Raw genomic sequence first — 57,671 nt, forward strand, 5'->3', positions numbered from 1 at the left:
CTTGTTTCTAAGGATGTCTGGCCGCAAATCGATCTCGCAAATGACAATACCGCAAGTCATGATCCTATTGGCGCTTGGTACGGTGCTTGGTTCTGAAGTGAGCGGCAAGGGAATGACGAAGACGGTTCTGGCACTTGCTACCTTCATTGTGTTCCTAATCGCAGTTGAGTGGATTACGCTTCGATCGAATCGTATGGAGTCAATACTGAAAGGGACAAGTGTGTCCGTCATCCATGAAGGACAACTGCAAGTTGACAATTTACGCAAGCTCAGAATGTCTGTCGATGACCTTGAGAAGCGTTTACGATTAGCGGGCATTTCGCATTGTGAAGATGTGAAGATCGGTACGATTGAGAATAACGGCGAGTTTGGTTACGAGCTGTACCCCGAAGCTAAACCGGTAACCGTCAAAGATATGGAACGTATGTTGATGGCGTATTTCCCTCAACTGCATGTGGAACGGACATCAGGAGCGGAAAGCATTTTCTCAGAAGTGCAAAACGGATTCCATCGTGATAAAGTACCTACAAAGCTTCAATAAATACAAAAAGCATAGCGGTTGACCGCCATGCTTTTACTTATTAACCGCACTTATTCTTCTACACTACCGTCTGAAACCCGGCATGCCATTTGTTCGACTTCCATCGCCATGGTTGATGAAGGCTCGGTTAAGCTGCGTACCGGCACTTCCGTTTCTTGCTCGGGATCGGTAAGCGGATAAATCCGGGCCGTTTCCCTTGTATCATCAACATGCTGAATATAGATGGGCACCCCGTCATATCTTACATCCACCATAACCGGAGAAACGGCAATCTCTTTGGCCCGATTAATATCCATTGTATTATCCTCCCTTGCGCTCATCTCATTAAAGTATGGGCGGAGGAGGATTGGAATATGCGCAATGGAAACTCGTTGCTTTCCTCTTACTTGTCCCTGGTAAGTGACCATAATAAAGTGGGTCTCTCCATTGACGCCATGCACAACTGCTAGAATCGGCGCGGCACTTCATGAAGCTACGTATCAGTCGTTAGATCTAAGTTGATCGACGATTCGGCCGTTTCCACCCCGTTGACAACAAGGACGATGCGGTGTTCACCTGGATAATGCTTGCGGGTCGTCAAGTCAGCAAATCGGTGCGTACGTTGTCCCGAGACAACGCTGCCGCCTGGCACGGTCTTGTCTGATAGTAAAAATAGCTTGCGCGACGTTTGTCCTTTCGCTTTCACGAAGTAGATACCATATTCGACCCGAATTCGGGCAGGCTCTCCGTCACGTACCCGCAGCTCGTACAACAGTTCACAGTTATCGCCGATCTTGAGCTCAGAAGGCTTCGCCTCGATCGATGCGGCAACAGCAACCGACTCGCCTTGGACCTCTTCCGCATAGCCGAACAGAGCGAGAGCAGCCGGATCAGCCTTCCGGATCAGCGTTCTGCAAGCGTGGCGGACGATCCAATCGGTGTCCCTGTGGGTACCAATCCAGTTCGAAGCGGTCTGGAGAACAAGCTGCGGATGATCCTTGGCAATGTCGTTTAAATTGTTGGCGACACTCTTGCGCACATAAAGAGACGGATCAGCTTTCAGCACCTCCAATACTTGAAGCACAGGAGTCGGGTCCTTCTTGAATACTGGAAGCGATTGCCCCCAAGGTAACCGTGGTCTGCACCCTTCGGTAGCCAGTCGCCTCACATGCTCGTCCGAATGCATCGCCCATTCACGCATCTGCTGCATCGCCCGATCCGTATCTTTAACGATGAAGGTGCGTATCGCGAATTCGGCTGACGAACGAGCCGTGAAACGTTCAAGCGCCCGCATGGACAGCTCCCAATCTTCTTCCGCCGTACCGTAAACTTCTACGAAGTCAGGGAAAAACAAATAAGGAAATCCGACGCATTGCTCGTCGATCTGGAACAGAATGTCCAACGCTTGAGCATAATGTTCAGGCAAATGCGTTCCCAATACGGTCGCAATGCGACGAATGCGTCCTTTGAGCTCTATCGTGTCCCATCCTTCATCTAGCACACTTGCTGCGAAGCTTTCGGTTTGAAAGTCGCTATACGCACCTTGAACCTTCATACCGAATTCGCGAAGAAATGCTTCGTGATACATATTTTTTAAAGGCTCTGCCATTTTATTATTAGTCCTCCTATATGCAAACTGGTGTTCCCATATAAGAGTTTACCATATCTGCGTCTAGAATGCGTTTCTTCTATGATTTTCTTGTGATCAATTCGCCGAGTCGATCCGGATAATCGGTAATGATACCTGCTACGCCCGCTTCAAGTAGTCGCTTCATCTCGTCCAATTCGTTCACCGTCCACGGATGGTACACGATGTCCCGCTCCGCAGCCTGTGTCGTCCACTCTGGCAGCACTGCATAATGGTAAGCATGCAGTGCGTTCGCTCCGATCCGAGCAGCATATTCCCATGGTTCATAGAGGCCTTCCATATAGAGAATACCGGTCCGTATCTCAGGGGCCAACTGTTTGCAGAGTACTAGCGAATAGTGGTTAAAGCTGGAGAGGATGACCCTCTCGCCCATTCCTTGGAATCGAACCTCTTCGATGACCGCTTCTTCAAGCCCGGGATAGAGCACGACACCGTTCTTCAGTTCAATGTTGATGAGTATGCCTTCATGGGTTTTTACCAGTTCAAGCAATTCACGCAGCGTCGGAATGCGTTCTCCGGCGAATGCTGGATCGAACCAGGAGCCTGCATCCAACTGCTTCATTTCGTCTAACGTCACGTCCTTCACAAGTTTGGATGACCCCGTCGTTCGCTGCAGCGACTCGTCGTGGATGAGCACGAGATGTCCGTCAGACGTCATCTGAACGTCAGTCTCAATTCCTGTGGCACCGAGATCAAGCGCATGTTGGAATGCGGCCATCGTATTCTCTGGACAATAAGCAGATGCGCCTCGATGAGCGATGTTCAGAACAGATTTCAATGGTATAGCCTCCAGTTCGATTCGATTATGGGAATGGAATATCCAGATTATACTTGACGAAGATGCGGAATATATAATCCCTTTGTTAAGAATTTGCTCGTGGCTGCTGCTCCCCTTTGTTGGCTCAAACTTTAGTTGTACAGCACCAAACATTTTTATAGAAACTCTAGAAACCACATCGATCATTTTACGTATTACGTAACTATCACATATACATACGATGAAGTTGCTTGTGAAGAGCTCGGCCCCTCAAACGAACGATCTTTGGTTATAAGCGGCTGCTCTTATTCGAATTTTTGGAGTGATGAAGTGTATAATTACAATAGTGAACCTTGTTTATGGAAAGGACGTGCTTCTCTTTGCCCAATTCTCGTCAGCTAAGCGAAAGATTGAAGTTCATGTTATTGAATCAGAAGTTGTTCAGCTTTCTTCTCATACTGTTGATGCTCGGGGTGAATATTTTTGTCATCAGTAAGATCACGTTTATCTTTCATCCCCTGAAAATATTGCTCGAAACGGTATTCTTACCGATTCTGCTAACGGGTGTCGCCTTTTATCTGTTGAATCCAATCGTGGAGTTCTTAGAGAAGCATCGTATCAAACGCGTTTATTCCATCCTGGCCCTATATCTTCTTGTTGCAGGTATCATTACGCTTATCGTCACCGCTGTGATTCCTCTTCTAAGAGAACAAATCATGGGATTAATCGATCACTTCCCAGCGTATAGTCAAGAAGCTCAGCTTCGATTCGAAGATCTGATCGGCAGCGAGTATTTCAATCAATTTCAACAGGCGGTCGGATTCGATCCTGCAACCTTGACGGAGAACTTCTCCAGTCATGCTACCAATATCTTGAACAATGCTTGGAGCAGCATTGGAGGCTTTGTCGGCGCGTTAACCGAGACGGTGCTGTCGATAATCGTTGTGCCGTTCATTTTGTTCTACCTGCTGAAAGATCGGCGCAAATTGGCTCCATACGTCCTAGGCTTTCTGCCGAATAAATTACGCAATAGATCGTTTACCGTCATGTTGGAGATGAATCATCAGATCAGCTCTTATATTCGCGGACAAATTCTTGACAGCTTCTGCGTTGGGTTGCTGTTGTACATCGGTTATTTAATCATCGGATTAGATTACTCGCTTGTTCTTGCGGTTACCGCAGCCTGCACTAGCGTAGTTCCATATCTCGGTCCAGCGATCGCCATCGCCCCGGCGTTAGTTGTCGCGATGGTTACATCTCCAGTCATGTTGTTGAAAATGGTTGTGGTATGGACGGTTGTTCAGCTCTTCGAGGGCAAGATCATTACGCCTCAAATTATGGGCAAAGCGATGCGTATCCATCCGATTACGATTATCTTCGTCATCCTTACAGCAGGTAAGCTATTCGGAATTCTCGGCATTATTCTTGCGGTTCCAGGGTATGCCATTCTGAAAGTCATAGTCACGCATCTATTCAGGTGGTTTAAATCCTATTCAGGCCTTTATGAAATGAATAAAGAACCAGAACAACTGGAACCAAAATCTTGAGTTTGCATACAATAATGGGTACATAAAAAAGTCGCGAATTTTCGCGACTTTTTTGTTTTATCTTAAAGGGTCTCGAGTTCTGGTTTCCAGTTCCTTACCCCATTATCTTCTATTATGCCTAACGTCACGTCCGTAATATCAGCATCACTCAATAGGCTGTCTCTCACTTTGTATTTGATATCATCTGCTGCTGCAAGCGATAATCCTGGTTGGAGTTCAATAATCGCTTCAACGTGGTAATAACGGCCCTCTTGCAGGATTCGCATTTGATTGATATCGGTTACGGAGCTATTGGAGAAAATGATGCTTGCCACTTTCGTCTCCACATCCTTAGGTGCCGCAACCCCGATTAATCCAACCATGTTGTCATAGCCAACCTTGAATGCAACACCGATCATCAAGAAGCCGATTAATATCGTTGAAATACCGTCAAGCAGTGTAAAGCTGGTTAATGCTGTGACAACAACAGCTAGCAATGCTAACAGAGCGCCTGTTGTTGCGACAAGATCCTCATAGAATACAAGCCGTGTCGGAGGTGCAGCTCGTCCGACATTCGCAAACGCCTTAGAAATGAATGAGAACCCGTTGGCTTCAATTCGCGCTTCACGTACTATCTCTTTCATCGCTTTCATTAATACATAGCCGTCCACGATAATGGACAGAAGCAGTACAACGAGGTTAAGCCAGAATCCATGAGATTCGGCTGAAGGATGGTTTAATAGATGGTATCCTTCTCTAATCGTTTCATAAGCCATGACGGTGACGACAATAACGGCAATCATACAGAAAATATTGATTACCCTGCCGAATCCGGACGGGAATCTGCGAGTTGGTTTCTTCTCAGCTAATACACTCCCGGCGAAAACAAACATTTGGTTAACTGCATCTGCTATCGAATGCATCGTCGATGCGAACATTGCACCGCTTCCAGTAGTCGCGGCGGCAACGCCTTTTATAACTGCAATTCCGGTATTGCCTAATGCTGCTATTGCTGATGAAGTATTTCCTTTCTTTAATAATGCCCACAAGCTTGTCTGACTACTGTCTGAGTCCATTAATATTTAGTCCCTCCTATTATGATGACAGTCACGTAATACGCGAGAACAACGCATTGGTTTCTACAAATTATTGCAGCATCGTAATCTTCATCCTAATACTGTCCCCGTATCTACTTAATCCTTATACAAAGAAAATCATTAAATGCTAAGAAGGCCGCCGAAAAGATCGGCAGCCACCTAATGATCTGAAACGTTGATCTTCATTAACTCCTTGGCAAGCATAGCCCTCGAATACTGAAAATCGTCCGGTCCACAAGCTCTTGCATTAATCCGATGACCAGCGGGGTACATATGATTACAAATGCAATATAATCTTCGAGCGTATTCTTTACTTTGTCCAATGATTGCATGTGATTTCTACTATGCTTAAGCAGTCTATCGATCGCTTCTACTGCTTTCCGTTTATAGATGCGGTACACATAAATAACAGTTGCTGTTAATGCTGATGCGATGCCAAGGATGATCAACCAATGGTTAACGGACGAGTGATAGTGTTCCCACTGGGGACCAAGAAATTTACCCAAGGAGATGAATAGGCTGGCCCAGAAGATAGCGCCGGAATAAGCGAATATCGCGTAGCGTCGGAAAGGCATTCGCGTCACGCCGCAGAAGTATCCAGTCATATGCCGTACACCCGGTATAAAATAGGCAACGAAAAGCAGCTTGTCGCCATACTTGTCAAACCATTGTGCCATCGTGTTCATTCGTGCTTCTGTGAGATGGAACCTTTGTCCGTGGCGGATAATAAATGGCCTTCCTAGTCGGTATCCGATCCAATAAGAAAGGGTTACACCGATAACAACGCCTAAGCTGGCAGCTGCAATGCTATAGAACCAGTTAAGTTGTTGTTCATAGACGAGGAGCCCAATGCACCCCATCATCATCTCGCCTGGAAGCGGCAGCGCCAACATTTCGAGGAGCAGGAATAACGATATGATCCAGTACCCATCATGCGCTAGAAGATTCGTCAAGATTTCCAAGGTTGAACACCTCCTGAATGGACGGATTTCGATACTCGTTTCATTAGTGCGGACATCAAGATATGAATGATAATAGCTGCAGTTGAACCTACTGCTGCACCTGTAATAATATCAAGCGGATAGTGAACACCTGTCCAAACCCGTGAGATAGCGATTCCAGCCGATAAGATTAGCCATCCCCACCCTTCTTTACGTCTGCTGCACCAGATGGCTGTTGCCACAGCAAACGCTGCGGTTGCATGATCACTTGGAAACGAAGCATTGGCTGCATGTTTGATGAGAAGATGAACATGGTGGTCAACAAACGGACGATCGCGATAATACAACCTGCCTATAAGCGAAGAAACCCCTAAGGCTGCACTCGCGGAGACAAGAGCTTCTATAACCATGCGGCGATTTTGTCTGGAACGAGTAAACCAATAGAGAATGATGCCTAGGAAGAACAGATACTCTGCGTCTTTCGATAAGAAAGTCATAATCCAATCCAACAATGCGGAATGACCTGCAAGCCCGTTGATGAATTGAAACCATTTATAGTCGAGATTTAACATGGTTATGTCCTCTTTCTCTTTGTTGTGTGTACGATTAAAAGGACAACCGAAAAGTTGAATTTGTTCATTCGAAGAGAAAATCGCTGCCTGCCAATTACAGCCAATTAATAAGCGCAGCATAAAGAGGCTCCACTACTGGAGCCTCCCTTGTAACGAAAAAAGCCGCATAAGCAGCTTTCAGCGTTCATGTATTATTGTAGACTCGCAAGGCGTTGCTCGTGCCGTTAAACCGCCGCAGGACGGACAATCCTATCCGACTTCGCGGAGCGCTCTTGCTGGCGTGATATGATAAGCAGCGTTGCCCAGATTAAGATAAAGCCAACGATTTGCGTGAAGGTCGTCATTTGCTGGAATACGATGTAGTTGATCAGCACGCCGACCATCGGAAAGCTGAGCTCCGCCAGTGTGGCATAAGAAGCCTTGATGGCGCTCAAGCCTTTATAGTACAGCAGCAAGCTGAGCAGTCCTGGCAGTAAGGCTTGCAGCAGCAGATTAAGACCGATCAGTGCCATGCTGCTTGCCTCACCTGGGAGCGTCCAGATTTGACGTTCGCCAAGGGTTAGCGCGAGCAGAAGCGGGAGCGCAAGAATAAAGCGCAGCGATGTTACGGTCTCGTAATTGACGGCTCCCAGCAGGTAGCGTCCCATGACGGTTGACCCGCCCCAGAGAAGCGCCGCTCCGATTGCCATCAGGCTGCCTGTATGCATCATTCCGCTTAAATCGGAGAACGGCAGCTTCCAGCCAAACGATAATAAGTAAGTGCCTACAATAGCAACAACAAACAGCATGCCGAATGACTTAGGTAGTCTCTCCTTCAGCAGCCATCTGGCCATCAGAATGGCGAACAGAGGCTGAAGCTTCTGCAGCAGAAGCACCGAATTCAAATCGCCCGATGCCAATCCTTTCGTGAACAGCACCGTTGCGATTGCGGAGCCGCCCCATGAGACGAACAGCAGCGCGCCTACATGGCGAAGCTTAAGCTTGCGAAACTGCTGCCGATGCTTCCACAACACAGGAGCCATGAACAGCACCAGAATGACATGCTCCAGAAGTGCGATCTGGGTCGACGTCAGATAATCGAGCAGCAGGACGCGAAACAACGGGTCGACTCCCCATAAGGCGGAGCCTAGCACAACAAACCCAAACGCTGGTCTGATGGCGCGATTTTTGAACAAAGCGTGTGACGACAGGTTGCTCATGGTTGAATGCTCCTTCTCGTGCATTCCAACCTTCAGGGATGATCTTGCATATTTTGGAGTTGCTAAAGAAAAGCCCCGTTTCGCTAATGACACAACGAAACGGGGCTGGCCAAATAAAACATGCGGATAGCATGCTTTGAAATGGCGATCTTCTCCCATCCGGACTTTACCGTCGGCCTTGGATTCTCACCAAGTCAGTCCCCTTGCCGTTAGACGGCTCAGGGAGTCGCGGGCTTCGCTGTTGAGCGTCACCGCCGGTCAGGAATTTCACCTGCCCCGAAGATCAGTATGCTTAAAATTTGATTACGCATTGATATCCACTATAACCTTCATCTTGTTCTGCGACTATGACGGTAGTCACACTCTCACGATAAAAAAGTAAGTAGCGAATATTTTTACTAATCATAAATTCAATAACGGTTCTTGTCAAGCTCATCGGCAAATAATAAATCTAGTCCTTTGGCTGAATTCGCTTTCATAATTTGGATTACAACGTGGGTTAACAATCTTAATGAACTTGTGTTTCATGACACTTGTCGAAGGCAACCGTAAACGTGGTGCCACAGCAGCCGCTCTCAACCTTGATGTCCGCTTCATGACGGCGAATGATTTTAAATTTCGGAACCCTCAGCTATTCTGATTTGGAACGAGAAAAGAACAGCGGATCCGCTGTTCTTTTGAATGATTATGCTTGAGGTACTTTTACCTTTTTACGTTTAGCGGCTAACCAGTCGACACAAACGCCGAGCGATAGTAGCGCAATCAACAAGAGAACGATCCAACCGATGATCGGGATGCTGATTACAGCTGCAATTAGGATAGATCCCATCATGACTTTAAACCATACAGGCTTGCCCTCGGATGGGCGAATCAGTTCCCCTACTCGATAACTGATTACAGTTAATCCGATACATACGGAGACGAGGAAACCAAGCAGGACGACTATCAGAATCGGAATTCCGATAATGGTGATGACCAGAAGCGCACTGATTGCCGCAAGTGCGAGTCCGCTTAATATACCGATGTATAACAAACGTCCCCATGACGCTGCCGAGAAACGGTTGATGAAGATCGTCATTTTTTTAGAACCAAGCAGACCAATCAATGTAGGAATGAGAATAAGCAAGATCACAATACCCAATTGAATGATCCATAGACCAACGGTAAGCCCACCACCGATCAATAAACTCGTCTGGGTTGGACCGTCCAATGAAAGATTGTAAACGTCATCGCCAATTATTACACCAGGTTCCTGGTCTACTGTGCCGCCTACAACAACTATCATGCCATCGATTCGAGCAGTGTTCGCCAAATGTAAGTTGCCGTTGATAACAACAACTATACCTGCGACATGGCCTTCAATTTCGGTATCTCCTCCAACAACGTACACATCATCTACGGTTTGATCGGCTGGAATAACCGTATTCTGATGTTCGAATACAGATGCAGCTGAAGTGTGTGCGGGAGTCGCCAGCAGGAACAGAAGCAGGATGAAGCTGCCAACGAATGCGAGTTTTTTCATTGCTATCATCCTCCCTCCACCGATGTTAGACGAATGGCTCTTCTCAGATAATAAATGGATGTGGTCAAGATCGCAATCGATAAGAAGACAGCCGTAATCGCTAAGATCGGAATGCTGGACATGAAATGAGTCACCATATATAGGAGAGCGATGGATAACCTCATGGAGCTGTGAATGAGCTTAATGAACATCATGCCTTTTGCGATACCCAACATGATGATGACGAATAGTACAAACAACGGAAGGATCAGCCAACTTTTGCTGACAGATACTTGTTGTTCGTCTTGAATTGCCTGCATCACATTGATTTCAAATGAAATAGGCGCTTCGGTGGATTGGAATGCAACTTGCACCTGCTCTTGCATACTTAGCCAATCATCCAAGAGCGCTTGGCAGTACTCGCAGCTTTCGAGATGAGCTTCGACTGCAAGCCTGTCCTCCACGATTAATTCATCGTCCAGGTATGCGGATAACTGATCATCGAGATGGGCCTTCATGCAAGTTCCTCCTTCCTAAGTTCTTTACGTAATGCCATACGGGCCGCGAACAGACGCGATTTGACCGTTCCAAGCGGAACGTTAGTCACCTGGGCAATCTCTTCATATCGGTAGCCCTGTACATCATGCAGCAGAATGACCTCGCGATGCTCAACGGATAGCCTTGAAAGGGCATCCTCCATCGACAATCTCTCCGATGGATCGGATGCCTCTCTCCTATCGATTATCGAGTCATTGGCTTCCTCCTGAAAGTCATGCTCTTTCATCCGTTTCTTCAGACGGTTTTTGGACAGGTTGGATACGATTTTAAATAGCCATGATGCAAAAGCAAACTCACTTTCAAGACTAGATAAGGAAGAATACGCCTTAACAAATGCCTCTTGCGCAATGTCTTCAGCATCCATTCGATCATTCAACATGCCTAACGCGTATCGATAAACTGGATCCTTGAACTGCTTGACGAGTTGGGCGTATGCTTCCTTATCTCCATGTTTGGCACGATGAATGATTTGATGTAATTCCTCGTCCACTCGTCCTCAACCCCTACTGTTCGGCATCAACGATGTTGCTCGTTCTCTTATTGCCCTGCATCCATTCATAAATAATCGGAATGACGATAAAGCTGTTAAGGGTGGATGTGATCATACCGCCGATTACAACAATTCCAAGCACTTGTGAAATAACGGTATCTGCGTTGTGCGTCAAAGATAAAGGGATTAGTGTCAAGACCGTTGTACCTGCGGTCATGAAGATCGGTCTTACCCGCGACAGGCTGCCCGACATGACGGCTTCACGCAGCGGCATCCCTTCTTTGCGATTGCGCTCGATCCGATCAATGAGGACGATACCGTTCGTAACAACGATACCAGTCAGCATCAGCACACCGATTAAAGCGGCAAGATTCCACTGCCCTCGTATCGTATAGAGTGCAATAACAACGCCGGACAATGCGAGCGGAATACTAATCAGAACAGCAAGTGGCGCTTTCCAGCCTTTGAACACGAAGCTTGTGATCATCAGAACCAGAAGAATGGAAATGACGACCGCAATGGTCATCTCGATGATCATCTGCGTAATTTGAGCTGTAATCCCGCCTGTCGAGTAGGTTACTCCGCTAGGCAATTGGATGTCAGACAACGTCTGGTTCACGGCTTTGGACACTTGGCTCATATTCTTTGACGTGATCTGTGCCGATACAATGGCAACTGGTTCGCCATCTTGTTCTACGATTGTAGATGGTGCGTTGCTTAATTGTACGGAAGAGACTTGATCCAGACGATAGGTCTTGTTTCCTGCGCCTGTCAACGACTCTGCAGACAATGATGCGAGCACTTGCTGAGGCGTATACACAGGAAGCGCAGCATCTTTATTGGTTCCCTGTCCAATTGGATCAATATACACATCTATTGGAATAATACCATTGCCTGAAGATGCAGGCAGATCAAAGTCCTTTCCTTTGGAGAGATAACGCGCCAGGATTTTGTTAATATCCTCTGGTTGGATACCTGCTGCCTCCACTTTCGCCTTGTCAATCTGTACATCAAATTTCGGAATGCCGTTAGTCAAATCCGATTTGCCGGCGACGGCAAGTCCTGGAATATCAGCAAGCTTGGTACGCATCAGCTGTGCCGACTGATCCAGCGTCTGCTGATCTGAGCCGGAGAGCGTAATCTTGATGGTGGAATCATCACCTGCAAGGCTTTGATTCGTAACCGTTATAACCGATTGTTCAGCAACAGGCGCAAGCTCGGCTTGCAAGCTGGCAATCGCCGCATCGACTTGCTTCTTATCCTTCAGAACAACCGACAGATTGGCGACATTCGGCTGTTGAATATAGCCGCCGCCCTGATCGAAGACATCGTCTGCTGTAGGTGTAAAAGAAGACCCGAATACGGATGAATAGGAATCGACCTTAGCGTCCTGAGACAGAACAGTTTCAACCTGCTTTACTTTATTATCTACGCTAGACAGAGCCGATCCCTTCGGCATTTCGATCTGAATCGCGACTTGTCCGCTGGACGAGCTAGGCAGCAGACTGAAAGGCAGCAGCGAAGCAAAGATGCCTGCAGCGATAAACAGAACGAGCGAGATACTGATCACTGTCTTCTTGCGTGCAAGCGCCGCGACAAGCAACGGTTTCATTAGCGGCTCAAGCGTAACTGCCTTGCCTTTCGGTTCCTTCCAACCGAAGTACGCGAACGTTGGAATTACGACCATTGCAACTAGGAACGATACGATGAGTGCGATGACAACCGACCATGCAAAGCCTGAATAGGAAGCACCGATTATACCCCCGACTAACGCGATAGGTACATATACGGCAATCGTTGTTGCTGTTGATGCGAAGATAGCAGGAAGCATTTCGACAACAGCAGAAGCTAAGACAGGCAGGATCGCTTTCCCTTTGTTGTCCTGCACCCGATTGTACATATTATCCAGAATGACGATTGCATCGTCCACAATACGTCCCATTGCGACAATGAGACCTGAAACCGTAAGAATGTTCAATGTTATATCCATCGATTTGAGAACTGCCGTTGTAGCTAACAATGAGATCGGTAACGAAATGGCGATCAACAGTGTCGATCGTACGTTACGGAAGAAGAACAACACGCATAACATCGAGAATAGGCAGCCTAGCAGTCCTTCGCGAACAAGTCCCATCAACGAGTGGTTCAATTCGTTAGCCCGGTCGGTTAGAAGCTGCATTTTTACTTCATGCTGGTTTACAGCTGGAATTGCAGCTATACGCGCTTTCACTTGTTTCGATACATCCGTAATCGTGGCAGAAGGCGTTTTGATCACATTAATCTGAACGCTTGCTTTGCCGTTCGTGCGCGATACGGTCTTCACATCCGTTAGCGACTTCGAGACGGACGCAACTTCGGATAATGAGACCGCTCCATCTTTATTCTTAATCTGCAGTTGGTTCAGATCCTGCTCGCTTAAGTCCCAACCGTCGATTCGAATCGGGAATGAGCTCTTCACATTCGCCACATTGCCCTGAAGAGATGGAATATCTGCTGTAATGGATTTGTTGAAATCATCCAGCGTGAACCCTTTATCCGTCAAATCTTTCATGCGTACGAGCACGACATAACCTTTATTCGCACCGCCGACCGTTTGTACATCCGAAACGCCAGGGACGGACTTCAATTGATTGACGATATCGGTCTGGATTGTAGATTGAAGCATCAAATCGTCGATTTGCTCCGTTGCTGCAGTCAAGCTGTAGCTGAGAATTGGGAATGTGCTCGAAGTCAGTCTTGTTACAACGGGGTTGCTTAAGCCATCTGGCAAATTGGCATCTACCAGCAATTGTTTAATGTCCCGCTCGGCTTTATCCATGTTGTAATCCATTGGAAATGCCAGATTCATCAGCACGCCGCCATCATAAGATGTCGTTTGAATACTTGTCAGCCCGTTTGTCTTGCGTAAAGATTCCTCCAGCGGAGCTGCTACATCTCGTTTGATCTGATCGGCTTGATAAGAAGATGCTCGCAGGGAAACCATCAAGGTTGTGTTGTTGATTCCCGGCAAGTAATCGCGCTGCATTTGATACGCCGAGACGCCTCCCCAAGCAAGAATGAGTACAACAAAGATAAGGACAATGGCGGATCGCTGCATGACCGCTTCAATTAATCGTTTCATTGGAAGACTCCTTTTCGGTTTGAATACTAGAAAGGACAGCAGCAATCATCGAATTGTTCATTGCATATAAAAAATAATGAATTGAAATCGAAAAAGCCGCCTGATTAGGCGGCTTGCATTAATTAGTTATAGCCAATCCGAGTGCTTTATGGTCCCAGAGTATATCTTCAACGACAGACGTCTGGTCAGCCTCACATGTAACAATTAATACGACTTCGCTTACTTTCCCTTTTTTGAGTTGACGTTGATTTTTATCCCGTTTCAACAAGTAAATCAACCAACTTATCGCTGATCCAATAAGGAAGCCTACTAAAGACCCGACAATTCCCCAAATGATCGGGCCTCCCCGCCATACGAATCCTTTACTTGCACCAATGGTCCCAAGCATAAAGGCGAGAATCATCCCTTTATCAATAAAGGACATGCCGTCAGCCCGGTGTATGCTATCTAGAAGCCTCGGTTCCTTCTTACGCAAGTCAAGCGGTACCGCATAAATAGCCGTGATACCCTTCTGCTCCAGCTCAGTAATGGCGATTTCGACAAAGTTAGAATATTCGAAAGTGGCGAAAATTTGCATCGTTATTGTTCTCCGATTGTGATGAGGTGTCCAGCTGGTTGGTAATGATCCTGCATGTATTTTTTCTGAATTTCATTAAACAGCTTGTTATTTTCTACGGTATTCGTAAAGGCATCGTAGATGGTAAAGAAATAGTATGAGGGGAAATACAATAACCATTGTTTATCGAGTACCGATGTGGAGGTGGCTATATCCCCTAAAATTAAATCATGTAATGCTAAGATAAGATTGGAGTGCCATATGATTAACAGCGTACTTGTTAATATAAATGTGGCTAAAACAATACGATGTAAGTACAGTTGGCCAAGGCTAGGGATTCCCATGGACCATATAACGGCTATCCATGGACTGCGCTTATCGAGGTAATTAATCTCTAATGCTCCGATGCTAAACTCATTAAAGCGCCCTTTTTCCCTTTGTGCCAGAAGATAAATCTTGTTCAGATCTACAGCAGTGCGATAACTGTCGTATATGGCGAACAAGTAAACAGGGATATAAAGAGACATAAACCGAGGATCCAACACATCTCGGGCTGCTTGGAATTGACCGTTAAAGGTATGGATGATGGCTAAGTTCAGATGGATCTTCTGATTGATAAACATCTCCCATAAAATCAGCGCATATCCACGCAAGTATTTGTTTAAAAGCAAATGGCCAAAACCGGGAAATGCCATGGACCAGCAGGCTATTGTAAATGGATTGCGCTTGTGCAGCTGCGTTGTTCCCAAAATGCTGACATGCGCTATGTAGCGTCTGTTTCGGAATTTGTTTCGGAAATTGTCCATGTGCGAATCCTCCTTTCGACCGTCGGTTATATACGTGCAGCTGCTTGTTTGCTTCTGCGAATGATGATTTCAACTATCCATTTAACCAACATTGCTTTTGCGATATACAACGGAAATGAATAGATATACTTCCAATTATCCAGGTCATAAATATGCAGCCAGACGAGGAGCGGTTCAGCAATAAAGGAAAACACCAGCGACATGATTACATTCGCAATGACAAAGGATCTCCAGCTTCTAAAGTATTGATAAACCAACATGTGGCATACAGGCAATACGGCAAAATCGACGGGGTGCAGGCGTGGAGCTAATCGAATGAGTTGATAAGGGTAGGACCATAATCCAAGTTCACCACCCGTGTCATCCAGAAGTACAACGATAATGGAGATGATCGACCCGTAAAGCAATATCTCCCTTAATCTCGATTTGTCAACGAGTTTGGCCCATATAATCCAAGGTACAATTGCAAGCACTAATAACAACCACCATTGATACTTGAATAAATCGTGCTCATAAAAATAATGCTTCCTCATTTCTGAGAGTTGATGGTCAACTTTCTTGATCTCTTCGAATGTAGTGGTTGGGACTGACAAGTTGATACAACTCCTTCCATGAATCGTCTCTACTAAAATATTTCCTCGGATGCCACGGATTATTTACGAAATTTGTATTTATTTCTGAGCGGGACAAAACAAAAAAGCACTCTCCGATTACGAAAGTGCTCGTCAGGAATATGGCTCATTATTAAGTCCTTCTATAATGCTGCGTATCGCTTAAATTGTGATGTCCCCCTACTCTCTACACCCTCTTCTGATGTGCCCTCATCGCCAAGAAGTATGCAACAACCATAATTCCTACGCACCACGCAAGTGCGGTCCAAATGTTGTTATTGAGCGGCTGTCCTGAGAGCAATGCGCGAATCGATTCTACAATTGAGGTTACGGGCTGGTTCTCGGCAAATATACGAACGGCGGTTGGCATTGAATCGGTTGGAACAAATGCGGAACTGATGAAAGGAAGGAAAATTAGCGGGTAGGAGAAAGCACTTGCGCCATCGACTGTTCGGGCGGATAGTCCAGCGATTGCAGCGACCCATGTTAAGGCTAGCGTAAACAATGCGAGTATGCCAGCGACTGCAAGCCATGGCAATATGCCTGCGGTTGAACGAAACCCCATAATTAAAGCTACAAGTATGATGACAACCATAGAGATGGCATTGGAGACAAGCGAAGTAAGCACATGCCCCCATAGTAAGGCGGAGCGAGAAATCGGCATTGTGTAAAATCGTTCGAAAATGCCCCGCTGCACGTCGGTGAACAAACGAAAAGCGGTATAAGAAATTCCACTGGCGATTGCCATCAGCAGAATGCCGGGGAGCAGGTAATTCACGTAGTTATCCGTTCCCGATTGAATCGCGCCTCCGAGTACGTAGACGAACAGCAGCATCATTGCGATTGGCATAATGGTTACCGTAATGATGGTATCCATGCTGCGAGCAATATGGCGCATAGAACGTCCAAGCATCACGCTAATATCGACGAAGAAGTGTTTCTTAGTCGCTTCCATATTACATCGCCTCCTTGTTACCAATAATGGCGAGGAAGATCTCCTCTAATGTCGGTTGTTTCTCTACATACTCTACCTTTGCAGTAGGGAACATTTTCTTCAATTCCGTAAGCGTGCCGTTGGCGATAATTTTACCTTCATGCAGAATTGCAATTCGATCGGCGAGCTGTTCAGCCTCTTCGAGATATTGTGTCGTTAATAACACGGTCATTCCCGTGTCGGCAAGCTCCTTGACGACCTTCCAGACTTCTATTCGTGCTTCTGGGTCCAATCCGGTTGTCGGCTCATCGAGGAATAGGATCTGTGGTTTACCTACGATGCTAAGGGCAATGTCCAGCCTGCGCCGCATTCCTCCTGAGTAAGTAGACACTCTGCGGTCTGCAGCATCCGTCAAGCCGAATCGCTGCAGCATATCGTCCGCCACTTGACGCGGATTCGGGAGATATCTTAGCTTGGCGATCATGATCAGATTCTCTCGACCTGTCAGAATTTCATCGACAGCGGCGAATTGTCCCGTCAGACTGATCGCCTGACGCACATGATCCGATTGTGAAGCAACATCGAAGCCGTTGATAGCCGCGGAACCTCCGTCTGGCTTGAGCAGCGTGGTCAGAATTTTGACCAGCGTTGTTTTGCCGGCGCCGTTGGATCCGAGAAGAGCGAATATACTGCCCTTCTCCACATCGAGATCCACGCCCTTAAGCACTTGAAGCTGCTTATAGGATTTGTGAAGTCCTCGTACCTGTATGGTTTTGTTATGCGCGGGTTGCATCAGAATCCCTCCCTCTGTGATTTAAACCACTGTGACTTTAGACAAGTCGGCGACCCACATGCCCTTCAGCGCGGAATAAGTCAACTTATCCATAGTTGCGCCATCAAAGCAGACGGTTTTGAAGTCTTTGTAAGATCTGTTTGTCAGAGAAAACGGAAGTCGGAATGACACGTTCTTGAGCGTCGCTCCTCTGAAGGAAACGTTGTTCAGCGCCGACTTGTCGAACACAACGCCGTTAAAGATCATTCCGTCCAGAGCCATTCCTCTCAGGTCACAATAGTTGAAGTTCACGCCGCTGAAGAAACAGTTATCAAATACGGTTTTTCTCAGATCGGTCTTGGTTATCGTAACATCAGTCAGTTTTACGTCTTTGAATTGCGCGCCATCCAGCCCGGACGTGTTAAAGTGGGTGCGAACAAGAATCGTTCGATTGAAGCGGGCATTCGTAAGGGTACTGATGGATAGATTGCAGTCGGTTAGATTTGCGCCTTCAAAGTTAGCATCCGTTGCATCGCTTGTCGCAAACGTGCTGCCGGTCAAGTCTGCATTGGTAAAATCTGCTCCACGCAGCGCACTCGCTTTGAATTTGCCGTTGTGCAAAGAAACGCCTGCGAAGTCGCTTTCTTGCAGATCCTTTGCTTTGAGGTTGATCTTCACTTGCCGTTCCAGCGAACGGGAAAGGTTAGCAACCTCCAGAATCGTTTGCTCGATGTCGCCGATGCTTTCAACCGTCATCTTAAACGCCGTTTCTTCGTCTTTCCCCTCAGCTACGAGTTCATGGTACCGTTCCTGCAAATCGGCGTGCAGATCCGCTTTTAATTCGGTGACGCTCTTCACGCCATCGTATGGCATAAACACACTGTTCAGATAATCCGTCAATTTCTTATTCATAACTTTCATCTCCTCATAATAAGTTTTCGAGTACGCGCTTCGCATACTCCCAATTGCTTTTGTTGCGGTCGTAAGTGTCCTTGCCCTTTTCTGTAATTCTAAAGTACTTGCGTCGTCCGCCCTGTGATTCGTCGCCCCAATACCACTCGATGTCGCCGTCTGCTTCAAGCCTTCGGAAGCTGGAGTACATCGTCGCTTCCTTCAGCTCATACTCGCCGTCCGAACGGTCGGCAATCAGCTTGACGATCTCGTACCCGTAACGATCGGCTTCTGACAAGAGCCTTAATATCATCGTATCTGTATGTCCGCGCAGCAGGTCGGATGTGATTTTGTTCTCGCTCATACCATCACCTCCACAATTGCATCATAAATCACATTACTGTGACAGTCAAGGTACTTCTGCGAACATAATACTCTGATGATGATAAAGTGTGCATACAAAATGAAAACCCCGCGCAGAGCGCGGGGTTTTCAAGTTAGTCTATGGTTGTCTATTCTTTGTCCATCGTGCTGATTTCGATTACGAAACGATACCGAACATCTGAAGCTAACACGCGATCCCATGCTTCATCGATCTGATCGGCAGCAATAACTTCTATCTCAGGAGCAATGCGGTGTTCTGCGCAGAAGTCAAGCATCTCCTGCGTTTCGCGAATCCTTCCGATCGTCGATCCTGCAAACGAGCGGCGATTAAGAATCAGAGGAAATACGTTAATCGACATCGGTTCAATTATTTGTTCTTCTCTACCATGTTGGCAAGCAAAGAGGCGCCCTCTTCATTTCGTAATCGGCTCCTCAGCTCTTTCATGGATGGTTTTAGAGGTGAAATTGATAGAGAAAGCGGTAAAAATAGTGGGCTAATCGACGAGATCATGCTTCAATATGCCGGTACTGCCTATGTAGGTATCATTGAATGGTGGATCAAGAATGGAATGCCCCATTCTCCTCAAGTGATGGCCAAACAAGTTGGTACTTTATTGGGCAGAAGTCTATAACATCGGCGAACGCTGCGTTTCCGACAACGTCCCATATATTCAATGAAAAAGCCTTCTAGATCTAAGATCGCCAATGTATAGATAACATATGCCCCTTTTTAACTGGATGGCCTGAATATTGTGGTAAAGGGTGATCAGATTGAGCAATAAATTTCAAGGATTGAATTCAAAGCTGATCCACACCGGGGAACGACCTGACCCTACTACGGGAGCGGTGGTTCCGCCTATTTATCAAACAACGACGTTTGCCTTTCCGTCTAATGAGAGCACGCTTGATCTAATGGAGGGTAGATCGAGCGGTCATATCTATACTCGGTTTGGCAATCCCAACTTTGGAATAGCAGAAGCCAAAATCGCTCAAATAGAAGGCTCTGAAGCAGCTCTTCTGCTTGCGTCTGGTATGGCAGCGATCTCTACTGCAATATTAACTTGTGCAAGGGCTGGCGAGCACATCATTAGCCATGCTGACATTTATGGAGGCAGCTTTGGACTGCTGCACTCTCTATTCCCTAACTTCGGAATTGAAACGAGCTTTGTCGATTTTACCAGCATTGACGCTATTAAAGAAGCCATCCGTCCTAATACCAAGATCATATTGTTAGAATCGCCAAGTAACCCAACGCTGCGGATCTATGATATTCGCCAATTGGCGAATCTGGCTCATGAACACAATATTCAATTGATCGTTGATAATACGTTTTCGGTTTTGAATCAGAAGCCTCTGGAACTTGGAGCTGATATTGTTGTTCATAGCTGTACCAAATATATGAATGGTCATAGTGATGTCATGGCTGGGGCCATTGTAGGAACGCAAGCATTCATTAAGGAGTGCTCAGATGTTTACCGTAAGTTGGGCGGCAACCTCAACGGTTTCGATGCATGGCTGCTTATTCGGGGAATGAAAACGTTAGGTTTACGTATGCAGCGTCATAATGAGAATGCACTACGCGTCGCGGAGTACCTGCATAAGCATCCGAGAATTGAGAGCGTGCATTACCCAGGTTTGCCAAGTCATCCTCAACATAAGTTAGCGGCTGATCAAATGACGGGCTTCGGCGGGGTGCTGAGCGTGGAATTACAAGGTGGTCAACAGGAGGTTAATCAGTTCCTCAATCGCGTCGAATTGTTTACTCGCGCGGTTAGCTTAGGTTCTGTTGAATCGTTGATTACCCAACCTGTTGCGGCCGTGCACCACAGCGTTCCAGAATTCTATCGAACCATTGGCGGGATCAAGCCTAATCTAATCCGACTATCGATCGGAATCGAAGATAGCGCAGACATTATTGCCGATCTTGAACAAGCTTTAAACTAGTTGTGCAAAAACCGTCCAGGGAGCTCTTTTCTCATAAGAGCTCTTTTTTCGTATGTAATAATCTATTTTATCGTTATAACTAGTACCTAAATTACCATTGTAAAGTCATAAAAATGCCTATCTCCATAACGCATTTCACGATATGTTCATCTAGTAAAGCGGTTACATATTCCATTAAGAAAGGAATTGTGGTAATGAAAACTTGGCTTAAAAAAGCAAGTGCGATAATGCTAGCATTTGCCCTGCTGCTTGGCTTGACGACCGTGCCCGCTAAAGTACATGCGGCTGCCCCACTCTTCTCGATAGAAGGCGAGAACGCTCAGCTCACCTCCGACCTGCAAGTAACGACTTCGATTTATGGAACGCCTAAGCCTGGCTACACCGGAACGGGATTCGTATGGATGCAAAGCTCGGGTACAATCACCTTCACGGTGACGGTCCCTGCAACCGGGATGTATTCGATCAACACGCGTTTCATGCAGGAGCTCAGTCCAGACGGCAGACTTCAGTATTTAACGATTAACGGGGTTAACAAAGGTTCGTTTATGCTGCCTTACACGACTACTTGGTCGAATTTCGATTTTGGCTTCTATAAGCTGACTGCTGGCACCAATACGATCCAACTGAAGGCGGGCTGGGGCTTCGCCTACTTTGACAGCTTCACCGTTGACTATGCCAATCTCGATCCGTTGATCGTTCAACCTGTCCTTACAGACGCTCAATCCACACCGCAAACGCAGCTGCTGATGAATTATCTAACAAGCGCTTACGGCAAACATATTATTTCGGGTCAGCAAGAGATCTACGGAGGCGGCAATAATGGCAATTATGAGTTGGAATTCGATTGGATCCACAATTTAACTGGCAAATATCCAGCAATTCGCGGATTCGATTTCATGAACTATAATCCGTTGTACGGTTGGGAAGACGGTACGACCAGTCGGGTGATCGATTGGGTGAACAACCGTGGCGGTATCGCAACAGCCAGTTGGCATATCAATGTACCGAAGAACTTCACGACCTACACGCTCGGACAAGCTGTCGATTGGAAAGATGCAACTTACAAGCCGACAGAAACCAATTTTAATACAGCCAATGCAGTAGTTCCAGGTACGAAAGAGTACCAATACCTTAAATTGGCCATTGCGGATCTCGCAGCACAATTGCAGATTCTGCAAAATAATGGCGTACCTATCATGCTCCGTCCTTTCCATGAAGCAGAAGGCAATGGCGGTGCTAATGGCGAAGGTGCGTGGTTCTGGTGGGCTAAAGCAGGCGCAACGGTGTACAAGCAGATGTGGAATCTGCTTTATACGGAACTGACGCAAACGTACGGTTTGCACAACATTATCTGGATCTACAACAGCTACACCTACAGCACTTCTCCGCAATGGTATCCTGGCGACGATAAGGTAGATATTGTTGGCTATGACAAGTACAATACGGTCTATAACCGTACGGACGGCTTGTCCGGTGTACCGAATGAGGATGCCATTACTTCGATTTTCTATCAACTGGTTAATTTGACTGGTGGCAAGAAAATGGTGGCCATGGCAGAGAACGATACCATTCCAAGTCTACAGAATCTGACGGAGGAGAAATCCGGCTGGCTCTACTTTTGTCCTTGGTATGGCGAATTTATTACGAGTTCCGCCAATAATAATCCTACAACGCTGACAACACTGTATCAAAGTAATTATGTTATCACATTGGACGAGCTGCCTAATCTAAAGGTTAGCGTCCCAAGCTCATCCATTACGCCTACAAACGCTTCGTTCGATAAGAAAACCGCTAGTCAAGCAGACATCGCGGTTACGATGACACTGAATGGCAACACGCTTAACGCCATTAAGAATGGCTCCGCCTCCCTCGTATCCGGCACGGACTACACGGTATCGGGAACGACGGTTACGATTAAGAAAAGTTATCTTGCTGCGCAAGCGGTAGGTACGACGAACCTGACTTTCGACTTCAACGCAGGTACGGATCCCGTGCTCAAAGTAACGGTCGTAGACACGACAGCTAGCTCGACGATCACACCGACGAACGCTTCGTTCGACAAGAAAACGACTAACCAAGCGGACATCGCGGTTACGATGACATTGAATAGCAATACGTTTAATGGCATTAAGAATGGCTCCACCTCCCTCGTATCCGGTACGGACTACACCGTATCCGGCACGACGGTTACGATTAAGAAAAGTTACCTTGCTGCGCAAGCGGCAGGCACGACGAACCTGACGTTCGACTTCAGTGCAGGCACGGATCCAGTCCTCGCGGTAACTATAGTCGACACGACCGTCGCGCTGCCTGGTTCGCTCACATTGTCGGGTACAGCCGGCAATGCACAGGCAGCACTGACATGGACGGGTTCCACTGGCGCAACCTCATACAGAGTTGAGCGCGCTGCTGGTAGCGGTACTTACTCAGTGATTGCTTCCAATCTGACAGGTTTGACTTATACGGACACAACAGCCGTTAATGGCACGTTGTACAATTACCGCGTTGTTGCCACGAACACGGCAGGTTCGACGACTTCCAATGTTGTTGCACTGACGCCAGCGGGAACGACGACAACGGGCAGCTTCAAGATCCAGATGTACAGCGGTGTTACGTCCGCCTCCAGCAACACGATTGCTCCTCGCATTAATATCGTGAACACAGGTACGACCGCTTTGGACCTTTCCAAGGTCAAACTGCGCTACTACTACACGATCGATGCGAGCAAAACGCAAGCGTTCTGGTGCGATTGGTCGGCTATTGGCAGCTCGAACGTAACCGGCTCCTTCGTGACGATGGCTGCGCCAAAAACAGGTGCTGACACGTATTTTGAGATCGGCTTCACAAGCGGAGCGGGTTCACTCGCACCAGGAGCGTCTGCCGAGATTCAAATCCGCATCGCTCGTACGGACTGGACCAACTACACGCAAACGGGCGATTATTCGTTCAGCCCAACAGGCTCCAGCTATGTGGATTGGACGAAGATGACTGGTTACATGAATGGCACCCTGCAATGGGGTATTGAGCCATAAGATAGTTTCCTAGTGAGCTGTTGTTGTCAGCTCACAGCTGTATCAATTAGGAGTTCTCCCGATAATGGGGGAGCTCCTTATTTGATTATCTAGCTTTAGTTAAACAAAGTGCTATCGCTTGATCTGCGGTATTCGGACGGTGATAATCCGTTGCGTTTCTTGAACGCCTTGCTGAACTGGTAGACGTCAGCGTAACCGCAGGAAGCCGCTACATCCGTGATGGCATCACTAGTAAATCGGAGTCTGCGGACAGCATGCTCATAGCGCAGTTGATCCAGATACTCTTTGGGGCTGCGACCATACCGAGCATCAAAGGTTCGACGCATGTAGACAGGAGAAAATCCGGTTTGTTCCGCCAATTCAGTAATGCGAACATCCGAGGCAAATCCTGTATCCAGCTTCTCCTTGAACTGGCGAAGCGCTTCGTCTATTCCTTCCTCCTCACTCTGTCTATCTCCTGCATGAGCAGCCTCATGCAACTCTTGAATGAGTCTGTACCATACGGATTTCACCCGTGTTTCTCGAGCTTGATCCCCAGGTACCCATTCTCTCTCCGCTTCCCGGAACATCCCTCCAATCTTTCCTTGACGCTCTATCTGTATAGGCATCAGAAACGGCAGCTGCAGCCGTTCGATCGGCTCGGGAATGTCCCACATATTTCCTGTTCTAGTCGGTTCATAATGAAATCGATACACGCTCCCAGCAAGCCTTTGATTTTAAGATGATCGAGCTCGTCCGGAGCAAGGATCAGTCTCGACTTGTGGTTTATGCGACCATGCACCCGATGACAGACATCTGTCTCGGACTGTTCGATGTGATCGGCATTAACTATTACGGGGGATGGTATTTCGGACATACCAGTTTTGAGGAAATGCTAGAAGTGTTTCATGAGCGCTGCAAGGAGTATGGTGCAGAGAACATACCGGTTCTAATGACTGAATTTGGCGGAGCTGGCGTACATGGAGACTCCGGCTGGGAACCACGTCTATTCAGCGAAGATTATCAGGCTGATTTGTTAAGCAAATCCCTCAAGCTTTTCCGATCCGACTCGAAGATTAGCGGTACTTATGTTTGGCAATTTGCGGACACCCGTGCCGACTTGCACAGTCATCTCCCCCACTTCCGGGACCGCGCACGCTCCTTCAATAACAAAGGGATTGTTAATGAATACCGCAAACCGAAACTTGCTTATCGCGTGATCAAGGGCATATACACAGGTACGAATGATCCATATATTTGGGGATCAACGCTGGAATAATCACTTCGTTCTCTGGAGTGGTATTGGCTGCATGACTAAGCACAAGTGAAAGGCAGCTGATCTTCGGATCGGCTGCCGTCCTAATGTATGTAGTAGTGTGAGTTGTTTATATCGGTGACGAATGAGGCAAAGCTTACTCGAGGCATCATTCAAACTTTCATTTCGACTGCCCGAATATAGTGCCCGTCTGGATCCTGGAAGGTGAAGTAACCATAATCTGCTGCAAATACGGGTTCATTATCGATAGAAGCTCCATCTTGCTTGATTCGTTCATGTAAGGCGATTAGATTGTTCGTTAGCAGTTCTATTACCGTTACGTGTCCCGTGCTGTTGGTGACGAAGAATGATCGAGGAAATACAAATTTCAGAGGAGTGACATGCTCCGGCTTCGTTTCCATTAAGAAAATACCTGGATCGTTCCCATTCTTTAGAGCAATATGTGCTTCGCCAAACGAATAATCCGCCGAAATCAATTGATAGCCTAGCACTTTGCAATAAAAATCTACCGATTTCTTCAAATTGGCAACTGGAAACCTCAAGCAGCAATAACCGATGACATCTGCACTATTGTCTTGCGTCATGAGAGTCAACCCTTCTTTCAAGGTTTATATGACCCTATTATATCCGATCATTTGTTCGCATGTAAACATTTACCTTTATGTCCTCGAAACACGAAAGGCAGTCGATCCTACGATCGACTGCCGGTTTAATAGAGGTGATTCGTTCAATACGATCCTATTGATCATTTGGTTCCTACAGGAGTGTCTCAGCTCCGTCGATATAAATTTCCGTGCCGGTAATGTGACTAGACTGTTCGGAGGCAAGGAACAGCACCAAATCCGCTACCTGTTCGGGACGTCCCGGGCCATGCTCAAGCGGTTGTGCGCCTTCCGGGTACTCGACCGGAATGCGGATTTTGTCCAACTGCTTCGTACTATTCGTGTTTTCTCCAATATTGGTCTGAATTCCTCCGGGACAGATGGCATTCACACGGATCCGATATCTTGCGAGTTCCAACGCAGCCATCTTCGCGAAAGCCACTTGACCAGCTTTGGAGGCGCTGTAAGCGGACATACCGAATCCTGAGAATTTGCGATTGCCGTTAATCGAGCTTGTAATGATGATACTGCCTCCGTTGGTTTTCATATGAGGTACGGCGTTCTTGACTGTTAGAAATGTCCCCTTCAGGTTGATTCCTAACGTCTGATCCCAAGTCTCTGGCGTTAAGTCCTCTATTGGGGCAAGTGTGCCGTTGATTCCCGCATTAGCAAATATGACATCAAGACGGCCAAAGCGCTCAGCAGCGGCGCGGATGGCTTGCTCCATTCTGCCTGGATCTGACACGTCGACGTCGAAGAATTCCGCTTCACGACCTATGCTGCGAATCTCCTTCTCGACATCCTCGGTACGCTCGTCGATCAGATCGAGCAAGCACACATTGGCTCCAGCGCGGGCAAGATTCAGTGCGGCAGCTCTGCCGATTCCCGACCCAGCTCCTGTTACTAGTGCCGTCTTTCCTTGGAGTAATAGCCCTCCTGTTGGCGTGGCTCCTTGTCTTTCGCCATCCAAACTGCTATTCATCATGCATCTCTCCTTACGAAATCATCTCTTCTTGGAATCAAATATCCGACATCTTCTGTATGCCCGCTCTTTGAGTAGGAATACTCGGTTGAATGAATCGACAGCACAAGAGAAAGAGAACTGCCAAGTGGCAGCTCTCTCCTAATGGTCTTGCCTGTATGATTTCAACAATTCATATACGGTGCGATCTGCAGACTGAAGAGCGCCTTCAAGATGTCCGCCTTGCGCAGAGGCTGTTTCAGTACCGGCAAACCAGACCTTCTTGTTCCAAGTTGGATCGTTCAAATGTGGGCCGTAGTCTGGATACTCGCGAATGGGTTCTGCATCTTCGCTAGTGGCTGTGTCTGAATCAATGGACCAATCTTTATACAGGAACGCTATCCGTTCGGCTGCCAATGGACCAAAAAGTCTTCTCAACTGTTCATCCACAAGCTTCAGAATACGTTGTTCTCCCAGCTCCTCTCGTTTACGGGCTGTTAGGCCAAAGAAGCCAAACAACGCACCAGATCCAGTTAGTGGAGACGCATCATGAATTTCCTGCAAGGGCCCTGCCCAACTTGTTGCAAATCCTGCTAGCCCTTGGTCGCGCCAGAATGGCCGCTCATAAATCGCAAGCACTTTGGCCTGTCCTGCCATCCAGGTTGGTTTGTTCATCATGTCCATCCGCAGCTCTGGCGATAAAGCGGGCTCGAATGATATTTTATTAACTGCCAGGCGAGGCGGCAACGCTAGGATGACGGCACTAGCTGTGATTTCTTCCCTCATTCCTTCCACTTCAACCGTAAGCAGCCCATCGCTCTTGTGCCGGATCGTCTTCACTCGTTGATTCAGTTCAACCGTTCCGCTTGGAAGTGTGGCAGCAATAGCATCAATAAGCGATTGAACCCCTCCCTCAAGCCTCACCGAGCTTTCCATCGCCCCATCTGGAAGTGCGAATTGCTGAGGTGGCGTTGTATGTGACCGTTCAGAGAGGATATTCCCTTCAGAATATTGCGGGAAGGTCTTCAAGCCAAGCTCGTTTATTAAATTTGCGATTGTTGGTTCATATTGCGGCCAGAACCAAGTTGGACCCAAATCAAATCTGCCCAATTCAGGCCTGCTAAACACTTCCTCCGTCAACACCCTGCCGCCAATACGACCTCTTGCCTCTAAGACTCGACAGGGGATCCCTTCAGCGGAAAGCAACGAAGCGATTCGTAAGCCGCACACACCAGCACCTATAATGATGACGGGATAATCTGTTCTCGACTTCATGTAACGATCACTCACATCTACCTTCATTATTGTTTACGGGTCCACAATACGATCGGAATAAGAAGCAATGACAAGATCGCACCTGCCAGTGACAGAATAGAATAGCTGGAATGTGCAACAACCATACCCGAGAGAGCCCCGCCGGACGCACCCGCCAAGGCGATTAATACATCTACCGTGCCTTGCGTCTTCGCGCGATCATGCGGAGTTGTTGCTTCTACAATAGCTGTCGTACCGCTAATCAATCCGAAGTTCCAGCCTAACCCAAGAAGTGCAAGCGCCAGAACGAGCAAGCCCATTGAATCACCAGGTACGAAGGCAGCCAGCACACCAGACAACAACAAAGTTATACCAGCAACGTATGACATCCTAATATGTCCGAATTTATCGACAAGAATACCGGTGACGAGCGAAGGCAAATACATCGCTGCAACATGAATACCAATGACGAATCCGACATGACTCAAATCATGACCATGATGTTTCATATGAACGGGAGTCATGGTCATAATCGCGATCATGACGATTTGCGTTAGCACCATTACAGATGCTCCAAGCGCTATGCCTTTCTTGTTCAGCTTGGATTCGTGAACATGCGTATGTTCCGCTTCAGTGGCTTGCGTGCGAATACTCTCCTCATAAGCGATGGCTTTCGCTACAAGGAATGGATCGGGTTTGAGGAAAATAAGCAGCACAATGCCTGCTATAATGTACGCTGCGGCTGCTAACATGAATGGCCCTGACAAGGCAGGCGCGCCAAGGGAAGTTGCCAGCTTACCTGTAAGTTTAACTAGATTAGGTCCGGCAACCGCTCCGAATGTTGTGAACATCATCGCCATGCTTATTGCTTTGGCCCGATGTGCAGGCAGTGCCAAGTCAGTTCCGGCAAATCGTGCCTGCAGGTTGGTTGCTGTCCCTGCACCATAGATGAACATGGAGAGAAATAGCAAAGGCAAGCTGCTCCATATCGCTGCAAGGATAACCCCAATCGCTCCAAGTCCGCCTACTAGGAAGCCTGATGCCAGGCCGCTGCGACGGCCATAACGTTGGGACAGCCGGCCAACTCCGAGTGCGGCACCTGCTGATCCTAATGTGAATAAAGCTGTAGGTACCCCTGCATAACTGTCGGTACCTAACATATCTTGTGCAAGAAGCGCGCCCACTGTAATTCCAGCTGCCAACCCTGCTCCACCAAATATTTGTGAGATAATAACGACTTTCAATGTCTTGGCATGCAGCTGACGCTGCTTCTCTGGCGATCTTACATACGCTAATACGGAATCTGGCATATTGTGATGTGCCGGATCTCCAAGTACAACTGCGTTCTCTCCCATTTGTTTCACTCCTTATCTATGTATTGTTCGAGATTCAGCAGTCCGAGACGACAAGTTTTTCGGATCCTGCACCACCGACAATGCTTGTATATCATTCTCCTCCTCGATTCGTATATGGCACTGTAAGAGTGAGTATATGCGAATTCATTGCAATATTCAATTGTTTAATTGAATATTAGATAAGGAAATGATAATAATCACTTCCACCGCATTCAGTGAGGTTGAGTACATTATTAGTCAATGGAGTATTTGAATAAACTGATGTAATATAAGTAACAAGCGATCATGACTATAGAATCGAGGGATACGATTGTGAAAGAAATGCTGGATTCTGCGAGCGCCATCAAGGATGATCTATATAAACAACTAGCTAGGGTTGGCAAAAGTTTATCGAGCGACAAACGGCTGGAAATTCTACATTTGCTATCTCAAGGTTCCAAAACGGTTGAGAAATTAACCGCTGCCACGGGAATGAATTTCGCCAATGTCTCTCGCCATCTCCAGGTGTTATTAGACGCTAAGCTTGTGAAATATACGAAACAAGGCACACATGTTATCTATTCGCTAGCCGATCCTTCGATCATAGATTTCCTTAATTCTTTATGGAGAATTAGTGAGAAGCAGCTTCCGGATATTGCAAAGCTCAAGGATGATTTCATCAATCATCTGGATAACATCCAGACGTTGTCGATGGATCAAGTGAGGGAGAAATTAAACAACGAGTCCATTATTCTTCTAGATTTGCGTCCGAAAGAAGAGTATGAAGTCAGCCATATTGCTGGAGCAATATCTGTTCCTATGGAGGAATTGGAGTCGGTCATGAATAAACTGCCGCAGGATGTCGAGTTCATCGCCTATTGTAGAGGTCCATTATGTGTGTACTCGGCAATTGCGGCTCAGAAGCTTCAGGCTGAGGGATATAAGGCTTATCGAATGGATGAAGGATTAAATGAATGGCGGGAGCATTTTAAACTGCCGCATTAAGGATCATATTGAACTTCCCCCTACTCATTCAATCCAAGAAGCTCTTCGGCAGTTCATAGCCGAAGAGCTTCTTTATTTTATCCGAAAATATAGCTGTTCAGGAACTCATTACGGAACTTCCCTGCTGGATCGTACCGAAGCAGCAGCTGACGGAAATCCTCTAACCGCTTATACTGCGATTGCACACTGGCCGACTCCATTGTGAATAGCTTCGCCCAGTGCGGACGTGCTCCGAATGGCGCAAGCTCGCGTTCGATCAGCGGAAGCAGCTGGCGGACGGATTCCCATTCTGGTTTCCACGTAAAATGCAGGCCAACACTATCCTGTTGATAACACGGGCTAATCCAGAAGTTGTCTGCCGCAATGGTACGAACTTCAGAGACATAAAGCAGAGGCGAGATGCGATGCCGCAGTCCTTCGAGCGCGCGCAGCGCCTCAAGGGCGTAACGCCTTGGCACGAAATATTCACTCTGCAGCTCGTTGCCTGCACTTGGCGTAAAGTCCATACGGAAATGAGGCAACCGCTCGTACCATGGCCCTGGAACGCCTAACTGCTCGCTGCAGTTAATCTCCGACTGACCTGGTACAGGATGCCGCTTAGCCGCAGCCGCCACAGCCCCGAAGAATTCGGAAGTTGTTGGCACGCTTGCTTGTTCACCAGTCAGCTTGCTCTTTACCCACACTTGATTAAACACGGGGCCAGCCCAATTCGTAAACAAACTGACACTGTATGCAGAAGAGTAGATCTCGTCAAATCCACGCTCTTCAAGTACAGCAAGAGGCAATTGGTCATATACCGTCTGACTAACCTGAAACGATGGCAATACGTCCAGCGTAAGCTTCGTGACGACGCCGAGGCCACCGAGTCCAACAACTGCTCCTTCGAAGTCGCGATCTACCCCACGTGTGAGTACCGCAATCTCTCCGTCTGCCTTCACCAGCTCAATGGCGCGGACTGCATCCGCTAAACCTGCGTTCTGATCACCCGAACCATGTGTGCCGGTCGCTACGGCGCCAGCCACGCTGATGTGCGGCAGTGAGGCCAGATTGTGTAAGGCATAGCCTTGGTCATCTAGATAACGGCATAGCTCACCGTACCGAATCCCGCCTTCAACGGTAACCGTATGCTGCTCCTTATCGAGCGCGATGACTCGATCCAGCTTACGAAGCGAGATCTGGATGCCGTCAGTGTCGGCGATCCCGTTAAAGGAGTGGCGTGAACCAAGTGTGCGGACGGAGTTGCTCTTAGCAACCAAGTCACGGACCTCTTCTAATGTTCCAGGTTCAATAATGTCTGACGAACCGTATCGGTAGTTGCCTGCCCAGTTAAGTCTGTTGTCCATATGAACTACCCCTTCGACTGTTATCTTGTTGAATGCCTTACGGATTAGCTTCTAATTTGAACTATCTTGTAGAAGAATGATTCTATTATAAAAAGAATAGCAACAAAATAACAGCTTCTCTTCTGTAGTAGAAGAGAAGCCGCTCATCCGAATCCCCCTATTAACCTTACAATAGTACGATATATCCATCAGTTCCATTGACCCGTATTCGCTGCCCGTCTTGGATCAGCTTCGTCGCATGCTCAACCCCGACAACGGCCGGCAAGCCATATTCACGGGCAATGACAGCACCATGGGTCATAAGCCCGCCAACTTCGGTGACCAACCCTCTTAGGGATACAAACAGCGGTGTCCAGCTAGGGTCCGTAAAGGCAGTGACGAGTATGTCGCCATCCTCTAGATCAGCATCTTCCATGTTAAGAATGACTCGGGCACGTCCCTCCACCACGCCAGTAGAAACCGGCAGGCCGACAATAGCCTCAGCAGGGAGATGGTCTCGCTTGTACTTCCCTTTAATGATTTCGCCGTCTGATGTTAGGAGACGTGGAGGCGATAGTTTGTCATATAATCGGTACTCTTCTTGTCGTTTGCGGATGATTTCGTTGTTCAGCTGTTGGGTTCGTACCACTTCGTGAAGTTCTTCGAATGTAAGATAGTAGATATCTTCCTTATGACGAATGACCCCGGCTTGTACGAGTTGTTCAGCCTCGTGCAGCATCGCTTGTTTATAAACGAAATAGCGGCTAACCATGCCGTACTTAGGAAACTCCCGATAACCAATGAAATGGCGGACGAGATCGATCTTTTGTTTGGTTTCATCGGCCTTATTCGTGCCGTCCGGCAATTGCTTCAGTCGGGCTAAAAGCTCTTGCTCCTTATCCCAAGCATCTTGCCGTCCCTGTTCAAATTTCCGTTTGCTTTCATCCGGTTCGAAGCGCTTGATATTACCGAGAATTAACGGCACAAGCGTAATGGGTCTCTCGCTCCATCTCGTTCTCGTTATATCGATTTCACCCGCACATCGCATGCCATACCGATCTAGATATTCGTAGATCGCTTCTTGTGCTTCTTTCCCGCCTTCGAATTTCAGCAACTCATCGAGAAAGCTGTCATCTTCAGCTTGTTGCAAACAGACAATGGCATCGGGATATAGGCGTATGACATCTGCGACATCCAGCAGCGCTAGCCCCATCTCTGAAGTCACGTTATTGGGAACGGATTGTGTAAGCGTATCGGCTGCGTTCGTCTCGCCAAGCCACTCCTTCATGTTAGTGTTAAGCCAAGCTGAAGCATTCATTGCCGCCATGAAAACCGCTGTACTCCGCGGATCGAACAGGATCGTCCTTAATTGCTGCATGTCTTCCTTAATAAAATCAAACAGCTCAGATCCCGATTTCGTTCGGATAAGATGTTTCAGTTCCTCGATAGATGCTTTCGTGCTGTGGATCAATTCAGTAACGATGGATGGATCAATGTCGATTGGGTCTTGAGCACTTGTAGGCGGACCGCCTTTACCGGCATTCCCTGGAGTCGCTGGTGTGGCATCCGTTGTCACCAGCTTGATATAATCTCGTTCTATTATGTTCACAAGTGCGTCTTTAAAGAGTGGATCTGATTGTCCCAAGTTATTGACCAGCATATCTCTGCCAGCCGCTGTGGTCAGCATGGGCGTAATATCGACAAACAGCCTTCCGCCTGCTGTCCGCATTGGTGCGCGAGTCGTCATCAGATAAAACGATAATCCGAGCGGTTTAATCGCATCGGTCATCATTTGTTGATGGCCAACGGATACATATACGTGATTGTTATCATCAGCCGCTTCTGGTATCGGGAATAAGGTCGTGATTGGTCGGCTTTGAACGATATAGAATGCATCATCAACCAAACACCATTCGATATCCTGCGGAGCGCCAAAATGACCCTCGATCTGTCTTCCAATTTGTCCAAGTTGTAAAATCTGTTGGTCCGTCAATGTTTGGTTCTTCTGCTGATCGGGATCGATCTGCCGGGTTTCCGTTCCACCTTCTTCTAACCCGTAGATAGCCAATTGCTTCACCGCGATCCGCTTATCGATGATTTGCTCCTCCTTCACTTGATAGTTGTCGGCGGATACTAACCCAGAAACGAGTGCTTCTCCTAGTCCATAGCCGGCATCGATAGATAGCCGCCTACGGTTCATTGTTATAGGATCAGCGGTAAACATAATACCCGATGCCTGCGGAGATACCATTCGTTGAACGATAACGGAAAGATACACTTGACGGTGGTCGAAACCATTGCGCATCCGATAGATAACTGCTCGATCTGTAAACAATGAAGCCCAGCATTGGCTGATATGGTGCAGTACGGCCTCCACGCCGATGATATTAAGATAGGTGTCTTGCTGACCGGCAAAAGATGCATGCGGCAAATCTTCAGCGGTTGCACTAGAACGTACGGCATATGCATGATCTTCACCGAACCGGGATAACTGGCGAGTAACGGCGTTTACAATTTCAGATGGAATGACTGACTCCGTAATGATCTGCCGAATCTTCCCGCTGATTGCACTGATTTGTTCACGATCCTCCACGTTCAGCTTTGACAGCTGACTCAACAAAGCCTGATACGTTTCATTGTGTTCGATCGCTTGCCGATAGGCTGCGGTGGTCACACAAAATCCGACTGGAACTTGTACACCTTCAATATGAGTCAGTACGGCTAAATTGTAACCTTTGCCACCTACAAGCGATTGCTGCGCACTGTCTATCGTCTGAAGATCGAGAACCAAAGCATTCATTCTACAACTCTCCTAACCTTTAAAATGTTTACGTTTGACAGGAATCCAATGACGTGGTACAATAAAATTATAAAATGGTCTGTCTTTACGAATTTTTTATTTGTACACGTAATCCGATTATATCACTTCGTCTTTTTATATGCAAAATTGTAGCCCCTGCCTTGTTGGCAAGGGCTTTTTTTGTTTTCGCTGCTGCTCACGCAACTGCCTTCTTTTGTATTAGGAATAGAATTGATTGTTAGTTTGGGATATAGCGTTTACCTGTATATCCGTCGTAGTAAACCTTCTTGATCTTCCCCTCTCTGTCAGCGCCAACAACCTCCAGCAGTGCGATATCGCTGCTTCTTGATAATCTAAAATGGTATCCGGATGCCCACCCTTTGGCGGGAAACAGCTCTTGTTGTGCCCTTTCGATTACATCTGTGCTGTCGATCTTGATTGTACCTAATCGTTCAATCACCTCATTCATGCTTGACATATCCTCACTTGGGGTCGCATGAATGATTACCTTATCATGAATGGTATAGAGGATTGACTTCGCGGCTCCCGGAACGGCAAATACCATGTTCCAATATCTTCTCTTTCCATCAAATCCTTGATTCGTACCCGGATCGCTATCCACGCTAGTCAGTAAATATAACTTGGCTTTCGCATCCCATTGTTGAGCTTTAAGCTGCCCTATTCTATAGGCTTCAAGCAAGCTAATCTTAATTCCTTCAGTATCTTGATCAGCGTTAATCTGTAAAGCTGCATAACTGCTGCTGCATGCGATCCATATCGTTAAAGACAGCGCAAAGAGAGTCATTGAATAAATCCGATATAGTGTGCGTCGTATGATGTCCACTCCCCTTGTCGCTCGTTGATTCCTTGGGGAGTATCTCCTAATATGGAATGGTTTAATCAGAGGTTTCTTTTGTCCCCCTTTGCCCAATCTGTTCTCTTCAAGATATTCAATAGATAGATCAGCGGCTGCATAAATATGTTACTACGCTTGGAACAAGAGGACAGCTTCTTACATCGGATGTTGTCTCCGGAGCTTTCCGCTTGGACACTTGAGCGAATTGATGATGCACTCGCATGTAACAACGCAGAAGATCGAATGTCTATTTATGCTGGCATTGAAACCAGACTTAGTGAAGAACATCAGACTCTCTTCATGCTCCACGGCCGATTCTATACGGATTACCACCCTTCATACAAAGCCGTACGGTTCAATTCATTGGGATGGATTGACTTCAAGCAGATATGGCGAGCTTGATAATAAAACCCTAAGAAGCAGCCCCCAAATTAGTTTGAGGGCTGCTTCCGTTATGCGCTGTCAATGTTGAAGCAAGCATGATCAATTGCGAATCATTACAAACCTCTATTTATAATACAAGCTAAATACTTGTTTGGCGATCGCCGCATAGGATTCGATCTGATCCGGACTTCGATCAATCGCCCATCTGACCGTATCGAAGGATTTTAATAGCATTAATTGTCTAGTGACTATAAGTTCTTCCTGGTTCATGCCATATCCGTCCAGATAAGCATTGAATTCAACATCGTTCAAGCCGTCTTCCAGCATTTGATGCAGCAGCAGATGGATTAGATCGCCGTGCGGCACGGGGGCTACTGCAGCGTTGCCCCAATCGATAACCGTCATTTGGCCGGTTGAATCGACAAGGACATTCTTCAGCGTGAGGTCGCCATGGATTAATCCGAAAAGATACGATTCCGTGCTCATTTTGACAAAAAGCTCACGTAATTTAATCGATTCTTCAGGTGTAAGGACACCAAGCCGGATTAATGGGTCCTCGTCTGTCAAACATTTGATGTTGTGCTGGATATAACCTTGCCAGCTGCCATCCGAGCCTGGATGAGGAGGTGAAACCCACTCTCCCTGCTCTGGATTGACCAGATTCTCCCCATATCCTTTCACTGGGATGGCATGTATCATCTTCGCATATCGGCCCAACTGCCTCCACGTTTCGGTTCGTGAAAGCACCCCACTATCAAGCCCGTTCTCACCTTCTACGAACGATTGAATCATATATGCTGTATCCTCACAAATTCCAACGGACAAGACACGGGGGCCGGGAATGCCTGCTGATGCTGCCTGCTCGATACACCATTGTTCCTTTATATAACTTGGGTATGTACTTTGGTTGTTCATGCGAACAACAACCTTATTTCGTTCTGTCTCAACGACACATACTTGATTGATCATGCCCTTATCCAAGATCTGATAGGAACCTATTACTTGCTCTTGAAGAAAATCGCCCGCAATTTGCTCTGCTCGGATTATAACAGTGTCTTTAGTCATGTCTATTCTCCTCTATCTCCAACTGCAACGAAGAATCTGAATGTCTTTATTATAGCTCACTTTGGAACGAGAAGAATGACAATTAACAATAGGTCAACCAGAGCGCCTGGTTGACCTACCTCTATCCATCTACTCTAGTTTCATGTAGTACAAATTCGTTGTATCAGCCTTCGTTATCGTATGTGCGCCTGCAGCAAGCGATACGCTGACAATCCCATTGGTCATCGCATAACTTGTGCCGTCGATCTTGATCAACGTGCCATTCGCAGAGTTGAACACGAGCGTTAACGTCTTGGCAGCCGTTGTCGTAAATCCGATGCTTGTCGAGCTCTCAATCTTCAAGCATTGTGTAAGAGTCAATCCGTTGTAGGTGACGGTTCCCTTCGTCGTTGACAGGTTTCCTTGAATGTTGAAGAAACTGCTTGTCGTGCCGCTTGTTGTAAAGTTGTGAACGACGGTTGCTGGCGTAGGATCTGTAGGCGTTGTTGGGTCTGTTGGTGTAGTCGGGGATGAATTGCCGCCAACGGACACGAGCTGTGTAGTGTAGCTTTGAATCTTGGACATCAGAGCGGTGTTGAGCGTATCGGAAGTGTCGTCGACGGCGTCATTGAATTCCCAGGTGAAATCCCCTTTATTGAGCCGGCCTGCTCGGGCAGATACGACTTGTTCAACATTGCTTGCCGCATCGATGTTCGCTGCATTGACGCCCAATTCTTTTAACGTATCGAAGTTGTTATAAGCGGTTCCCCCTGCTTTTGTTTTGTATGTGCTAGGTACTGAAGCAGTGCGAGATGCAGCTAGATAAGCATCAAAGGATGTTGCGTTAGCCGCTGTTGTTCCTGCATTGGAATTCGCATAGATGATGCTGTCTGCACTAGCAATGACATTATTGTATGCCTTGATCATTCCGCCGTTCTCGCCCGAGAATGTACCTTCACCTAACGCATCTGTCCCCTGCAGCGAGCTCATCATTGGGTATTTGACATGTCGGAAATAGTTCGATTCCACAAAGGCCGAACTTCCTGTCGTGACGCCGACGCCGTACTTCGAGTTTCCGTCGTAGAAGTTATTGTAGATGTGAACGGATCCCGTACGAATTCGCGGATGACGCGAGTCCGAGTGATCGAACCAGTTGTGGTGGAACGTAGCGTAGAAATCGGCTGTTTCGCTTAATCCCACCAAAGAGGCTTTGCCAGAATCCCAATAGTGATTGTAAGAGATCGTTATAAATGTGGATCCCTTCTTCAAGTCTGTGGAACCATCGCCTTTGACTTGATCCGCATCACTGCCGGCAGCTCCATAGAAGATATCATTATTATGCACCCATACATTCGCATTGCCCGTATCAAGTGATATGCCGTCGTCTGGAAACAACATGACGCCCAAGTTTCTTATCTCCACATTGCCGACATAGCGGAGCAGAATTCCCCATCCATAAGCCGTTGCGTCCTGTCCAATTCCTTCGATCGTCATATTCATTGGAGAATAATCCGTTTTGCCTTTGATCTGGAGATAGCCGCTGCTGTTCAACTGACCGCTCAAGTTAGCAGCCGTCACTTTACCGATGAACCGGATGGCAAGCGGCGTTGTATCATACCCCTTTTGTCTTAGCGTAAAAATTTCGCCGATGCCTACAGCGGTTTGCTTGTCGCCTGCGCTGTTGATTTTCACATCAAGCGTTACGGTCTGCGCATTCTGAGAGGTAACATACACGACTTGAGCGCCGCTCTTAAGCGTACCGTTATTATTGTAGGCGCCGGAACCCGTTCCGAACGTTGAGTTCGCGGAGAAAGCAAACCCGGATCGGTCATGGGCAGAAGCGGTTAGCGTACCCGATACCGCACTTGCTGTGGTACCGTCTGACAGAATAGCTTCAACCTTCATAACGTAACTGCCTGCTGCGAGCCCTACGGCATCCGCTCTCCAGTAGGAGGCGTATTTGCGGATTAATTGACTATCAAGCTGCTGATATTGGGAGTCTGCTGCGCTTGATGGCTTCACATATACGTTATAGCCTTGGGCATTGCTTACCGATGACCATTGTACAAATGTCGTCTCATTCCAGCCTCCGCTGCTGGTGATCGACACGCTGGCTGCATGTGCGGTTGAATTGCCCCATCCGCTGGTGACTAAGGTTAGTGCGAGCGCAAGAAAGACAACGTAACTCGTTAACTTGGCTGCATGCTTGTTCAATTAAATCCCTCCAATTGGTTATTGTCGTTCATGGTACCGCTTACAGAAATGAGTTTGTTTCTTGCATCTCCCTTTCTTAGCAATGGGTTCGAAACGAAACTCGCTTGATTTCGAACATCCTAAGCGTAACCAGTTCGCAGCAGGTTCCGAAACAATCATTTGTTCATACGTCTGTAAGACGGGTAGATTCTGAGCTAATGATTATCGATCGGGGCCATTTGATAACTACAAGGAAAGGCAACCGATTCATCTATCGGCTGCCTTTTACGAGCAGAGAGTATGGGTTAAAGCGGATTCTATCCAATATTAATTGAGCGCTTGGACGAGAGCGTATACCGGCGGGTACTTGTCCGACATACATTTGAACAGTACGATCTGCCGAGGGAGATGAAAAGATGTCCGCGAACACTAGCCGCCTATCAACTAGCTCTAGACGCTGTAAGCATCGTTGCTCATGCGTGCCTCGTAGGAAGAAGAAATGTAGATCCCACCTATCCGATGACGAGTTTCTTCAAGTACAAGAAATTCTCAGCGGTATTGAGAAGGCCCTTCCTATAGCTTTAAGCGATATGAGTACTGCAAACAGTAAACAATTAAGGTTACAAATGATTCGGCTGTTCGATTTCGTATCTAAATCCGGCATTTGCAAGAAAGCCATTCTGCTTCGTTTACTAAGAGACATCATACTGATGCTGAAAGAAATCAATCTTTCTATCATAAATAAGGTCGTTCAGGTCCAACAAATCATGAATCAGTTCTTCATCACGCTTCAAGCGGTTACGATGACAGTCGAGCAAAAGAATGTAATCGTGAATCAGATCAATACGATCAATGAAATAATCAATAACTTTGAAGGCGCAGTCGGACCGCAAGGCCCTCCAGGACCCCAAGGTCCCATTGGTCCAACTGGGCCAAGAGGACAGCAAGGTCCCATTGGTCAACAAGGACCAGTAGGTCCGCAAGGGCCTCCGGGAACATTTGCTACAGCATATGCGAACGTCTATGATAATGCGACTCAAACGGTTGCGAATAATGAGCCTGTCCGATTCAATCAATTCGATCAACCAGGCTCCGTTATTACTGGTGGCATCACGGCTACGTCAACAACGCTTACGGTATCGGAAGCCGGCGACTATGCTGTGGACTGGAATGCCTCCTTCCTGCCTCCTGATAATCATTGTGCATTTGGTATTTTCATCAACGGGACGGTTGCCGCTGCTACGCTATCGGGTCTGGCTGTATTTCCAGGAGAACAGGTCGATGTCGTTGGCGCAACTGCGATAATCCGACTTGCGGCCAATGATGCCGTTCAACTGCGTGCCCTTATCCCGGTAACGAGTACTCAGACAACGATCACGCTCAGCGGGACAATAACATACCCGCCATTCGGTGGCGTTGCAGACCAACAAATCACGAGCGCATCGCTCCGACTTATCAAGCTATCAACTTAATAACCGTATAACTATAATCAAAACACCAGCCTTAAGAGCTGGTGTTTTGTCGTGAAGGTCCTTTAAAGAAAGTCGTTAGCTCAGCTGCAAAAACTGCCGCATTGATCTGCTTCGTATGTCCAAGTCCCTTCTTACTGCTTAGCTGAGCATTGGGAAGAACCTTAGTTAGAGCTTGCGCGGCATGTCGGAGAGAAGCCGGGCTCTCTGTGCCTTCAAGCACTAGTGTCGGCATCTGGACGGTGCCCCACTGGTCAACGGGCAATGGCTTTCCGTTAATATAGCCATCCAGTAAGGCCGCATCATAAGGAAGCGTATGTGCGACTGCCATAAGATTGGACCAAACACTTGGCATCAATCGCATCATTCCAACAACGAAGGAAGGAGCCCCCATCCCTTTGGTCATGAAATACTTAATCGCTTCTGCTCGGCGATTGTCGGCGATTAGCGTTGTCACATGTTGCCTTAGATCTTGGGGCGGCAAGCGGTCAGCGGAATCAACGACAAAAGGTGGCTCGTGCAAAGCCAATTTCGTTATGTTAACCCCGCTTGCTGCCGCATGCAGAGCAAGAACTGCGCCGGATGACAGGCCCCATACCTGCGCCGAACCGCCTGCTTCTTGGATCATTGCTTCAAGATCTTCGATCTCTCGCTCGATCGCATAGGGTAGATTGTCTCCGCTATCGCCACGACCACGGCGGTCATAATAATAGACAGTGAAGTGCTCCGATAATAACGAAGCTAACTTCACCATACTCGTAAATTTACGATAGCTGAACGCGCCCCCGACCAGGATTAGCGCTGGACCTTGGCCGACTTTATCATAGGCAATCTGGGTGCCGTCTTTCGAGCGTACGGTTTGCATGTTAGATCTCCTTTGTATGCCATGAAACCACCCTTGCTGAGCTCATTCGTTCTATAATGTACTTGCAGCTTGCTGGACTAGATCGGTAAGCATGCTCTGGTCGATCTGCTGACCGTTGCGGAACTTGATCGTCTTCCGCTCAGGCGGACCGTCGAACAGCCCTTTTGGGAGCGTAAGTTCTGTCGCATTAAAGATTGTGAAGCTAACCGCGTCCTTCGAAGTTGAAATGACAGCTGCGTATTTCTTATTTTTCAGAAAATGTGGTTTGTTGTACTGGATGCGCTCCTGCACGTCGGGAACCGCGTTGTGAACAATTTGACGTAATTGTTGGCACAGAGTTGCTTGCCAAGGTTCTTTGACCTTCTCCATGTACTCGATAACTTCTTGACTCATATGTAAAACCCCTCTCGTATTGTGGTTGTGTAATTACACGTCGCACTCAACTGCGCGCTTTAATAATAATTCGCGTTCCTTCTCATTGCCTGCCAACTTTGCAGCTTGTTGAAATTCGAAGTGTGCTTCGTTCTTACGGCCTAACTTCATTAGAAAGTCGCCGCGCACGCTGGGAAGCAAATGATAGTTCTTCAATGAAGGCTCCTGCATCAAAGAATCGATAACTTCAAGTCCCACTTCAGGACCGAATGCCATTGACAATGCGACTGCTCGATTCAGCTCGACGACAGGCGATGGCGCCACTTGGGACAGAGCATCGTATAAGGCTGATATCTTGACCCAATCCGTCTCCGAGGCTGTGCGGGCGCGAGCATGGCAAGCAGCGATCGAAGCTTGTAACAGATAGTTTCCGAATGTTTTGCCAAGACGTTCAGCCCGCTGAATAGCTGCAAGCCCCCGCCGAATGAGCAGGTGATCCCACAGCGACCGGTTCTGATCCAGGAGCAGAATGGGTTCTCCGCTCGGACCGACTCTCGCTCTGAATCTTGACGATTGAATCTCCATCAGTGCCACTAGACCATGAACTTCAGGTTCATATGGCGCAATCTCCGCAAGGATTCTACCAAGACGAAGCGCTTCGCTGCACAGCATAGGTCGAATCCAGCTGGCGCCGGAAGAAGCGGAATAACCCTCATTGAACATGAGGTAGATAACCTCAAGCACAGACGACAACCGTTCTGCCAACTCAGCCTGCGGCGGTAATTCGAATGGGACATTCGCAGCTGCAAGCGAACGTTTCGCCCGAACGATGCGCTGTGCGATGGTCGGCTCCGGAACGAGAAAGGCGCTTGCGATTTCTTCTGTCGTCAAGCCGCCAAGCAGTCGGAGCGTAAGCGCAACCCTTGCATCCGTTGACAGAATCGGATGACAAGTCGTGAAGATGAGCCGAAGCAGATCATCGCCGACAGGATCGTCAAGCGCTTCGTCCCAATCCGGCTCATGTTGACGCTCGATTTCCCAGCCTAGCTCTTCATATTTGCGATCACGGAGTTTGAGTCTGCGCATATGATCAATGGCCCGGCGCTTCGCTGTCGTCATCAGCCACGCTCCTGGATTATCGGGTATGCCTGTTTGCGGCCAACGTTCGAGCGCGATGATAAGCGCATCTTGGGCCAGATCCTCGGCAAGCCCGACATCTCGTACCATGCGTGCCAGGCTAGCGGTAATCTTGGCGGATTCAATTCGCCAGATCCCATCGATGGCGCGGTGGACGTTAGGTTCATTCACGCCCGTGGCTTCCTTGTGAATTGTGCATTCAATTCATCGATTCGGGCGATTGCATCGTGATCCTGCGTGAGCTCCGATGCCTCGAATATCTGACGCAGCTCAATCTGCCCTTCTCCGAAGCCGTGAGGATCAGGCATCCGCATGGCCCATTCGATCGCCTCTTCTCTCGATTTCACTTCGATCAGCGTGTACCCTGCAATGATTTCTTTCGCTTCTGTGAAAGGCCCGTCTATCACCTTTGGCTTCCCGCCTGGTACAGGATATGAGATGCGAATGGCATTCGAAGATGGGTGAAGTCCCTCGGCTGCAACCAATACGCCTGCTCTTGCAAGTTCCTCATTATATCTGCCCATTGCGTCCAACAGCTCTGGACTCGGCATTACGCCGTTCTCGGAATCTTGGCTTGCTTTGACAATCATCATAAATCTCATTGTGGATCTCCTCCATTTACTGTTTGTTCTCTGCTTTCTATAATCACAACGAACGGGAAACGTCGTAATCGACAAGGTGACCCAATTTTTTTCTAAATCTTTTTTTCAACAGATACAATTGGAATACCTGCCCAATATTCCGATTACTTTTTTAACCCAATTAATATTATATGTAATAAAAAAAGAGCCGCCTTTAGCGACTCTCCCGTGATCCTTATTCAAAATAATACATAAATCCGATCGCGCCAACTCCGGTATGCGTGCTAATAATAGGGGTCGTATCTTCGATCTTGAATCGATCAAATCCTGTTAGCTCCGCTATCGCTTCCTTCAGCTTGGCTGCCAGCTCGTCGCCCTCTGCGTGGACGAGACCCACCGAACGGATCGCCTTGCCTTTCACATCATCTGCGAATTGTTTCGCTAAGTGGGAGATGATTTGGGCACGGCTTCGGACCTTTGCGACCGGATTATATGCGCCGCCTTCAAGAGACGCAATAATCTTGATCTTAAGCAGTGAACCGATCCAAGCAGCACCTTTGCCGATACGTCCGCCCTTCACCAGGTTGTCCAACGTATCCACCACGACAAACAGCCTTGTCTGTTCGCGAATGACATCTAATCTTGCTAAGATTTCATCGACCGATTGGCCTTCTTGGGCCATCTTCGAAGCTTCGATTACTTGGAAAGAGAGCGCCTTCGTAATATACCGGGAATCGACAACAGTTACTTTCGTGTCCGTCATCTCAGCAGCCATCTTAGCAGAATCTACCGTTCCGCTCATTCCGCCAGTCATATGAATGGAGATGACTTCACTTCCATCGGCTCCAAGTCGGTCATACATCTCCATAAACGCGCCAACGGATGGCTGGGACGTCTTCGGGAGCTTGTCGGATGCCTTCATTTTTGCAATAAATTCAGTAGGTGTAATGTCCACTCGATCTGTAAAGTGCTCCTCGCCGATCGTGATGGTTAACGGGACAACCTCAATTCCGTATTGATGAAGTTCCGTTTCGGACAAATCCACTGTCGAGTCGGTAACGATCTTGATGCTTCGCATAATGTAGGCTCCTGCTTTCGAATGAATTGGGCTTATCCATTCTAATACGCCCTGCCGGCAATTGCGTCTCAATTTTTTGCGACTTAGGCACTAGGTGAATATTTACAGAACGGCTGCCTTGCCGCCGTCGATATTAACGGCAGTTCCGGTTACGTAAGACGCTGCATCAGAAGCAAGGAATGCAATGACGTTAGCGGCTTCTTCTGCCCGGCCAATCCGACCGAGCGGAATATCATGCCGTGGATCGGCAGCGAATTCATCCCATGTCATGTGGGGAGCGGCTGCCTGCCACATGCGTTCGATTTGATCGCTTCGAATCAATCCGATGCAAACTGCGTTAACACGAATGCCGTCGGATGCGAGATCTTTGCTCATTGCCTTGGTCAATGCCAGACCAGCCGCTCGGCTGACCGAGGTTGGCAGCGAAGAACCCGAAGGCGTCTTTCCGCCTACGGCTGTAACATTGACGATTGCGCCTCCGCCCGCCTGACGCATATAAGGCAGTGCAGACTTGGCGAAATATACGGCGCCAAACAGCTTCAAATTCAAATCGGCCGTCCAAGCTGAGGCATCGACGGCTTCGAACGGCTTCGCCGCTGAAGTGCCGGCGTTGTTGATCAAGATGTCGATACCGCCGAATCGCTCGACAATAGCTCCAACAGCTCGCTGGACTTCTGTTTCAACGGACACATCGGCTGCGATGATAAGCGGCTGCGTCCCCGTCTTATCTGCAATCCGTTGAGCAGCTTCCTTTAGAGGTCCCTCATTTCTAGCGATTAGAGCTACCAGGGCACCCTCTGATGCAAGCAGCATGGCCGTTGCGAGGCCGATTCCTTTGCTGCCTCCGGTAATAATGGCACGTTTTCCTTTGAATCCTAGTTCCATCATGTTCACTAACTCCTTCTTATAAGGTTTCAGACTTACTCAGATCTATGTACGACGGATGCTGCATCTTCTAAACAGTTAAGCAGGGTTTGGTTAAACAGTAGTTGGTCTTCGATGTAATTGTCTGTGTAACGATTCAACATTCGTACGCCTACAGCATGATACTCCGGAAGCACAATGCAATGGCAACCCGCGGCTCCCGTAGCGTAATACCAATGTTCCTCGTGATACCAGCCGAATAGCCGCTTACTCGAGCCTTCTTCCGATTGAAGTTGGTCATATAGCTTGAACACAGCCTCTGGCAGCAGCCTCTGTCCGTTGATAACGCCTTTGTTTAAATGCAGATTACCCCATAAGCCAAGATCTAACGAATTCGTGTACAGATTGCGTTCATGTCCTTCATTGGATTCGATTCGTACCGAGGCGTATTTGCCATCCGCTTGATAATCGCAAACCAGATTCTCCTTAGGTGAAGTTACCCATTCTGTCCGATTCAGCTGCACTGGATTTAGAACGCGATCTGCGATGAGTTCCGCAATCGTAAGTCCCGTGATCGTTTCAATGATTTTCCCCGCCAATTCCTCTCTTTCGATTCTGCGGTCGCCGAAATATTTGGCACCTGTTTTGGTTGCCAAATCACGCAAGGTAATCTCACCTAATTGTTCTCTTGGGATATCGTTGACATACGGATAAACGGGTGTTTCTAACGGGACATTAGCTTCAACTGCTGCGATTGCGGTTGCTAACCCTACGTAAGTCTTCCTCGTGGAATAAAGATTAAACATCGAATCCGAATCAACCAATCTTGCTCCCTTCTTCGAATGGTGAGTACCGTCATACCATTCCAAGACGACTCGATCGTTCTGAATGACAAGCAATGATGCAGCGGATGCGTTCACGTCGAGCATGGTTTGTTTGGTTTGGTTCAATAATGGACGGAATTGCTCTGAGAGATCTACCTTCGCAATACGCAATTAGATTCCACCTATCAGCATAATTGTTATAAACAACTCGACTTGCACTAGATTATCCGTAAATTGGGTGCAAAATTAATGCCCTCTTTATATCCTTCAACTTCGATGGATTAATGTCAATAACAAGTATTTGTTTGGGATTAATTCCTTAAAGAAGAAGAGCCACTCCGATAATGGAGTGACTCCTAAGTTAAGTCCTATTCGTCCAGCTGTTCTGCCCTTTGCATGGCTAAATACTCATCCTTCGTTAGCCCGAACATAATAAAATCCATGTATTGCCCGTTTATATAAACAACCTGTCTGCGTACCCCCTCTTGTACACATCCTAGCTTCTTCATCATCCTTGCAGAACCTTCATTTCCTTCAAGAACATAGTCATTGAATTTGTTCAGTCTTCGTTCCAGAAAGGCATATTTTAAGAGGATTTGCATCGCACTTGTGCCATAACCTTGTCCGCGATGTTTCTTGTCAACGACTATACCGATGCTGAACGTACCGTTTCGCTCATCGATGCTGTTTAGGTTGATTCCCCCGATGCTTTCCCCGTTCAAATTCTCTATCATAAACATGATCCGTCTATTGGATGAACCGAAATCAGCAAATTCCGCTGTAAACTTTTTGGCATCTGAAATTGTAGGCGGCAGTTCAGTCATACATTCGAGTAGGCGACGTGCAGGCGAGTCGAATCCCCCAATGTAGCAGTTTTCCCAATCTTCGATCGCAATTGCGCGTAATCTTATTTTGTCATCCTGCCAATAGTATTCGCTGTAATCAATTTCTCTCATAGGCTACCTCCTGTGCTGCGCAATAGGTTTGTATATCCCAGCATACAAGAACGGGTAGGCCTGCTATATATAAAGAATGAATATATATAATTGTTACCATAAAAAATCCCAGACTCCTCGCTACATACATAGCTGAAGCCTGGGATTAGAGAGTGTAAGGTTACTTCTCGTACGCGATCGTCATTTGAAGGTCAATTGCTTGTCCGGGTTCAACGAGCAGCAGGCCCTTCTTATTGTTCAGCGCCTCGTTCAGCGCAGTCCACGGTTCGACACATACGAACGGCTTACCTTCCACCGACCAAAGGACCACATAGCGGAACTCATCGCTGTAGCTCAGGTGAACGCTGCCGCCGCCGTTCTTCAAAGGAAATGCGATTTCCGTTTGCTTCGCATCGAGCAAAGCGGATGATTCGACCATTCCGTTCAAGTCATACGTTCCGCTGAACGGCTTCTCGATATTGTCGTTATAGTCGAGCAGCTTCGTGGCATCTGAGCGGTAAGCGAGCTTCTTGCTGTCCGTCGCAAAATACGGATGGAAACCGGCAACCATCGGCATCTCTTCTTCGGAATGGTTGGCATAATGCTGCTCGATCGTCAGCCTGCCATCCTTAAGCCGATAAGTGAAACGCAGCTCGAATGCGAATGGGAACGAAGTTAATGTCTCCTCATCGCTGTGAAGCGTCAGCGTTACATAAGCGCCGTCGTCTGTGCCAGTTGTCTCGACCTGCCACGGTTTCACGCGTGCGACGCCGTGATTTTTCATTTTATACGTGCTGCCCTTCCATTCATACTCCCCGTTAACGAGCTGACCGCAGATCGGGAACAGAACTGGAATGCCGCCTCGAATGTTCGCTTGTGGGTTTAAGAACGTTTCCCGATCTAGATAGAGCAGTTCTTGTCCATTCAATTCGCAGTGGATCACGATCGCACCGCGTTCAGGACAGACGACAACTCGGGATTGCGTCGTTGCATCCGTCAATTCGATCAACGGGAACCCATCAACGGAATTATGTATGGCATAGTTGGATTGATTGCTCATTGGTATTTGTGCCTCCTGTAGCTGTTCATTCAATAACACAATCCTCATTATACCAATAGTTTGGCGAAAAAGAACATTGTGACGATCCCTAACTTGTTATTGAAGTACAAAAGATTGCCCATTCAATGGATGATCTCTGATCTCTTCTGTATACCTTCAGAATAATCGTTCACGAAACAGTTTATCGAGCAATTAATATACAGTTTGTCTTTTCAAATCAAAAAGGACACCTCCCTATCGTTACTTGGGGAAAGATGTCCTTAATGGATCAGGTCAATCGATGCATGGACCATACGTTTGCGGATGCGGTCGCTCCACCAATATTGATGTTGACGGTAAGGCCGCTGTTGACATAGAAGACGCCGATGGTGTCACCCGCATTAAGGTTGACATCGCCTGCTAATGTAACAGTCGCACTGCCCAGAATGACACGCAACGTCAACAGAAGTGCAATATTCACGTCCAGAATAGGAAATAAGCCAGTAATCAAGTCAGTAACCGGTGCACTCGTTCGTCGAATGACAAAGCTTGGATTGACTGTGGCTCCGATCTGTACAGATAGGGATGCAGTTGTTGTGTAAGTTAGTGTTGCTTTAATCGCATAGCGGCCCGATGTAGGTACCGTGTACGTGCCCGTAGCAGCGTTAAACCCAGTCCCGGTGTAATACGGATCAGTGACAGTCCAGTTGGTAAGCTGCGTTCCTGTTGCTGATACCGTAGGCGTTCTTGTAGCGGAAAATCCATCGGCAAGCACGCTTGGTCCCGTGGCGCCAGTGGCGCCAGTCGGACCGGTCGCTCCAGTAGCGCCGGTGGCGCCAGTGATTCCGGTAGTACCCGTAATGCCAGTCGAGCCCGTAGCTCCTGTTGGTCCAGTCGCACCCGTCAGACCAACCCCAGTAACACCGGTGTCGCCCGTTGATCCAGTCGGTCCGGTTCCGCCAGTGGTACCATTACCTGTTGCCCCGGTGGGTCCCGTCGCACCAGTAACACCAACCCCAGTTACTCCTGTTGGACCTGACGTACCAGTAGCACCAGCGTTACCTGTCGCACCGGTAGGACCTGTTGCTCCCGTCACACCAATTCCCGTGGCACCCGTATCACCTGTTGGTCCAGTCGGTCCGGTTCCGCCAGTAGTACCTGCATTACCTGTGGCACCTGTCGGTCCAGTAGCGCCTGTCACACCAACACCAGTAACGCCGGTGTCGCCCGTTGGTCCCGTCGCACCAGTAACACCAACACCAGTGGCTCCTGTTATACCTGTTGCCCCGGTGTCACCTGTTGATCCAGTCGGCCCGGTTTCGCCAGTAGCGCCAGCGTTACCTGTCGCACCGATAGGACCTGTTGCTCCCGTTACTCCAAATCCGGTCGCCCCAGTAGAACCTGTCGCTCCCGTTACACCAACCCCAGCTGCACCCGTTGGACCGATTTCACCTGTAGCGCCAGTGTTACCTGTGGCACCTGTCGGTCCAGTTGCGCCTGTCACACCAACACCAGTGGCTCCTGTTGTACCTGTTGCCCCGGTGTCACCTGTTGATCCAGTCGGCCCGGTTCCACCAGTGGTACCTGCATCACCTGTTGTCCCAGTGGATCCCGTCGCACCTGTCACACCAACACCAGTGGCTCCTGTCGGACCTGTTGCCCCGGTGTTACCAGTCGCTCCAGTCGGCCCGGTTCCACCAGTGGTACCTGCATCACCTGTTGCCCCCGTGGGTCCAGTTGCACCAGTGTTTCCTGTTAGTCCAGTAGGGCCTAACTCACCAGTAGGACCTGTCGCACCAGTTACTCCAAATCCGGTCGCCCCAGTAGAACCTGTTTCACCAGTTGCGCCTGCGTTACCTGTCGCACCTGTCGGGCCGGTGGCTCCCGTCACACCAACACCAGTTGTACCAGTTTCGCCGGTTGTACCCGTTGGTCCGGTTCCACCAGTAGCGCCAGCATTACCTGTTGCTCCCATTGGTCCAGTAGACCCCGTCGTACCAGTAGCTCCTGCATTACCTGTAGCACCCGTCGTACCAGTTGCGCCTGTCGCACCAGACCCTGTCGCTCCTGTTGCACCTGTCAGACCAATCCCAGTCGCTCCGGTTGTTCCTGTCGCACCAGTGACACCAGTAGCTCCAGTCGGTCCAGTTGCGCCTGTCACGCCTACCCCAGTTGCCCCAGTATCACCTGTAGTTCCGGTTACTCCACTTATCCCTGTCGCACCTGTCGGTCCTGTCGAGCCCGCGTTTCCAGTAGCTCCGGTTGTTCCTGTAGCCCCAGTTGCACCTATCGAGCCAGGATCGCCTGAAGCCCCAGTCACTCCGATACCCGTGGCCCCGGTGATACCTGTTCCACCAGTAGCGCCTGTCGCTCCTGTGGCCCCCGTACCGCCTGTACCTCCGGTTGCTCCACTTCCCGTAGCCCCTGCGTTACCTGTTGCCCCAGTCGAACCCGTCACACCAGCCGCGCCAGTAGCACCAGTAGCTCCTGAACCTGTAGCGCCTGCACGTCCTGCTTCACCCTGAGGGCCAGAAGGTCCCGTTTGCCCCGTCGCACCTGTAACACCAACTGGGCCTCGCATCCCTGGGACGCCACGAACTCCTTGTGGTCCTCTGGCTCCTGTATTCCCAACAGGTCCCGTCGCCCCTGTTGGACCCGTAGGCCCTGTTACACCAATTGGCGGCACAGGTTTGGGCTTTAAGTGATGCTTATGCCGATGCTTCTTGTTGTTAGGTTTGCAACAGCACCTATCAAGCTTCATCCGGCAGTCACGGCAAAGACGTATCGGTTTGTGGCGTTTCAACGGTTCACCGCTCCTCTCCGTTGGAGCCTTATGCTACACAAAAAAAACCTCACGACGGAGGCAGAATGTTATAGGACTCGTCGCTCTAATTTGTATAACGTGCTGCATGCAAAGCCCATTAGTTCATTCTATGGCGAGTTTTACGAGAGCTATGATAATTTCTGTATCTCTTCTTGAAGGTACGCAATTTCACTTTGGCATTTCGCTAATTTAACCAAATGCTGCTCTCGCAGCGCCTCTCTTGTTTCACCTTCCGGCAAACGATCAATGAGTTTAAGCAGTTGTTTCTCAAAATCCTGCTGCTGCAGCCGTCGTTGAAGTCGATTTTCCCAAATGATTCTGTTTGTTGACTTTGTATTGTTCCATTTCGGCTTCATGGCTATCACCTCTTGCCTTATCATATGCACGAGTATGAATCGTAACGACACGGTTTATCACAAATCCCATTATCCTGTCACCACATATAAAAAAGCCGCGAAATATCGCGACTAGTCATGTGAAATATTCGATCGCAGCCTCAGGGAAGTGATCGTGAATCTGTTGATAAAGGAATTGTTTGAGTGCATTCGCCTGATCATCCGGATAGACGTACTTCCCTTGTCCCCAACGTCCCCACTTGTATTTCCGATTTTCTTCGTCCATTTCGAGTTTTGATTTCGGATATCGTTGTTGAATAACGTTTTTCGCTGTTTTGGTAAAACGGTGCTGAATGAGCTCAAATGTAAGATCAGAGGTCGTTTCTCGCGGTAGAGCTTGTTTGAGTTTAGCAATCAGATCCGAGTACCCTTCTTCCCAGCCATCATGCCAAATAATCGGAGCAATAATAAACCCAAGCGGATATCCCGCATGCGCAACCTTCCCGGCGGCGGTAATGCGTTCGTGGAAATTAGACGTACCCGGCTCAAAATTACGAATCACATAGTCTGCATTTACGCTAAAACGAAACCGAGTATGCCCGTTATGATTCGCATCCAGCAGCGGCTCTACATGATGATACTTTGTTACGAATCGAAGCCGACCGAGCGGCTCTTTGCCCATAAACTCGATATACTCCTTGAGCGAACCAGATATATGCTCCAGACCTACTGGATCGGATGTACAGGCTGCCTCGAAGCGGGTAATTTCCGGAGCACGTTCTTCGATATACTGTTTCGCTTGGCTAAGGATATCATTGGTGTTCACATAGACACGGACATAAGGCTTCGCTCCGAGCGTTGTCTGTAGATAGCAATAATGACAATGCCCCATGCACCCTGTAGCGATAGGGATCGCATACTCTGCCGAAGGCTTGGATTGGTCGAACTTAAGCGTCTTGCGAATGCCTACGACTAATGTTCTTTTGGCAATTTTGTATTTTTCCAGATCAGTCTCGCCCGGTAAATTGGTTATACGATTATGAGAGCTTGTTATTCGAATCGGGAGCCCTTGCTGCTCGGCCCAATCGTGTATTCGCTGGCCTTTCGGGTAATCAAGCGCATCGGGTTCAAAATAAACGAGCTCTGGAACGAATATTTTCGTTTCACGTGCTGGCGGTGCCATTAACCCCGATGAACTGGACAAAGTTGAATCCCCTCCTCAGCTCACTTCTTATTTATCTTTAGGATGGACGGAATCATCATTTTCATACCATGAATCAAATGACTGAATGGCAGCAAGCCTCCTGGAACAATATATGGTGAATACCGATCCCTCCGAGTATATCTATTGGGAAGTGATGTTTATGCCTAACAGTGCCTATTGGTTTCTGGGATTGAGCGTTAGCAGCATTCTGCTGCTAACGTATACGTTATTCCATGCAAAGAGTACCGTACGTGCTATCTTCTTATTCCTGATCATGACCCAAATCGCATATATGATTGAAACGATCATTTATATTTTTGGCAGCAGCTATACTTACCTTCCGGGTTTGTTAAAGAACAATGCGTATTATGACAGCAATATGGGGGCGCTGACTTCAAATTTGCTCGTTATCCCTACAGCTGCGATTATCATTGCGGTATTTGAATGGCGATGGAAAGCAATTGCCGCACTGATCGTCTTCATTGGAGTTATAGAATGGGTATTCGTGTTGCTAGAGATCTACAAGTTGAACTGGTGGCGAATCGAGTATACAGCGGGTGGATTAGTATTCTACTTCTCTGTAGCAAAGCTGCTGTATTCCCGCCTTCTGCGTCCAGTTAACGGAATGTTCCATTCCCTTCTCCTGTTCCTTTGTATAGCTCCTATTATGGGAACGTTGCATATCTTGCCTATTATGTTGTTCATGAATCGAAGTTACGATCCGAGCTGGTTCAACGATCCTGCACATGATACGACTGCTTGTGCTTCCTTATACTATATAGTCAGTTCATGCATGATTGTAGCGATCATGAAATTGCAACAAGGGCATGTGTGGTTAAAATATTGCGGAATCGCGGTGTTTATTCTCGTTCTTACGCTAGAACTAGTGCAAACCGAGATGCTCACCATCCATAAATGGTGGGATCCCTGGTTCTATTGCTTGTTCCCAGCAACGGTTTATTTGCTCCTGAGGCCCATAAGTACTCGCTTGGCTAGAGGGGCGTGACCTATGTTCCGAATAGCTGGTGACACAACTTGTCGTATGCGTTAACTGTAACGAACTGTCTACCAATCACGGAACAGCTCTTCGATTGCTTCGCGATGTTCGATGAATCGACCGAATAATACGTTGTAATCATATGTGGAGCCCTCGAGCAGCGAATATCCGGTAAAACCATTATTGCCTGCTACGAATAGCAGCGGCACCTTCTTGTCCTTAACAAGGAGAAGAATTTCCTTCGTATCGACGGACTCTTTGCCCGTTGTTGTGTTGATAGTGAGTGAGATCGGTTCCTGCAGCGTTAGATAAAGAAAGGGATCCTTTACTTGATTAATATCTTTATAAGGATCCATCGACTTCGTATAGGTGGATGCCTCGTCATTCGGCATAAGCGCGTATATGTAATTAATCAAGTGATTGGCCAGAATAAACGCATTCATGAGAGGAACGCTAGCTTCTCCTCCATCCTTCATGTGCGAAATGGCTCCTAAGAGCGACAACTTCATTGCCAGTTGATCGACAGAATTTGAATTGATCATCGAGTTACTAATCTTGTCTGACAAGGACTCTTTCTCCTGCTTCAACTGCTCCATCTGCATCGACATTTGATTTAGCTGCATCTCGGCTTCTACAACCTTGTTATTTAATTCAGTATTTATAGTCTGTATATCTGATGACGACTCCGATGAAGGGCTCTGACATGCGGATAATACTAGCAAACAAGTTGATAAAGCGATAATCCATATTGTACGCAAAATAAACGACCTCACTTTCGATTATGACTTTCCAATATATCCATTTTTTACATAGACGTAAAAGATCTTGATAAGTTTCACTCACAGAAAAAAAAGCCTCGACTCCTATTGAGGAATCAAGACGGATGAAGCTTACATCTTGCTGCACATGGTTAGTAATCTGCGGAATATATGATCAATAGCCGTCATTTACTCAGCACTTTACGGCGATAGCCTTCCTCAAGAAAGCCCTTGAGACCTTCCGCTCTTCTCTGAATAAATGTGTTCCGGAAGATCTTGCCCTTATCTGCTAGTTCGGATTGTGAGTGTAGCCCATCCTCATATTGGCCCCAGCAGCCGTCCACGGTCAGCTTATCCCAGCCGACATAGTCTGCATAGAGGCGATTCTCGGTTGGGACATCAGATCCCATCGAGTGAAGCTTCACCCATTTAGGACAAAGCCACATAGCCGTACACACCGACAACAAGCCGCCATGGATCTCGTTCAAGCCAGTCAAGCCCGCTGCAGAAACTGCTTCTTCCCATGCAGCGTGGTTGTTATGATTAGCAGTTATGACGATAATGTTGGGATATTTGAAATTGATATGTTTGATGAATGCGCCTTCCCAATAAGATCCGCCATGTCCTGTGCAGACGAGAAACTTCTTAAACCCTTGTTTGGTTAAGCAGATGATCTCCTCTAACATCGCAGTTAAGACATTAGGGCTTACGGTGATCGTCCCTATGAAATTGGCATGCTCCACTCCTCTCATTAACCCACAAACTCGGTTATCTGCTGCTTCTCCCAATAATCCATGAATCGTCCGCCGCTGCGGATCAGTGCTGTTGGACTTCCCGTTTCTCTGACTTGTCCTTTCTCTAGGAAAACGACAACGTCAACGTTGCGAATGGTTGATAGCCGGTGCGCAATGATGATCTTCGTACTATCGCCTGACCAGTCGGCTAGTTGCTGCTGGAACAACGATTCGGTTTCAACATCGAGCGCTGACGTCGGTTCGTCGAGGACAAGGATCGATGATTGGCGTAAAATTGCTCGTGCAATCGCGATACGCTGCTTCTGCCCTTGCGATAACTTGATTCCTCGCTCACCAACTCTTGTATCGAACTTATCGGGCAACGCTTCGATAAAATCAATGGATTGAGATAACTCAGCCGCTATATGAATCTCCTTAGCGCCGGCATCTTGATGACCGACAGCGATATTGTCACGAATGGTGCCATCGAACAAATAGATATCTTGCGTCACTGCCGCTAGACACTGGCGAAGTGACTCTAACGTATAGTCCTCGATTGGTATGCCGTTGATGCGGATGGTACCTTCTTGCGGCTTATACACGCGATAAAGCAATTTAATGATCGTGCTCTTGCCCCCTCCGCTTGGACCGACCAACGCCATCGATTGACCGGGAGCGATTCGGAAACTGACATTGGTAAGAACGGGCAGGCTATCTGGGTAAGCGAATGAGACTTTGTCGAACTCAATGGATGGCGACATTGGCTTCAGGATAAGATCTCCGCCTTTATCTTCCGGTTCCATCTCCATCGTATCGAGCAGGCTTTCTGTTCCGGCCGATACCCTTTGCAGCGAATTGATGATCCATGTAATATCGTTGAACGGGGCGCTTACCCGATCAAGCAGTGTAATGAATGCGACAAGTGCCCCGGGTCCAATCTGACCATCGACCATCAGAACTGCCCCGATACCGATGCCGAGCAAATAGCCAAGCTTCTCTGGAATCATTCGTACGAGATCGCGAATGGCCTCCATTTTCTCAATGTCCACCCATAGCTTGATGCCGCGTTTGCACACTTCTCCGAAACGGTGAATGACGGACGTCTCGAGTTGATTCATCTTGATTTCACGCATACCCGATAGCGTCTCACCCAGATGGAAGAACACTTCCTCGCCGTTCTCCTGCTGTTTAGCAACAAGCTTCTTATACGATTCTTTCACGACAACATTGCTTAGAAGCTGCAGCGGGCCGACAAGAATGGCGGCGATGCCGAGCAGCGGGTTAACGTTTAACAGATAGACGCCAACAGCAACGAATGAGATCGGTAGCGAAATTAACTTGAGGATATCAAAGACGATAAAATGTTTGAACACTTCAAGCTCATTAAACAGCAAATTCTGCGATCGCGAGCTGTGACGTGATTCATGTTCGCTCAGTGACAAATCAATCAGTTTCGATAATACGATCTGCCGCATAGTGAACACGACATTCGTATTGATGATCTGATTGCAGATACGCGCGAACGTCGTACATAGCAGTCCGAGCACTACGAAACAAACAATTGCGATAATAATTGAAGTTAACTCGTCTCTTGTTAAGCTCTGACCTCCGTCAAACAGACGCCTGCTCGTATCGGCGAGCATTAACGAAGCGCCAGTGCCGCCAAGCTGCAGCACGATTACAGCCAAATACCAGTACTTATACTTGAGACCCAAGTTAAGAAAATCTCGAAATCCTTTACGCCTGACGAGCGCTATAACACTTCGACTCCTAACAGCGTTCAATGCTTCAACTCCCCGGATACCGTTGTAACTTCGATAATCGTAATGCGTACATTTTGTAACAATATGGTATTGTTATTCTTGGAAATCCTTAAATTTCCTGCAAATAATAAATATTAATGTGTAAGCAGGTGCGAATTGAATCGTAAAACCATTGCATAGAAAAACCGCCTGAATTAGGCGGCTGCGGATTGATCCTATTTACTTGTGCTTAATAGGTCCTGGATCTCTTGGTAATCTCCTTCGCTAATGATCGAATCTGGCCCATCGATAATGTTTAACTGAAGGGAATCTCCAGATTCATACTCGTATTGAAGAATCCATATGCCAGATCCGATGTCCTTCGTGTTTCCCAGCACATTAATCACGTCATTGTAGGTCATCTTGTTCGTGATTTGTTTCAATTGAGAAGATGTTACTTGTGTAATCTCGCTCGTTAATCCAAGTATTTCAGGCGTATTCGCATTACGATTTGCTCCATCTGGTACGTCTCGAATTTCTAATTCACCTGAACGGGAACAGCCAGACAACAGTATGACAATTACAAGTATAATCATCCAATAGTTTCTCATGTTTCCCTCCTCGAGCCCTGATCTACTCTATTCTATATGTAAACCCTGGGAAGACGCGATGTTCCTCTACCTTCGTCTCCGCTACCCGATCCCTTGCTTTCACTAAGTATTGCAAACCTGTCTTGTATTTCTTCGTATCGGTTTCGATCACCGTTAGATCCCAATAGGTAATGGTAGTCGTATCAAGCCAAGTTTGAATGGCTACGCGTACTTGATATTCTCTAGGCTGATCGTTTCCAAAGTGAATAACTTTAATATCATTAATTTGTGTGGAAAGCATCGTTGGTCCCATGGAGAAATGAAGTTCACTTAAGAAATCAACATCTAGATCATCCGTTACGGATCTGCGTATCAATTCAGGATCACCTTGCAAATGCGGTAAACATGATTTTGTTACGCACAATAAATCTCCTTTTTATCCATTTTTTTATA

53 protein-coding genes, 2 pseudogenes and 1 riboswitch (1 of these 56 running past the window's edge) are annotated in these 57,671 nt (G+C 47.6%); of the genes and pseudogenes, 9 read left to right on the forward strand and 46 right to left on the reverse strand.

Annotated elements, in window-relative coordinates:
• Window positions 1–541, forward strand: the 3' portion of a protein-coding gene (locus tag H8B09_RS10430) for a DUF421 domain-containing protein (protein ID WP_191203432.1). The gene continues 47 nt to the left of window position 1, outside the view; the window shows 541 of its 588 coding nt (coding positions 48–588); its start codon lies off the left edge, out of view; it ends in the stop codon at window positions 539–541.
• Window positions 542–591: 50 nt separating this feature from the next.
• On the opposite strand, the gene H8B09_RS10435 is transcribed toward H8B09_RS10430, so the two are convergent.
• The 3 genes from H8B09_RS10435 to H8B09_RS10445 form a co-directional block, all read right to left on the reverse strand.
• Window positions 592–837, reverse strand: a complete 246-nt coding sequence (locus H8B09_RS10435; RefSeq protein WP_191203433.1) for an H-type small acid-soluble spore protein — start codon at window positions 835–837, stop codon at window positions 592–594.
• A 176-nt stretch (window positions 838–1,013) separates the two neighbouring features.
• Window positions 1,014–2,129 (reverse strand): DNA alkylation repair protein, encoded by a 1,116-nt coding sequence (locus tag H8B09_RS10440; protein WP_191203434.1) that lies wholly within the window; start codon window positions 2,127–2,129, stop codon window positions 1,014–1,016.
• A 79-nt stretch (window positions 2,130–2,208) separates the two neighbouring features.
• Complete coding sequence (locus H8B09_RS10445; protein WP_191203435.1) at window positions 2,209–2,946, reverse strand: glycerophosphodiester phosphodiesterase; 738 nt, start codon at window positions 2,944–2,946, stop codon at window positions 2,209–2,211.
• 398 nt (window positions 2,947–3,344) lie between these two features.
• Here H8B09_RS10445 and H8B09_RS10450 point away from each other — a divergent pair, with 398 nt between their 5' ends.
• Complete coding sequence (locus tag H8B09_RS10450; protein ID WP_191203794.1) at window positions 3,345–4,472, forward strand: AI-2E family transporter; 1,128 nt, start codon at window positions 3,345–3,347, stop codon at window positions 4,470–4,472.
• A 62-nt stretch (window positions 4,473–4,534) separates the two neighbouring features.
• Here the strand turns inward: H8B09_RS10450 and H8B09_RS10455 are convergent, their stop codons facing one another.
• The 16 genes and pseudogenes from H8B09_RS10455 to H8B09_RS10530 all read right to left on the reverse strand — a co-directional run.
• Window positions 4,535–5,527 (reverse strand): cation diffusion facilitator family transporter, encoded by a 993-nt coding sequence (locus H8B09_RS10455; RefSeq protein WP_191203436.1) that lies wholly within the window; start codon window positions 5,525–5,527, stop codon window positions 4,535–4,537.
• Window positions 5,528–5,733: 206 nt separating this feature from the next.
• Window positions 5,734–6,510: a DedA family protein gene (locus tag H8B09_RS10460; protein ID WP_191203437.1), complete on the reverse strand. Its 777-nt coding sequence runs from the start codon at window positions 6,508–6,510 to the stop codon at window positions 5,734–5,736.
• Window positions 6,498–7,181: an undecaprenyl-diphosphatase gene (locus tag H8B09_RS10465; RefSeq protein WP_191203438.1), complete on the reverse strand. Its 684-nt coding sequence runs from the start codon at window positions 7,179–7,181 to the stop codon at window positions 6,498–6,500. Before H8B09_RS10465 ends, H8B09_RS10460 begins: the two co-directional genes overlap by 13 nt.
• Before the next feature lie 104 nt (window positions 7,182–7,285).
• Window positions 7,286–8,260 carry a DMT family transporter gene (locus H8B09_RS10470; RefSeq protein WP_191203439.1) on the reverse strand — a complete coding sequence of 325 codons (975 nt, stop codon included), beginning with the start codon at window positions 8,258–8,260 and terminating at the stop codon, window positions 7,286–7,288.
• A 143-nt stretch (window positions 8,261–8,403) separates the two neighbouring features.
• Window positions 8,404–8,548: riboswitch (FMN riboswitch) on the reverse strand.
• 397 nt (window positions 8,549–8,945) lie between these two features.
• The gene (locus H8B09_RS10475; protein ID WP_191203440.1) at window positions 8,946–9,782 is read right to left on the reverse strand and encodes a bactofilin family protein; all 837 of its coding nucleotides are present in this window, start codon (window positions 9,780–9,782) and stop codon (window positions 8,946–8,948) included.
• Window positions 9,783–9,787: 5 nt separating this feature from the next.
• Window positions 9,788–10,279 (reverse strand): anti-sigma factor family protein, encoded by a 492-nt coding sequence (locus H8B09_RS10480; RefSeq protein WP_191203441.1) that lies wholly within the window; start codon window positions 10,277–10,279, stop codon window positions 9,788–9,790.
• Window positions 10,276–10,809 carry an RNA polymerase sigma factor gene (locus tag H8B09_RS10485; RefSeq protein WP_191203442.1) on the reverse strand — a complete coding sequence of 178 codons (534 nt, stop codon included), beginning with the start codon at window positions 10,807–10,809 and terminating at the stop codon, window positions 10,276–10,278. The genes H8B09_RS10480 and H8B09_RS10485 overlap by 4 nt, the downstream gene beginning before the upstream one ends.
• Before the next feature lie 13 nt (window positions 10,810–10,822).
• Window positions 10,823–13,930 carry an efflux RND transporter permease subunit gene (locus tag H8B09_RS10490; protein ID WP_191203443.1) on the reverse strand — a complete coding sequence of 1,036 codons (3,108 nt, stop codon included), beginning with the start codon at window positions 13,928–13,930 and terminating at the stop codon, window positions 10,823–10,825.
• Between the two features lie 118 nt (window positions 13,931–14,048).
• Window positions 14,049–14,507 (reverse strand): hypothetical protein, encoded by a 459-nt coding sequence (locus H8B09_RS10495; protein ID WP_191203444.1) that lies wholly within the window; start codon window positions 14,505–14,507, stop codon window positions 14,049–14,051.
• A 2-nt stretch (window positions 14,508–14,509) separates the two neighbouring features.
• On the reverse strand, window positions 14,510–15,292 hold the full coding sequence (locus H8B09_RS10500) for a hypothetical protein (RefSeq protein ID WP_191203445.1): 783 nt from the start codon (window positions 15,290–15,292) through the stop codon (window positions 14,510–14,512).
• Window positions 15,293–15,318: 26 nt separating this feature from the next.
• Window positions 15,319–15,885 carry a CBO0543 family protein gene (locus H8B09_RS10505; protein ID WP_191203446.1) on the reverse strand — a complete coding sequence of 189 codons (567 nt, stop codon included), beginning with the start codon at window positions 15,883–15,885 and terminating at the stop codon, window positions 15,319–15,321.
• A gap of 205 nt (window positions 15,886–16,090) precedes the next feature.
• Window positions 16,091–16,858 (reverse strand): ABC transporter permease, encoded by a 768-nt coding sequence (locus H8B09_RS10510; RefSeq protein ID WP_191203447.1) that lies wholly within the window; start codon window positions 16,856–16,858, stop codon window positions 16,091–16,093.
• Between the two features lies 1 nt (window position 16,859).
• On the reverse strand, window positions 16,860–17,630 hold the full coding sequence (locus H8B09_RS10515) for an ABC transporter ATP-binding protein (protein ID WP_191203448.1): 771 nt from the start codon (window positions 17,628–17,630) through the stop codon (window positions 16,860–16,862).
• Between the two features lie 21 nt (window positions 17,631–17,651).
• Window positions 17,652–18,521 carry a pentapeptide repeat-containing protein gene (locus H8B09_RS10520; RefSeq protein WP_191203449.1) on the reverse strand — a complete coding sequence of 290 codons (870 nt, stop codon included), beginning with the start codon at window positions 18,519–18,521 and terminating at the stop codon, window positions 17,652–17,654.
• 13 nt (window positions 18,522–18,534) lie between these two features.
• A complete protein-coding gene (locus H8B09_RS10525; protein ID WP_191203450.1) occupies window positions 18,535–18,864 on the reverse strand; it encodes a PadR family transcriptional regulator in 330 nt (109 codons plus the stop codon).
• A gap of 148 nt (window positions 18,865–19,012) precedes the next feature.
• Window positions 19,013–19,249 (reverse strand): annotated as a pseudogene (locus H8B09_RS10530) (alcohol dehydrogenase); the annotation flags it as partial.
• On the opposite strand from H8B09_RS10530, the pseudogene H8B09_RS10535 reads away from it, so the two are divergent.
• The 3 genes and pseudogenes from H8B09_RS10535 to H8B09_RS10545 all read left to right on the forward strand — a co-directional run.
• Window positions 19,250–19,516, forward strand: a pseudogene (locus H8B09_RS10535) (TetR-like C-terminal domain-containing protein); the annotation flags it as partial. It lies immediately after the preceding pseudogene.
• A gap of 139 nt (window positions 19,517–19,655) precedes the next feature.
• Window positions 19,656–20,828: a trans-sulfuration enzyme family protein gene (locus H8B09_RS10540; RefSeq protein ID WP_191203451.1), complete on the forward strand. Its 1,173-nt coding sequence runs from the start codon at window positions 19,656–19,658 to the stop codon at window positions 20,826–20,828.
• A gap of 194 nt (window positions 20,829–21,022) precedes the next feature.
• Window positions 21,023–23,860 carry a X2-like carbohydrate binding domain-containing protein gene (locus H8B09_RS10545; protein WP_191203452.1) on the forward strand — a complete coding sequence of 946 codons (2,838 nt, stop codon included), beginning with the start codon at window positions 21,023–21,025 and terminating at the stop codon, window positions 23,858–23,860.
• A gap of 95 nt (window positions 23,861–23,955) precedes the next feature.
• On the opposite strand, the gene H8B09_RS10550 is transcribed toward H8B09_RS10545, so the two are convergent.
• Window positions 23,956–24,555 carry a helix-turn-helix domain-containing protein gene (locus H8B09_RS10550; RefSeq protein WP_318152575.1) on the reverse strand — a complete coding sequence of 200 codons (600 nt, stop codon included), beginning with the start codon at window positions 24,553–24,555 and terminating at the stop codon, window positions 23,956–23,958.
• A gap of 26 nt (window positions 24,556–24,581) precedes the next feature.
• Here H8B09_RS10550 and H8B09_RS10555 point away from each other — a divergent pair, with 26 nt between their 5' ends.
• Window positions 24,582–25,118 (forward strand): glycoside hydrolase family 2 TIM barrel-domain containing protein, encoded by a 537-nt coding sequence (locus H8B09_RS10555; RefSeq protein WP_224753452.1) that lies wholly within the window; start codon window positions 24,582–24,584, stop codon window positions 25,116–25,118.
• A gap of 149 nt (window positions 25,119–25,267) precedes the next feature.
• Here H8B09_RS10555 and H8B09_RS10560 read toward each other — a convergent pair whose 3' ends face one another.
• The 4 genes from H8B09_RS10560 to H8B09_RS10575 all read right to left on the reverse strand — a co-directional run bounded on the left by H8B09_RS10560 (window position 25,268) and on the right by H8B09_RS10575 (window position 29,242).
• Window positions 25,268–25,699: a VOC family protein gene (locus H8B09_RS10560; RefSeq protein ID WP_191203453.1), complete on the reverse strand. Its 432-nt coding sequence runs from the start codon at window positions 25,697–25,699 to the stop codon at window positions 25,268–25,270.
• A 172-nt stretch (window positions 25,700–25,871) separates the two neighbouring features.
• Complete coding sequence (locus tag H8B09_RS10565; RefSeq protein WP_397376055.1) at window positions 25,872–26,702, reverse strand: SDR family oxidoreductase; 831 nt, start codon at window positions 26,700–26,702, stop codon at window positions 25,872–25,874.
• A gap of 138 nt (window positions 26,703–26,840) precedes the next feature.
• Window positions 26,841–27,953, reverse strand: coding sequence for a flavin monoamine oxidase family protein (locus tag H8B09_RS10570; RefSeq protein ID WP_191203455.1), 1,113 nt, complete (start codon window positions 27,951–27,953; stop codon window positions 26,841–26,843).
• Window positions 27,954–27,979: 26 nt separating this feature from the next.
• Window positions 27,980–29,242, reverse strand: a complete 1,263-nt coding sequence (locus H8B09_RS10575; protein WP_191203796.1) for an MFS transporter — start codon at window positions 29,240–29,242, stop codon at window positions 27,980–27,982.
• 330 nt (window positions 29,243–29,572) lie between these two features.
• On the opposite strand from H8B09_RS10575, the gene H8B09_RS10580 reads away from it, so the two are divergent.
• Window positions 29,573–30,271, forward strand: a complete 699-nt coding sequence (locus H8B09_RS10580) for an ArsR/SmtB family transcription factor (RefSeq protein WP_224753454.1) — start codon at window positions 29,573–29,575, stop codon at window positions 30,269–30,271.
• A gap of 77 nt (window positions 30,272–30,348) precedes the next feature.
• Here H8B09_RS10580 and H8B09_RS10585 read toward each other — a convergent pair whose 3' ends face one another.
• The 5 genes from H8B09_RS10585 to H8B09_RS10605 all read right to left on the reverse strand — a co-directional run bounded on the left by H8B09_RS10585 (window position 30,349) and on the right by H8B09_RS10605 (window position 38,891).
• Window positions 30,349–31,614 carry an FAD-binding protein gene (locus H8B09_RS10585; protein WP_191203456.1) on the reverse strand — a complete coding sequence of 422 codons (1,266 nt, stop codon included), beginning with the start codon at window positions 31,612–31,614 and terminating at the stop codon, window positions 30,349–30,351.
• 166 nt (window positions 31,615–31,780) lie between these two features.
• Entirely contained in the window at window positions 31,781–34,393 is a 2,613-nt protein-coding gene (ppsA, locus tag H8B09_RS10590; RefSeq protein ID WP_191203457.1) for a phosphoenolpyruvate synthase, read from the reverse strand.
• Between the two features lie 238 nt (window positions 34,394–34,631).
• Window positions 34,632–35,237 carry a hypothetical protein gene (locus H8B09_RS10595; protein WP_191203458.1) on the reverse strand — a complete coding sequence of 202 codons (606 nt, stop codon included), beginning with the start codon at window positions 35,235–35,237 and terminating at the stop codon, window positions 34,632–34,634.
• Between the two features lie 519 nt (window positions 35,238–35,756).
• Window positions 35,757–36,698 carry a phosphotransferase family protein gene (locus H8B09_RS10600; protein WP_191203459.1) on the reverse strand — a complete coding sequence of 314 codons (942 nt, stop codon included), beginning with the start codon at window positions 36,696–36,698 and terminating at the stop codon, window positions 35,757–35,759.
• Window positions 36,699–36,827: 129 nt separating this feature from the next.
• Window positions 36,828–38,891 carry a pectate lyase family protein gene (locus tag H8B09_RS10605; protein ID WP_191203460.1) on the reverse strand — a complete coding sequence of 688 codons (2,064 nt, stop codon included), beginning with the start codon at window positions 38,889–38,891 and terminating at the stop codon, window positions 36,828–36,830.
• 605 nt (window positions 38,892–39,496) lie between these two features.
• Here H8B09_RS10605 and H8B09_RS10610 point away from each other — a divergent pair.
• The gene (locus H8B09_RS10610; protein WP_224753554.1) at window positions 39,497–40,342 is read left to right on the forward strand and encodes a hypothetical protein; all 846 of its coding nucleotides are present in this window, start codon (window positions 39,497–39,499) and stop codon (window positions 40,340–40,342) included.
• Between the two features lie 31 nt (window positions 40,343–40,373).
• On the opposite strand, the gene H8B09_RS10615 is transcribed toward H8B09_RS10610, so the two are convergent.
• The 12 genes from H8B09_RS10615 to splB form a co-directional block, all read right to left on the reverse strand.
• On the reverse strand, window positions 40,374–41,204 hold the full coding sequence (locus tag H8B09_RS10615) for an alpha/beta fold hydrolase (protein ID WP_191203461.1): 831 nt from the start codon (window positions 41,202–41,204) through the stop codon (window positions 40,374–40,376).
• A gap of 51 nt (window positions 41,205–41,255) precedes the next feature.
• Window positions 41,256–41,597 carry a DUF1801 domain-containing protein gene (locus tag H8B09_RS10620; RefSeq protein ID WP_191203462.1) on the reverse strand — a complete coding sequence of 114 codons (342 nt, stop codon included), beginning with the start codon at window positions 41,595–41,597 and terminating at the stop codon, window positions 41,256–41,258.
• 33 nt (window positions 41,598–41,630) lie between these two features.
• Complete coding sequence (locus H8B09_RS10625; RefSeq protein ID WP_318152577.1) at window positions 41,631–42,884, reverse strand: RNA polymerase sigma factor; 1,254 nt, start codon at window positions 42,882–42,884, stop codon at window positions 41,631–41,633.
• Window positions 42,881–43,315 (reverse strand): YciI family protein, encoded by a 435-nt coding sequence (locus H8B09_RS10630; RefSeq protein WP_191203463.1) that lies wholly within the window; start codon window positions 43,313–43,315, stop codon window positions 42,881–42,883. Before H8B09_RS10630 ends, H8B09_RS10625 begins: the two co-directional genes overlap by 4 nt.
• 214 nt (window positions 43,316–43,529) lie before the next feature.
• On the reverse strand, window positions 43,530–44,372 hold the full coding sequence (locus H8B09_RS10635; protein WP_191203464.1) for a DegV family protein: 843 nt from the start codon (window positions 44,370–44,372) through the stop codon (window positions 43,530–43,532).
• A 102-nt stretch (window positions 44,373–44,474) separates the two neighbouring features.
• Window positions 44,475–45,257: an SDR family NAD(P)-dependent oxidoreductase gene (locus tag H8B09_RS10640; RefSeq protein WP_191203800.1), complete on the reverse strand. Its 783-nt coding sequence runs from the start codon at window positions 45,255–45,257 to the stop codon at window positions 44,475–44,477.
• A gap of 35 nt (window positions 45,258–45,292) precedes the next feature.
• A complete protein-coding gene (locus H8B09_RS10645) occupies window positions 45,293–46,231 on the reverse strand; it encodes a serine hydrolase domain-containing protein (protein WP_224753455.1) in 939 nt (312 codons plus the stop codon).
• A gap of 197 nt (window positions 46,232–46,428) precedes the next feature.
• Window positions 46,429–47,016 carry a GNAT family N-acetyltransferase gene (locus H8B09_RS10650; RefSeq protein WP_191203465.1) on the reverse strand — a complete coding sequence of 196 codons (588 nt, stop codon included), beginning with the start codon at window positions 47,014–47,016 and terminating at the stop codon, window positions 46,429–46,431.
• A 160-nt stretch (window positions 47,017–47,176) separates the two neighbouring features.
• Window positions 47,177–48,055 (reverse strand): aldose epimerase family protein, encoded by an 879-nt coding sequence (locus H8B09_RS10655; protein WP_191203466.1) that lies wholly within the window; start codon window positions 48,053–48,055, stop codon window positions 47,177–47,179.
• Between the two features lie 268 nt (window positions 48,056–48,323).
• Window positions 48,324–50,615 carry a beta strand repeat-containing protein gene (locus H8B09_RS10660; RefSeq protein WP_224753456.1) on the reverse strand — a complete coding sequence of 764 codons (2,292 nt, stop codon included), beginning with the start codon at window positions 50,613–50,615 and terminating at the stop codon, window positions 48,324–48,326.
• 371 nt (window positions 50,616–50,986) lie between these two features.
• Entirely contained in the window at window positions 50,987–51,214 is a 228-nt protein-coding gene (locus tag H8B09_RS10665) for a hypothetical protein (RefSeq protein ID WP_191203468.1), read from the reverse strand.
• Window positions 51,215–51,329: 115 nt separating this feature from the next.
• Window positions 51,330–52,376 carry a spore photoproduct lyase gene (gene splB, locus H8B09_RS10670; RefSeq protein ID WP_191203802.1) on the reverse strand — a complete coding sequence of 349 codons (1,047 nt, stop codon included), beginning with the start codon at window positions 52,374–52,376 and terminating at the stop codon, window positions 51,330–51,332.
• Window positions 52,377–52,557: 181 nt separating this feature from the next.
• Here splB and H8B09_RS10675 point away from each other — a divergent pair, with 181 nt between their 5' ends.
• A complete protein-coding gene (locus tag H8B09_RS10675; RefSeq protein ID WP_224753457.1) occupies window positions 52,558–53,403 on the forward strand; it encodes a hypothetical protein in 846 nt (281 codons plus the stop codon).
• Window positions 53,404–53,462: 59 nt separating this feature from the next.
• On the opposite strand, the gene H8B09_RS10680 is transcribed toward H8B09_RS10675, so the two are convergent.
• From H8B09_RS10680 to H8B09_RS10700, 5 genes are all read right to left on the reverse strand, one after another.
• Window positions 53,463–54,017, reverse strand: a complete 555-nt coding sequence (locus H8B09_RS10680; protein ID WP_191203470.1) for a hypothetical protein — start codon at window positions 54,015–54,017, stop codon at window positions 53,463–53,465.
• Between the two features lie 320 nt (window positions 54,018–54,337).
• Complete coding sequence (locus H8B09_RS10685; RefSeq protein ID WP_318152578.1) at window positions 54,338–54,895, reverse strand: creatininase family protein; 558 nt, start codon at window positions 54,893–54,895, stop codon at window positions 54,338–54,340.
• 8 nt (window positions 54,896–54,903) lie between these two features.
• On the reverse strand, window positions 54,904–56,670 hold the full coding sequence (locus H8B09_RS10690; protein ID WP_224753458.1) for an ABC transporter ATP-binding protein: 1,767 nt from the start codon (window positions 56,668–56,670) through the stop codon (window positions 54,904–54,906).
• Between the two features lie 194 nt (window positions 56,671–56,864).
• Window positions 56,865–57,239 carry a hypothetical protein gene (locus H8B09_RS10695; protein ID WP_191203472.1) on the reverse strand — a complete coding sequence of 125 codons (375 nt, stop codon included), beginning with the start codon at window positions 57,237–57,239 and terminating at the stop codon, window positions 56,865–56,867.
• Window positions 57,240–57,261: 22 nt separating this feature from the next.
• Complete coding sequence (locus tag H8B09_RS10700) at window positions 57,262–57,594, reverse strand: hypothetical protein (RefSeq protein ID WP_191203473.1); 333 nt, start codon at window positions 57,592–57,594, stop codon at window positions 57,262–57,264.
• Window positions 57,595–57,671: the final 77 nt, after the last annotated feature.

The sequence above is a fragment of the Paenibacillus terricola genome (assembly GCF_014779765.1).
Classification (GTDB): domain Bacteria; phylum Bacillota; class Bacilli; order Paenibacillales; family Paenibacillaceae; genus Paenibacillus_T; species Paenibacillus_T terricola.

Excerpts from the sequence above, each read along its gene's own strand:
- H8B09_RS10635 (WP_191203464.1), bottom strand. The coding sequence starts at position 44,372 with ATGCGAAGCATCAAGATCGTTACCGACTCGACAGTGGATTTGTCCGAA.
- H8B09_RS10675 (WP_224753457.1), top strand. The coding sequence starts at position 52,558 with ATGCCTAACAGTGCCTATTGGTTTCTGGGATTGAGCGTTAGCAGCATT.
- H8B09_RS10665 (WP_191203468.1), bottom strand. The coding sequence starts at position 51,214 with ATGAAGCCGAAATGGAACAATACAAAGTCAACAAACAGAATCATTTGG.
- H8B09_RS10615 (WP_191203461.1), bottom strand. The coding sequence starts at position 41,204 with ATGCAAACCGTACGCTCGAAAGACGGCACCCAGATTGCCTATGATAAA.
- H8B09_RS10510 (WP_191203447.1), bottom strand. The coding sequence starts at position 16,858 with ATGGAAGCGACTAAGAAACACTTCTTCGTCGATATTAGCGTGATGCTT.
- H8B09_RS10500 (WP_191203445.1), bottom strand. The coding sequence starts at position 15,292 with ATGGACAATTTCCGAAACAAATTCCGAAACAGACGCTACATAGCGCAT.
- H8B09_RS10515 (WP_191203448.1), bottom strand. The coding sequence starts at position 17,630 with ATGCAACCCGCGCATAACAAAACCATACAGGTACGAGGACTTCACAAA.
- H8B09_RS10495 (WP_191203444.1), bottom strand. The coding sequence starts at position 14,507 with ATGCAAATTTTCGCCACTTTCGAATATTCTAACTTTGTCGAAATCGCC.
- H8B09_RS10555 (WP_224753452.1), top strand. The coding sequence starts at position 24,582 with ATGATCGAGCTCGTCCGGAGCAAGGATCAGTCTCGACTTGTGGTTTAT.
- H8B09_RS10450 (WP_191203794.1), top strand. The coding sequence starts at position 3,345 with ATGTTATTGAATCAGAAGTTGTTCAGCTTTCTTCTCATACTGTTGATG.
- H8B09_RS10470 (WP_191203439.1), bottom strand. The coding sequence starts at position 8,260 with ATGAGCAACCTGTCGTCACACGCTTTGTTCAAAAATCGCGCCATCAGA.
- H8B09_RS10570 (WP_191203455.1), bottom strand. The coding sequence starts at position 27,953 with ATGAAGTCGAGAACAGATTATCCCGTCATCATTATAGGTGCTGGTGTG.
- H8B09_RS10455 (WP_191203436.1), bottom strand. The coding sequence starts at position 5,527 with ATGGACTCAGACAGTAGTCAGACAAGCTTGTGGGCATTATTAAAGAAA.
- H8B09_RS10545 (WP_191203452.1), top strand. The coding sequence starts at position 21,023 with ATGAAAACTTGGCTTAAAAAAGCAAGTGCGATAATGCTAGCATTTGCC.
- H8B09_RS10560 (WP_191203453.1), bottom strand. The coding sequence starts at position 25,699 with ATGACGCAAGACAATAGTGCAGATGTCATCGGTTATTGCTGCTTGAGG.
- H8B09_RS10695 (WP_191203472.1), bottom strand. The coding sequence starts at position 57,239 with ATGAGAAACTATTGGATGATTATACTTGTAATTGTCATACTGTTGTCT.
- H8B09_RS10435 (WP_191203433.1), bottom strand. The coding sequence starts at position 837 with ATGGATATTAATCGGGCCAAAGAGATTGCCGTTTCTCCGGTTATGGTG.
- H8B09_RS10465 (WP_191203438.1), bottom strand. The coding sequence starts at position 7,181 with ATGCTGCGCTTATTAATTGGCTGTAATTGGCAGGCAGCGATTTTCTCT.
- H8B09_RS10630 (WP_191203463.1), bottom strand. The coding sequence starts at position 43,315 with ATGAGATTTATGATGATTGTCAAAGCAAGCCAAGATTCCGAGAACGGC.
- H8B09_RS10480 (WP_191203441.1), bottom strand. The coding sequence starts at position 10,279 with ATGAAGGCCCATCTCGATGATCAGTTATCCGCATACCTGGACGATGAA.
- H8B09_RS10620 (WP_191203462.1), bottom strand. The coding sequence starts at position 41,597 with ATGAGTCAAGAAGTTATCGAGTACATGGAGAAGGTCAAAGAACCTTGG.
- H8B09_RS10655 (WP_191203466.1), bottom strand. The coding sequence starts at position 48,055 with ATGAGCAATCAATCCAACTATGCCATACATAATTCCGTTGATGGGTTC.
- H8B09_RS10650 (WP_191203465.1), bottom strand. The coding sequence starts at position 47,016 with ATGAGAGAAATTGATTACAGCGAATACTATTGGCAGGATGACAAAATA.
- H8B09_RS10490 (WP_191203443.1), bottom strand. The coding sequence starts at position 13,930 with ATGAAACGATTAATTGAAGCGGTCATGCAGCGATCCGCCATTGTCCTT.
- H8B09_RS10565 (WP_397376055.1), bottom strand. The coding sequence starts at position 26,702 with ATGATGAATAGCAGTTTGGATGGCGAAAGACAAGGAGCCACGCCAACA.
- splB (WP_191203802.1), bottom strand. The coding sequence starts at position 52,376 with ATGGCACCGCCAGCACGTGAAACGAAAATATTCGTTCCAGAGCTCGTT.
- H8B09_RS10520 (WP_191203449.1), bottom strand. The coding sequence starts at position 18,521 with ATGAATAAGAAATTGACGGATTATCTGAACAGTGTGTTTATGCCATAC.
- ppsA (WP_191203457.1), bottom strand. The coding sequence starts at position 34,393 with ATGAATGCTTTGGTTCTCGATCTTCAGACGATAGACAGTGCGCAGCAA.
- H8B09_RS10575 (WP_191203796.1), bottom strand. The coding sequence starts at position 29,242 with ATGCCAGATTCCGTATTAGCGTATGTAAGATCGCCAGAGAAGCAGCGT.
- H8B09_RS10640 (WP_191203800.1), bottom strand. The coding sequence starts at position 45,257 with ATGGAACTAGGATTCAAAGGAAAACGTGCCATTATTACCGGAGGCAGC.
- H8B09_RS10610 (WP_224753554.1), top strand. The coding sequence starts at position 39,497 with ATGATTCGGCTGTTCGATTTCGTATCTAAATCCGGCATTTGCAAGAAA.
- H8B09_RS10600 (WP_191203459.1), bottom strand. The coding sequence starts at position 36,698 with ATGACTAAAGACACTGTTATAATCCGAGCAGAGCAAATTGCGGGCGAT.
- H8B09_RS10525 (WP_191203450.1), bottom strand. The coding sequence starts at position 18,864 with ATGAGCGAGAACAAAATCACATCCGACCTGCTGCGCGGACATACAGAT.
- H8B09_RS10660 (WP_224753456.1), bottom strand. The coding sequence starts at position 50,615 with ATGCGAGGCCCAGTTGGTGTTACAGGTGCGACGGGGCAAACGGGACCT.
- H8B09_RS10440 (WP_191203434.1), bottom strand. The coding sequence starts at position 2,129 with ATGGCAGAGCCTTTAAAAAATATGTATCACGAAGCATTTCTTCGCGAA.
- H8B09_RS10585 (WP_191203456.1), bottom strand. The coding sequence starts at position 31,614 with ATGGACAACAGACTTAACTGGGCAGGCAACTACCGATACGGTTCGTCA.
- H8B09_RS10475 (WP_191203440.1), bottom strand. The coding sequence starts at position 9,782 with ATGAAAAAACTCGCATTCGTTGGCAGCTTCATCCTGCTTCTGTTCCTG.
- H8B09_RS10580 (WP_224753454.1), top strand. The coding sequence starts at position 29,573 with ATGACTATAGAATCGAGGGATACGATTGTGAAAGAAATGCTGGATTCT.
- H8B09_RS10680 (WP_191203470.1), bottom strand. The coding sequence starts at position 54,017 with ATGCAGCTAAATCAAATGTCGATGCAGATGGAGCAGTTGAAGCAGGAG.